Source organism: Bradyrhizobium sp. P5_C12, from assembly GCF_054049735.1.
This window is the reverse complement of sequence record NZ_JBFULU010000001.1, coordinates 1-54956: the sequence shown is the minus strand read 5'-3', so window position 1 is coordinate 54956 and position 54956 is coordinate 1. Positions and strand designations below refer to the sequence as shown.

56 protein-coding genes (1 of these 56 running past the window's edge) are annotated in these 54956 nt (G+C 65.9%); 23 read left to right on the top strand and 33 right to left on the bottom strand.

Annotation, left to right across the window (positions count from 1 at the left end; translation table 11 throughout):
- Positions 1-579: the beginning of a DUF2125 domain-containing protein gene (locus tag ACXJMY_RS00280; protein ID WP_456617320.1), read on the bottom strand. The gene continues 606 nt to the left of window position 1, outside the view; the window shows 579 of its 1185 coding nt (coding positions 1-579); the start codon lies at positions 577-579; its stop codon lies beyond the left edge, outside the window.
- Between the two features lie 110 nt (positions 580-689).
- On the opposite strand from ACXJMY_RS00280, the gene ACXJMY_RS00275 reads away from it, so the two are divergent.
- Entirely contained in the window at positions 690-1301 is a 612-nt protein-coding gene (locus ACXJMY_RS00275; RefSeq protein WP_456617319.1) for a gamma-glutamylcyclotransferase, read from the top strand.
- Here ACXJMY_RS00275 and ACXJMY_RS00270 read toward each other — a convergent pair.
- From ACXJMY_RS00270 to ftsE, 4 genes are all read right to left on the bottom strand, one after another.
- Positions 1298-2065, bottom strand: a complete 768-nt coding sequence (locus tag ACXJMY_RS00270; protein ID WP_456617318.1) for a lysophospholipid acyltransferase family protein — start codon at positions 2063-2065, stop codon at positions 1298-1300. The genes ACXJMY_RS00275 and ACXJMY_RS00270 overlap by 4 nt on opposite strands.
- Positions 2066-2089: 24 nt before the next feature.
- Positions 2090-2794: a YdcF family protein gene (locus tag ACXJMY_RS00265; RefSeq protein ID WP_456617317.1), complete on the bottom strand. Its 705-nt coding sequence runs from the start codon at positions 2792-2794 to the stop codon at positions 2090-2092.
- Between the two features lie 288 nt (positions 2795-3082).
- Positions 3083-4051, bottom strand: coding sequence for a cell division protein FtsX (locus ACXJMY_RS00260; protein WP_456617316.1), 969 nt, complete (start codon positions 4049-4051; stop codon positions 3083-3085).
- Positions 4044-4703 carry a cell division ATP-binding protein FtsE gene (ftsE, locus tag ACXJMY_RS00255; protein ID WP_456617315.1) on the bottom strand — a complete coding sequence of 220 codons (660 nt, stop codon included), beginning with the start codon at positions 4701-4703 and terminating at the stop codon, positions 4044-4046. The genes ACXJMY_RS00260 and ftsE overlap by 8 nt, the downstream gene beginning before the upstream one ends.
- Positions 4704-4928: 225 nt before the next feature.
- Between ftsE and ACXJMY_RS00250 the strand changes: the two genes are divergently transcribed.
- A complete protein-coding gene (locus ACXJMY_RS00250; RefSeq protein ID WP_456617557.1) occupies positions 4929-5810 on the top strand; it encodes an MJ0042-type zinc finger domain-containing protein in 882 nt (293 codons plus the stop codon).
- A gap of 92 nt (positions 5811-5902) precedes the next feature.
- Entirely contained in the window at positions 5903-6277 is a 375-nt protein-coding gene (locus ACXJMY_RS00245) for a response regulator (RefSeq protein WP_456617314.1), read from the top strand.
- Between the two features lie 275 nt (positions 6278-6552).
- Here the strand turns inward: ACXJMY_RS00245 and ACXJMY_RS00240 are convergent, their stop codons facing one another.
- Positions 6553-7698: a DUF4175 family protein gene (locus ACXJMY_RS00240; protein WP_456617313.1), complete on the bottom strand. Its 1146-nt coding sequence runs from the start codon at positions 7696-7698 to the stop codon at positions 6553-6555.
- Positions 7686-9653 carry a TIGR02302 family protein gene (locus tag ACXJMY_RS00235; protein WP_456617312.1) on the bottom strand — a complete coding sequence of 656 codons (1968 nt, stop codon included), beginning with the start codon at positions 9651-9653 and terminating at the stop codon, positions 7686-7688. Before ACXJMY_RS00235 ends, ACXJMY_RS00240 begins: the two co-directional genes overlap by 13 nt.
- 168 nt (positions 9654-9821) lie before the next feature.
- On the opposite strand from ACXJMY_RS00235, the gene ACXJMY_RS00230 reads away from it, so the two are divergent.
- Positions 9822-10205: a carboxymuconolactone decarboxylase family protein gene (locus tag ACXJMY_RS00230; protein ID WP_008567285.1), complete on the top strand. Its 384-nt coding sequence runs from the start codon at positions 9822-9824 to the stop codon at positions 10203-10205.
- Positions 10206-10335: 130 nt separating this feature from the next.
- Entirely contained in the window at positions 10336-11244 is a 909-nt protein-coding gene (locus ACXJMY_RS00225; protein WP_456617311.1) for an NAD(P)-dependent oxidoreductase, read from the top strand.
- Positions 11245-11409: 165 nt separating this feature from the next.
- Here the strand turns inward: ACXJMY_RS00225 and lysA are convergent, their stop codons facing one another.
- From lysA to argH, 3 genes are all read right to left on the bottom strand, one after another.
- Positions 11410-12675, bottom strand: coding sequence for a diaminopimelate decarboxylase (gene lysA, locus ACXJMY_RS00220; protein WP_456617310.1), 1266 nt, complete (start codon positions 12673-12675; stop codon positions 11410-11412).
- 23 nt (positions 12676-12698) lie between these two features.
- Positions 12699-12989: an LPS translocon maturation chaperone LptM gene (gene lptM / locus ACXJMY_RS00215; RefSeq protein WP_456617309.1), complete on the bottom strand. Its 291-nt coding sequence runs from the start codon at positions 12987-12989 to the stop codon at positions 12699-12701.
- Positions 12990-13082: 93 nt separating this feature from the next.
- Positions 13083-14480 (bottom strand): argininosuccinate lyase, encoded by a 1398-nt coding sequence (gene argH / locus ACXJMY_RS00210; protein ID WP_456617308.1) that lies wholly within the window; start codon positions 14478-14480, stop codon positions 13083-13085.
- 136 nt (positions 14481-14616) lie between these two features.
- Here argH and tlpA point away from each other — a divergent pair, with 136 nt between their 5' ends.
- Entirely contained in the window at positions 14617-15282 is a 666-nt protein-coding gene (tlpA, locus tag ACXJMY_RS00205) for a thiol:disulfide interchange protein TlpA (protein ID WP_456617307.1), read from the top strand.
- Here tlpA and ACXJMY_RS00200 read toward each other — a convergent pair.
- The 6 genes from ACXJMY_RS00200 to ACXJMY_RS00175 all read right to left on the bottom strand — a co-directional run bounded on the left by ACXJMY_RS00200 (position 15279) and on the right by ACXJMY_RS00175 (position 19349).
- Positions 15279-15473, bottom strand: a complete 195-nt coding sequence (locus ACXJMY_RS00200; protein WP_129271133.1) for a hypothetical protein — start codon at positions 15471-15473, stop codon at positions 15279-15281. The genes tlpA and ACXJMY_RS00200 overlap by 4 nt on opposite strands.
- A gap of 202 nt (positions 15474-15675) precedes the next feature.
- On the bottom strand, positions 15676-16557 hold the full coding sequence (locus tag ACXJMY_RS00195; RefSeq protein WP_456617306.1) for a 3-hydroxybutyryl-CoA dehydrogenase: 882 nt from the start codon (positions 16555-16557) through the stop codon (positions 15676-15678).
- Positions 16558-16749: 192 nt separating this feature from the next.
- Complete coding sequence (locus tag ACXJMY_RS00190; protein ID WP_456617305.1) at positions 16750-17694, bottom strand: electron transfer flavoprotein subunit alpha/FixB family protein; 945 nt, start codon at positions 17692-17694, stop codon at positions 16750-16752.
- Complete coding sequence (locus ACXJMY_RS00185; protein WP_456617304.1) at positions 17694-18443, bottom strand: electron transfer flavoprotein subunit beta/FixA family protein; 750 nt, start codon at positions 18441-18443, stop codon at positions 17694-17696. Before ACXJMY_RS00185 ends, ACXJMY_RS00190 begins: the two co-directional genes overlap by 1 nt.
- 124 nt (positions 18444-18567) lie before the next feature.
- Positions 18568-19152 carry a cob(I)yrinic acid a,c-diamide adenosyltransferase gene (locus ACXJMY_RS00180; RefSeq protein WP_456617303.1) on the bottom strand — a complete coding sequence of 195 codons (585 nt, stop codon included), beginning with the start codon at positions 19150-19152 and terminating at the stop codon, positions 18568-18570.
- A 2-nt stretch (positions 19153-19154) separates the two neighbouring features.
- Positions 19155-19349 (bottom strand): twin transmembrane helix small protein, encoded by a 195-nt coding sequence (locus ACXJMY_RS00175; RefSeq protein WP_456617302.1) that lies wholly within the window; start codon positions 19347-19349, stop codon positions 19155-19157.
- A gap of 403 nt (positions 19350-19752) precedes the next feature.
- Here ACXJMY_RS00175 and ACXJMY_RS00170 point away from each other — a divergent pair, with 403 nt between their 5' ends.
- Entirely contained in the window at positions 19753-20646 is an 894-nt protein-coding gene (locus ACXJMY_RS00170; protein ID WP_456617301.1) for a YihY/virulence factor BrkB family protein, read from the top strand.
- On the opposite strand, the gene ACXJMY_RS00165 is transcribed toward ACXJMY_RS00170, so the two are convergent.
- Positions 20573-21856: an ATP-binding protein gene (locus ACXJMY_RS00165; RefSeq protein WP_456617300.1), complete on the bottom strand. Its 1284-nt coding sequence runs from the start codon at positions 21854-21856 to the stop codon at positions 20573-20575. The genes ACXJMY_RS00170 and ACXJMY_RS00165 overlap by 74 nt on opposite strands.
- A 102-nt stretch (positions 21857-21958) precedes the next feature.
- Positions 21959-22828, bottom strand: a complete 870-nt coding sequence (gluQRS, locus tag ACXJMY_RS00160) for a tRNA glutamyl-Q(34) synthetase GluQRS (RefSeq protein WP_456617299.1) — start codon at positions 22826-22828, stop codon at positions 21959-21961.
- Between the two features lie 116 nt (positions 22829-22944).
- Here gluQRS and ACXJMY_RS00155 point away from each other — a divergent pair, with 116 nt between their 5' ends.
- The 5 genes from ACXJMY_RS00155 to ACXJMY_RS00135 all read left to right on the top strand — a co-directional run bounded on the left by ACXJMY_RS00155 (position 22945) and on the right by ACXJMY_RS00135 (position 28759).
- On the top strand, positions 22945-23592 hold the full coding sequence (locus ACXJMY_RS00155; protein ID WP_456617298.1) for a DNA-3-methyladenine glycosylase family protein: 648 nt from the start codon (positions 22945-22947) through the stop codon (positions 23590-23592).
- 92 nt (positions 23593-23684) lie between these two features.
- Positions 23685-24770, top strand: coding sequence for a DUF2855 family protein (locus ACXJMY_RS00150; protein ID WP_456617297.1), 1086 nt, complete (start codon positions 23685-23687; stop codon positions 24768-24770).
- A 78-nt stretch (positions 24771-24848) separates the two neighbouring features.
- Positions 24849-26612, top strand: a complete 1764-nt coding sequence (locus tag ACXJMY_RS00145; protein ID WP_456617296.1) for a flavin-containing monooxygenase — start codon at positions 24849-24851, stop codon at positions 26610-26612.
- A 129-nt stretch (positions 26613-26741) separates the two neighbouring features.
- Positions 26742-27719, top strand: a complete 978-nt coding sequence (locus ACXJMY_RS00140) for a peptidyl-alpha-hydroxyglycine alpha-amidating lyase family protein (RefSeq protein ID WP_456617295.1) — start codon at positions 26742-26744, stop codon at positions 27717-27719.
- Positions 27720-28201: 482 nt separating this feature from the next.
- The gene (locus ACXJMY_RS00135; RefSeq protein WP_025576763.1) at positions 28202-28759 is read left to right on the top strand and encodes an HNH endonuclease; all 558 of its coding nucleotides are present in this window, start codon (positions 28202-28204) and stop codon (positions 28757-28759) included.
- Between the two features lie 30 nt (positions 28760-28789).
- Here the strand turns inward: ACXJMY_RS00135 and ACXJMY_RS00130 are convergent, their stop codons facing one another.
- From ACXJMY_RS00130 to ACXJMY_RS00120, 3 genes are all read right to left on the bottom strand, one after another.
- Positions 28790-30403, bottom strand: a complete 1614-nt coding sequence (locus ACXJMY_RS00130; RefSeq protein ID WP_456617294.1) for a hypothetical protein — start codon at positions 30401-30403, stop codon at positions 28790-28792.
- A gap of 195 nt (positions 30404-30598) precedes the next feature.
- Positions 30599-32068, bottom strand: a complete 1470-nt coding sequence (locus ACXJMY_RS00125; protein WP_456617293.1) for a GH1 family beta-glucosidase — start codon at positions 32066-32068, stop codon at positions 30599-30601.
- A gap of 2 nt (positions 32069-32070) precedes the next feature.
- Positions 32071-33072 (bottom strand): glycoside hydrolase family 16 protein, encoded by a 1002-nt coding sequence (locus tag ACXJMY_RS00120; protein ID WP_456617292.1) that lies wholly within the window; start codon positions 33070-33072, stop codon positions 32071-32073.
- 452 nt (positions 33073-33524) lie between these two features.
- Here ACXJMY_RS00120 and ACXJMY_RS00115 point away from each other — a divergent pair, with 452 nt between their 5' ends.
- The 5 genes from ACXJMY_RS00115 (at position 33525) to ACXJMY_RS00095 (ending at position 39183) form a co-directional block, all read left to right on the top strand.
- Entirely contained in the window at positions 33525-34724 is a 1200-nt protein-coding gene (locus ACXJMY_RS00115; protein ID WP_456617291.1) for a glycosyltransferase family 87 protein, read from the top strand.
- Positions 34725-34818: 94 nt separating this feature from the next.
- Complete coding sequence (locus tag ACXJMY_RS00110; protein ID WP_456617290.1) at positions 34819-35040, top strand: dodecin; 222 nt, start codon at positions 34819-34821, stop codon at positions 35038-35040.
- 180 nt (positions 35041-35220) lie between these two features.
- On the top strand, positions 35221-37125 hold the full coding sequence (locus ACXJMY_RS00105) for a sensor domain-containing diguanylate cyclase (protein WP_456617289.1): 1905 nt from the start codon (positions 35221-35223) through the stop codon (positions 37123-37125).
- A 180-nt stretch (positions 37126-37305) separates the two neighbouring features.
- Positions 37306-38448: a helix-turn-helix domain-containing protein gene (locus ACXJMY_RS00100; protein WP_456617288.1), complete on the top strand. Its 1143-nt coding sequence runs from the start codon at positions 37306-37308 to the stop codon at positions 38446-38448.
- Positions 38449-38559: 111 nt separating this feature from the next.
- Positions 38560-39183: an HAD family hydrolase gene (locus tag ACXJMY_RS00095; protein WP_456617287.1), complete on the top strand. Its 624-nt coding sequence runs from the start codon at positions 38560-38562 to the stop codon at positions 39181-39183.
- A gap of 25 nt (positions 39184-39208) precedes the next feature.
- On the opposite strand, the gene ACXJMY_RS00090 is transcribed toward ACXJMY_RS00095, so the two are convergent.
- The 6 genes from ACXJMY_RS00090 to ACXJMY_RS00065 form a co-directional block, all read right to left on the bottom strand.
- Positions 39209-40177, bottom strand: coding sequence for an ABC transporter ATP-binding protein (locus ACXJMY_RS00090; RefSeq protein WP_456617286.1), 969 nt, complete (start codon positions 40175-40177; stop codon positions 39209-39211).
- Complete coding sequence (locus ACXJMY_RS00085; RefSeq protein ID WP_456617285.1) at positions 40174-41154, bottom strand: ABC transporter ATP-binding protein; 981 nt, start codon at positions 41152-41154, stop codon at positions 40174-40176. The genes ACXJMY_RS00090 and ACXJMY_RS00085 overlap by 4 nt, the downstream gene beginning before the upstream one ends.
- On the bottom strand, positions 41154-42071 hold the full coding sequence (locus tag ACXJMY_RS00080) for an ABC transporter permease (protein ID WP_456617284.1): 918 nt from the start codon (positions 42069-42071) through the stop codon (positions 41154-41156). The genes ACXJMY_RS00085 and ACXJMY_RS00080 overlap by 1 nt, the downstream gene beginning before the upstream one ends.
- A complete protein-coding gene (locus ACXJMY_RS00075) occupies positions 42037-42996 on the bottom strand; it encodes an ABC transporter permease (RefSeq protein WP_456617283.1) in 960 nt (319 codons plus the stop codon). The genes ACXJMY_RS00080 and ACXJMY_RS00075 overlap by 35 nt, the downstream gene beginning before the upstream one ends.
- A 29-nt stretch (positions 42997-43025) precedes the next feature.
- Entirely contained in the window at positions 43026-44816 is a 1791-nt protein-coding gene (locus ACXJMY_RS00070; protein WP_456617282.1) for a peptide ABC transporter substrate-binding protein, read from the bottom strand.
- Positions 44817-45079: 263 nt separating this feature from the next.
- Entirely contained in the window at positions 45080-46498 is a 1419-nt protein-coding gene (locus tag ACXJMY_RS00065) for a M20 family metallopeptidase (protein WP_456617281.1), read from the bottom strand.
- Between the two features lie 283 nt (positions 46499-46781).
- Here ACXJMY_RS00065 and ACXJMY_RS00060 point away from each other — a divergent pair, with 283 nt between their 5' ends.
- The 3 genes from ACXJMY_RS00060 to ACXJMY_RS00050 all read left to right on the top strand — a co-directional run bounded on the left by ACXJMY_RS00060 (position 46782) and on the right by ACXJMY_RS00050 (position 49135).
- Positions 46782-47753, top strand: a complete 972-nt coding sequence (locus tag ACXJMY_RS00060) for a S1C family serine protease (protein ID WP_456617280.1) — start codon at positions 46782-46784, stop codon at positions 47751-47753.
- A gap of 23 nt (positions 47754-47776) precedes the next feature.
- Positions 47777-48844, top strand: a complete 1068-nt coding sequence (locus ACXJMY_RS00055) for a carboxylesterase family protein (protein WP_456617279.1) — start codon at positions 47777-47779, stop codon at positions 48842-48844.
- A gap of 84 nt (positions 48845-48928) precedes the next feature.
- The gene (locus tag ACXJMY_RS00050; RefSeq protein ID WP_456617278.1) at positions 48929-49135 is read left to right on the top strand and encodes a hypothetical protein; all 207 of its coding nucleotides are present in this window, start codon (positions 48929-48931) and stop codon (positions 49133-49135) included.
- 77 nt (positions 49136-49212) lie between these two features.
- Here the strand turns inward: ACXJMY_RS00050 and ACXJMY_RS00045 are convergent, their stop codons facing one another.
- The 5 genes from ACXJMY_RS00045 to ACXJMY_RS00025 form a co-directional block, all read right to left on the bottom strand.
- A complete protein-coding gene (locus ACXJMY_RS00045; protein ID WP_456617277.1) occupies positions 49213-49872 on the bottom strand; it encodes a DsbA family protein in 660 nt (219 codons plus the stop codon).
- Positions 49873-49959: 87 nt separating this feature from the next.
- Positions 49960-50682 (bottom strand): LrgB family protein, encoded by a 723-nt coding sequence (locus ACXJMY_RS00040; protein ID WP_456617276.1) that lies wholly within the window; start codon positions 50680-50682, stop codon positions 49960-49962.
- Positions 50679-51062, bottom strand: coding sequence for a CidA/LrgA family protein (locus tag ACXJMY_RS00035; protein ID WP_456617275.1), 384 nt, complete (start codon positions 51060-51062; stop codon positions 50679-50681). The genes ACXJMY_RS00040 and ACXJMY_RS00035 overlap by 4 nt, the downstream gene beginning before the upstream one ends.
- Before the next feature lie 34 nt (positions 51063-51096).
- Positions 51097-51585 carry a PaaI family thioesterase gene (locus tag ACXJMY_RS00030; RefSeq protein ID WP_456617274.1) on the bottom strand — a complete coding sequence of 163 codons (489 nt, stop codon included), beginning with the start codon at positions 51583-51585 and terminating at the stop codon, positions 51097-51099.
- Positions 51586-51588: 3 nt separating this feature from the next.
- Positions 51589-52017 carry an acyl-CoA thioesterase gene (locus ACXJMY_RS00025; RefSeq protein ID WP_456617273.1) on the bottom strand — a complete coding sequence of 143 codons (429 nt, stop codon included), beginning with the start codon at positions 52015-52017 and terminating at the stop codon, positions 51589-51591.
- A 111-nt stretch (positions 52018-52128) separates the two neighbouring features.
- Here ACXJMY_RS00025 and ACXJMY_RS00020 point away from each other — a divergent pair, with 111 nt between their 5' ends.
- On the top strand, positions 52129-52677 hold the full coding sequence (locus ACXJMY_RS00020) for a TetR/AcrR family transcriptional regulator (RefSeq protein ID WP_456617272.1): 549 nt from the start codon (positions 52129-52131) through the stop codon (positions 52675-52677).
- Positions 52678-52724: 47 nt separating this feature from the next.
- Here the strand turns inward: ACXJMY_RS00020 and ACXJMY_RS00015 are convergent, their stop codons facing one another.
- Positions 52725-53210 (bottom strand): hypothetical protein, encoded by a 486-nt coding sequence (locus ACXJMY_RS00015; RefSeq protein ID WP_456617271.1) that lies wholly within the window; start codon positions 53208-53210, stop codon positions 52725-52727.
- Between the two features lie 204 nt (positions 53211-53414).
- Here ACXJMY_RS00015 and ACXJMY_RS00010 point away from each other — a divergent pair, with 204 nt between their 5' ends.
- Positions 53415-53702 carry a PsiF family protein gene (locus ACXJMY_RS00010; protein ID WP_456617270.1) on the top strand — a complete coding sequence of 96 codons (288 nt, stop codon included), beginning with the start codon at positions 53415-53417 and terminating at the stop codon, positions 53700-53702.
- Positions 53703-53798: 96 nt separating this feature from the next.
- A complete protein-coding gene (locus ACXJMY_RS00005) occupies positions 53799-54884 on the top strand; it encodes an AbrB family transcriptional regulator (RefSeq protein WP_456617269.1) in 1086 nt (361 codons plus the stop codon).
- Positions 54885-54956: the final 72 nt, after the last annotated feature.

Sequence of the window (54956 nt, the reverse complement as noted above, 5' to 3'; positions counted from 1 at the left end):
ATGGGCGGGCGGCGAACCATCGGCGAGGCGTCCATGCAGCTCGATCTGCTTGGCGCGCGCGAGCGGCACCGGCACGCTGCCGTCGAGCCGGTTGATGGTGGGATCGTCGAACACGATGGAGGCGCGCTCCGGCACGGCCGGCAAGCCGACCACGCTGCTGCGCCCCTTGCTCCAGTTCACCACGAACGAATTTTGCGTGATGCCGTCGGTCAGCGTCGCCGGCGCCGAGAATTCGGCGATGACGAGCCTGGGGTCGTAGACCTGGGCGACGACCAAGATGTTGTCGAGCTTGGCCGTGAACGGCGTCTTGCTCGCATTCTGCGACACCAGGGCGACGCTGGCGCCGGAGCACTGCACCTCGAAGCGGAACGGAAAGCCGGCGATCGAGCGCTTGGCGCAATCATAGATGCGGCCGGATTTGGCCTCCTGCGCCCGCCAGGCGTCGGCGGCGACCTCGGCCTGCGAGGCGGCATAGAACCAGAAGCCGCTCCAGGCTGCGGCAAGGATCAGGAGGAGGACGGGTGCGATGAATAGGCCCCAGCGGGGGCGCCGGCCTGCGGCGGCGGTCATATCGGACATGCGGCGACCCTTTGACCCCAGATTTTGTCAAATGTAAGCGAGGTCGGCCTGCGACGAAAGGCGGAGAATTCGCTTCGCTTGAGGGCGCGGTTCTGCTAGCCGTGCCCGAAATGTCGGAAATCACCCTCCCCTCCGTCACATCAGCCAAAGGCGACCTCTGGGTGTTCGGCTACGGCTCCCTGATGTGGCGGCCGGGCTTCGAATTCGAGGAACGCGTCCCGGCGCGGCTGGTCGGCGAGCATCGCGCGCTCTGCGTCTATTCCTTCGTGCATCGCGGCACGCCGGAAAAGCCGGGCCTGGTGCTGGGGCTCGACCGCGGCGGCGCCTGCCGCGGCATCGCCTTCCGCGTCGCGGAGAAGAATCGCGCCGACGTGGTCGATTACCTGAGGGCGCGCGAGCAGGTGACGTCGGTCTATCGCGAGGTGATGCGCTCGGTGTGGCTCGAGAACGACGCCCGGCAGCGCGTCTCCGCGCTCGCCTATGTCGTCGACCGCGGCCATGTGCAATATGCCGGGCGGCTGTCGCTCACCGAGCAGCACCGCCACGTGCTCCAGGGCCACGGCCAGTCCGGCGCCAACCGCGATTACGTGACGGCGACGGTGAAGGCGATCGAGGCCGAAGGTTTTCGCGACGCGCAGCTGCATCAACTCGCGACCATGCTGCACGGCGAAGCGCATTCCCTGCACGCCCCGGCTCCGGTCGAGGATCGCGAGAACCGCTAGCCGCGCTCGTAGCTCGGCGCAGCACCGATCAAGCGTTCCTGTTCGGCCCGCCCTGCCTCGACGATACGACCAGTCGCGCCTTCGATCGTGTCGCGCACACGCGTAATGAATTCGTCCTTCGGCAGGCCGGGCGGCAGCGGATCGAGGAATTCCACCATCAGCGTTCCCGGGTAACGCATGAAATTGCGGCGCGGCCAGAACAGACCGGAATTGAGCGCCACCGGCAGACATTGTACGCCGCATGCGGAATAGATCTGGGCAAATCCGGTCTTGTAGTCCGGCGCTGCGCCCGGCGCGCGGCGCGTGCCTTCGGGGAAGATCACGAGCTGGCAACCGCCGCGCACGGCACTGCGGGCCCGGCGCGTCATATCCAGCAGCGCCTTGACGCCGGCGCTCCGGTCGATCGAGATCATGCCGGTCTTGATCAGGAACTGGCCGAATACCGGAATGTATATAAGCTGGCGCTTGAGGATGAAGATCGGACGATTGAAATAGGGCAGCAGCGCGAACGTCTCCCAGAACGACTGGTGCTTGGAGACAATGACCAGCGGTCCCTCCGGGATCTTCTCGACGCCCCGGAATTCGACCTTGATGTTGCAGATCACGCGCATCAGGTACAGCGCCGCRCCGGCCCACCATCCGGCGACCGTCAGCATCGCCCGCGGCGGCATCAGGAAGGTCGGGAGTGCAATGATGGCGCAAACCACCAGGACGGCATAGAACAGGACGTTGAAGAGGAGCGAACGCAGGAAAATCGAGAACATCCGGACAATCCGATCAAGGGTCTGTCAGTTCGCCTGCGCGGTGGCAGGCCGTTTCGGCTGGGAGCCTTGAGGCTGCTCCGATACTTCGGGAGAAAGGTCAATCCCGAAATCCTCCAGCCGCACCCTGAGCTCGGCGGCGATATATTTGACATATTCCGACAGCAGCAGCCGCAGCGTCGAAGCCGAGGTCCACCACGGCTCCTCGCGCCATTTTTCGCCGACCACCGCGAACGGGATCAGCGTCGTCTCCGGCATCGCATGCGAGAATTCCGCGAGCGCGCGCGGCATGTGATAGTTGGAGGTGACAACGATCAGCGATTTGAAGCCGCGCCCCTCGGCCCAGCGCCGCGCTTCCGCCGCGTTGCCGCGGGTCGAGACCGCGGTGCGGTCGAGATCGACGCAGCAATGCATGAAGGACTGGTTCTCCGGCAGCGTCCGGGAAATGTCGCTCGCCGTGGAGGTCGGGTGCACGCCCGAGATCAGGAGCCGCTTGCCGTAGCCGGCAGCCAGCAACTCCATCGCGTCGGAGACCCGCGAGGAGCCGCCGGTCAAGACCACGATGCCGTCCGCCTTGCGGTCCGGTGCGACCTCGGCGCCGCGCAATTGCGACAGGAACACGATGAAGCCGGCCGCCGCGCCGACGAAGGCGAATGCGATCGCCGACACCACCACCGCGCGCAGCCAGCCGCGCGGCAGGTTCGGCGATGGATCGTCGGTCGGCGCGGTCATGCGATGTCGGTGATCCCTTCCCCGATGATTTTAGGACGTTTTGAGGCGAAGTGGAGTCCGGTTTATCGGGCTCTTCGAACGCAATGGACCATTACTCTATCCGCGTCGGCGCGGCGCTCCCTCGCCCCGCTTGCAGGGAGAGGGTTGGGGTGAGGGGGGCTCTCCGCAGGGACGGAAGCTGTTGGACTCGCGGAGAGTCCCCCTCACCCGGAATCCGCGCTTCCAGCGCGTATTCCGGCCTCTCCCCGCAAGCGGGGAGAGGCGAAGAAACCGCAAGCACACATATTCTCAATCGACCTCATTCAACGTCGCGAACAGCGTCTGGCGCGAGGCTACGGCCGTGACGGCGCCGATCAGCACTGCCTGCACCGCAAGCACGACATAGCCGGACGGCCGCAGCGAGAAGGTGCCCAGCAGCGCCGCGAACTGGTCGCCGACCGGGGTGCCGGAGAACCAGCCGGCGATCGACTCGGAGAAGCCGAACACCAGCATGGCGACGCCGCCGCCGATCACGCCGCCTTCCAGGCCCAGCCTGAGGAAATGCCGCAGGAAGCGGTTGGCGATGTAACGGTCGCCGGCGCCGACGAAATGCAGGACTTCGACGATCGGGCGGTTCGCCGCCATCGCGCCGCGGGTCGCGAACGACACCGAGATGATGGTCGCAACGATGACGAGCGCGAGGATGCCGAGGCCGGCGAGCACGGTCGCGTTGGTCATCGAGCGCATGCGCTCGATCCAGGCGCGGTGATCGTCCACGCTCGCACTCGGGGCCACCTGGGTCACGCGGTTGCGCAGGGCGGCGAGATCGAGCGGCGTGCCGGGCTGGACCCGCGCGATGATCATGCGCGGCACCGGCAGATCGTCCATCGACAGGCCGGTGCCGAGCCATGGCTCGAGCAGCTTGCCGCTCTCGTCCTTGGTGAAGGGTTTGACCTCGACGATGCCCGCTTGCGCGCGCATCGCCTCCGTCACCGCCACGGTGTCACGCTCGAGGTCGCGTCCGGCCTGCGGGCGCACCTGGATGGTGATCTCGCTTGCGACATCGGACTGCCATTCCGCGGCGGAGGCGCTGACCAGCAGCACCGTGCCCGTGGTCATCGAGGCGAGGAACGTCATGATGGCGACGACCGCGACCAGCGCGCGCCCGTGGATCGAGGCGCGCGGCACGATCGGCGACATGTTGCGCGCCCTGGCCGGAAGCTGCGGACGCTCCTGTCCGAGATCGACCAGCACGCCGCGTTCGTCGGGCTTACTCATAGACGTGCAGCCGTCCCTGATGCAGCACGAAGCGGCGCGCCTCGTACTGGTCCATCAGCGCGATGTCGTGGGTGGCGATGATGACGGCGGTGCCGGACTTGTTGAGCTCGATGAAGAGCCGCAGCAGCCTTCGCCCGAGCGTCGGATCGACGCTGCCGGTCGGCTCGTCCGCAAGCAGCAGCTGCGGTCGCGAGATCACCGCGCGCGCGATCGCGGCGCGCTGCTTCTCGCCGCCTGAAAGAATTGGCGGCAGCGCATCCATGCGCTCGCCGAGCCCGACCCATTTCAGGAGATCGATGACCTCCTTGCGGTAGCTCGACTCGCTGCGGCCCATGACGCGGAACGGCAGCGCGACGTTCTCATACGTCGTCATGTGGTCGAGCAGGCGGAAATCCTGGAGCACGATGCCGATACGCTTGCGCAAATCGGCGATCTCGTCCTTGCCGAGCAGCGAGACGTCGTGGCCGAACAGGTTGACCAGGCCCCGCGTCGGCCGGTGCGACAGGAACAGCAGGCGCAGCAACGACGTCTTGCCGGCGCCGGACGGGCCGGTGAGAAACTGGAAGGAATGCGGCGGGATCTGGAAACTGAGATCGCGCAGAATCTCCGGCCCCAGACCGTAACGCAATCCGACATTTTCGAACCGAACCAAGCTCAGCTCCGTTCGAGAGGGGGCGGACCGCCGGCCGCGGCGCTCCGCCATAGGCGATCAACGGGTTTTGCGGCCGTTATGGTTTCCGGTTCGTTAACGGTCGCCATGTAGCATCCTTGGATGCGTCTTGGCGCCCGGTTTCGCACCACCGGGTCATCGCCGAGATACGTCCAAGATTCGCGTCAAGAGTAGCTTCAAGATTCGTCCATGCATCAAGGCTCGTCCATGCATATCGTCTGCCCCTATTGTACGACATCCTACGCCATCAAGCTCGCGAGCCTCGGGGCGAACGGGCGCACGGTCCGCTGCTCCCGTTGCAAGGAGACCTGGATGGCGTATCCCGAGGATGCCGTCGAGGAGGCGTCGGTCCCGGCCATGGCCGCGGCCAGCCGGGCCGACGACCAATCCGACCTCGCCGAGCAGTGGAACTCCTACGCCGAGGACGACGGTGCCGCCGAGACCCCGGTGGTCGACAGCCCCTCGATCGCCAGCGACTGGCCGACCGAGGACGCCGGGGAAACCGCGGACGATTGGGCGGCGGCGGCCCGGGCCGCCGAGGACGACGACGGCGCCGGCGCGCAGCACCAGTCGTGGTTCCGCAGCCTGTTCCGTCGCCGCGGCGCGCGGGTCAGCCGCATGGCTCCCACCACGGCGCCGCGAAAATCCCATGTCGGCCTGCCGACCGCCTGCGCCGCGATGGGCGCGCTGGTGCTGGCCTTGGTCGTCTGGCGCGGCGACATGGTGCGGCTGCTGCCGCAAACGGCGGCGTTTTACAAAATGGTCGGGCTTGACGTGAACCTGCGCGGGCTGGCCTTCAAGGACGTGAAGCTCTCGAGCGAGACCGTGGACGGTAAGCAGGTGCTCGTGATCGAGGGCGTGATCGTCGGCGAAGGCAAGAAGGCGCTCGACATCCCGCGCTTGCGCTTTGCGGTGCGCGACGCGCAAGGCGCCGAAATCTACGCCTGGAATACGGTGCTGGAGCAGACCGTGCTGCGGCCCGGCGAACGCGCCTTCTTCAGGTCGCGCCTGGCCTCGCCGCCACCGGAGGGCCGCAATATCGACGTTCGCTTCTTCAACCGGCGCGACATTGCCGGCGGCAGCGTATAGTCGGCCAGGCTATTATTTGAGCATGATCCTTCGGAAGACCGCTACGCAGTTTTCCGGATCATGCTCGAGGTCCCGCGCGTGAGGTTGGTCCGATGCCCAGAGTGTTGATCGCCGACGACGAGGAATCCATGCGCACGCTGGTCGCGCGCGCCATCGCCATGGACGGTCATGAGACCGTCACGGCGCAGGACGGCGCCGAGGCGCTCGAGATCCTGACCCGCGAGGACGGCGCGTTCGACCTGCTGCTCACCGATATCCAGATGCCGGTGATGGACGGCATCGCGCTCGCGCTCGCTGCGGCCCGCGACTTCCCCGACCTGACCATTTTGCTGATGACCGGATTTGCCGACCAGCGCGAGCGCGCCTCGAACCTCAATGCGCTGGTGCACGACGTCGTGACCAAGCCGTTCTCGATCGCCGACATCCGCACCGCGGTGGCGGATGCGCTGGCGGCGAAGAAGGGATAGCGGGCGCTCTTGTAGCCCCCATGAGTGCAGCGACATGCGGGACCGCTGTCCCGGATATCGCTTCGCTCATCCGGCTACAGCACTGCCGCTGTGACGCGATGATCGCCCCGCACACCCGGTGTCGTCCCGGCGAAGGCCGGGACCCATACCGCGAGGTCTGTCTGTAAAGAACGATAGCAGTACCGGACCCCAATCTTCGCCAAACTGCTCCCTGGGGTTGTGGGTCCCGGCCTTCGCCGGGACGACGTTGGGGAGATGGCCGGGCTACAAGAAACTCAAAAATCCTTCAGCAGCCGCTCGATATAGTCGAGCTCGATCTGCGGGCGCGAGGTGTCGCCGAGGCGGCGGCGGAGCTCTTCGAGGATGCGGCGGACGCGCTGGGCGTCGATCTCGCCGGGAATCTTGACCGTGTAGTCGTCGCTGAACTCGCGGCCGTGAAGCGGGCGGCCGAGCGGATCGGTCTGATTGCCGCCGCTCTGCTGGCGACCAGCGCGATTGCCGGGACCGTCGCCCTGGCCGTCGCCGTCACCCTGCTGCATCGCCTCGGCCATCTTCTGCGCGCCCTTGCGCAGCGCGTCGAGCGCCTTGCCTTGCGAATCCACGGCGCCGTCGGCATTGCCTTCGCCGAGCTTGGAGCCGGCGTCGCCCATGGCGCCATCGGCCGTATCCAGGCCGCCGTCGTCATCGCCCTGGTCACCGTCCTGATCGCCATTCTGGCCGGGCTGTCCCGGATCGCCTTGCTGGCCCTGCTGCCCTTTCTGACCCTTCTGTCCCTTTTGCCCGAGGCCGCGCTTGGCGAGCTCGTCCTGCAACTTCTTCAGGCGGTCACGCAGCGCCTGCTGGTCCTGCTGCAGGTCCGACATCGACTGGTCGCCCTGCTGCTTGCCGCGCGAGCGGTCACGCCGGGAGTCCTGGCCCTGCTTGTAGGTCTTGTCGCGCAATTGCTGCTGCTTGCGGATCATGTCGGTCAGCTCGTTGAGCGCCTGCTCCATCTCGCTGTCGCCGGATTGCCCGGGCTGCGCCATCTGGAGATTTTCCATGATCTGCGCCAGCTGCTCCAGCATGCGCTGGGCCGCCTCGCGATTGCCTTCGCGCGCCAGCTTCTCGATCTGCTTCACCATCTCGTCCAGATCGCGCTGGGTGATGAAGGAACGATCGCGATTGGAGGATTGGCTTCTTTCCGTCGCCCGCTTGTATTCCTCGAGCTTCTGAATGGCATCGGACTGATTGTTCAGGCTGCGCCCGGACTCCTTCTGCCTGAGGTTGTCGCCGGCGTCCTGCATCGCCTTTTCCGCACCGTCGAGCAGCGCGTCAGGATCCTGATCCTGCGGGGCAGCGACGGCAGGAAGGCCCCCCAACAGGAGGGCGAGGCAGGCGATCGACATCGCCCTCAAGACTGGCACGCGCGCTAGCTTCCGCATTTCCGGTCCCGCGTAAATTGATTGGCCCCGTCGTCCCCCGCCTTGGCCCGGCTGTTCGCCGACTTGCGATAGGCCTGGAGCTGCTGGCGCAATGCATCCTGCTGCTGCGCCAGCTCTTCGAGCTGCTCCGGCGTCGCCTGCTGGGTCTTCTGGCGCAGCTCGACGGCCTTGTCGAGAATGAGCTGGACCTCGGCCGGGAAAGGCTGCCGGGGTCCCAGCGGATTTTGCTCGGCGCGCCGGGCGACGTCCCGCACCTTTCCGGCCATCGCCTCGCGCAGCTTGCGCGTCAGCGCCTTGATCTCGTCCTCGCTGGCGCCGCGTTCAAGCGCCTGCTTGAGCGCATCCTGCGCCGAGCGCAGCGCGGCGTTGACGCTGCCGGCGACACCGTCGTCCTCGATGGTGACCGCGAACGCCCACATGCTCGACACGACCTCGCGCATCGCGTCGTCGGTGCGGGCCGCTTCGAGCTGGAGCGCCAGGCTGCGCAGGCCGAGATAGCAACCGGCATCCGGCGTGAACAATTCGGGCGCGATCATCAGCGCGTCGAGCGCGGCGTAGACGTCGGAATTCTTGTTGGCGTCGAGCGCCAGGATGCGGCGCTGCTCGATCAGCGCACGCGCGAGCGAGTTCGTGAACAGACGCTCGGGCAGCCGCATGTTGAAGGGCTCGCTTCGCGCCTCGTTGCCGGCCTCGTCCTTGGCGGTGAGCGTCAGCGTGACGTCGGCGCCGGCATAGGGGTCCTCGCTGAGGTCCTTGACGGTCTGACCGATGCCGTTGCGGGTGCGCGCGTTCGGCAGCACCAGCGGGAATTGCGGCGGCTGGAACAGCGGGCGCGCGGCCGCCTTGGTGTCGGCGTCCTTGGTGCCGGAAGGCTTGACGTCGGAAGGCTTGGCGTCGGAAGGCTTGGCGTCGGCAGGGCGCAGGGCGATTTGCGCCTCGGCACCGGTGACGCCGTAATCGTCCTCGATCTTGTAGGAGAGCTGCAGCGCGCCGCGGGCCTGGCGCTCCGGATCCTTGGCGAGCGCAATCGTCGGCGGGCGGTCCGGCGTTGCCGTGAAGGCCCATTGCGGCTGGCCGGAGGGCGCGCGGACATGCGCGGTGCCGTCGCCGGTGATGGCAAAATGCTTCTCGTTGGTGCCCTTGGGCGTGGCTTCAGTAGGCGCGACCTCCTTGAGGCCGCCGGAGACGGCGACATCGAGGCTTCCACCGGAGGAACGCACGATCAGGGTCGAGCCGGCGGGAATGGCGAGCGGGCCGCTAGCCGGCAGCGCCGCGGCCTCCTTGTTGGCGGCCGACAGGATGACCGGCGGCTTGCCGGTGTAGAGCGGCGGAGTGACCCAGGCATCGACGCGAATATTGGCCGGCGCCAGCACGCCGTTCCAGTCGAAGGCGGCGCCGAGGCGCATCGCGCGCTCGTCGCCGGCGGCGAAGAAGGTCGCAACCAGCATCACCATGACCAGCGCGCGCAGCGCCCAGGGATCGTGCAGCGCGAGGCGCGGACGCGGCAGACCGGCGCGGATGCGCTTGAGGGAGGCGAGCGTGCGCTCGCGCTGCGCCTGCCACAGCGCCTGTGCGACCGGGTCCTGCGAGCTCAGCGTGTCGGTGAGCGTGGTGGCCGGGCGGTGACGGATGCCGGAGCCACGATCGAGCCGGGCGAGCGCCTGCTCGCGGCTCGGCCAGCGGAAGCCCACCAGCGGGAACGCTGCGGCGGCGGCGAGGCCGGCGAAGATGACGAGACCGATGGCGCGGACGACGAAGGGCAGCGCCAGCCACAGACCGGCCCAGGACACCACCAGGAACAGGCCCACGACGGTCAGAAGACGCGCCAGAGTCGGCCAGACACGCTCCCACGCGATGGCATAGGTCGCCCGTGCGAGGGCCTGCGCCAGCTTCAGCCGCGACAGAGCGTCGCCATCGCGGTTCGGGTCTGACGGGTCGGGGGTGACGCCGTTCAATCAGCTCTCCAGGTTGCCCGGTAGAGAGAAGCGTACCACAACGGCAGCACTGAGGCATCCGTTCCTGTACGGGACCTACCCCTTTTCCCGCATAACACGAGGACGTGACTGGCCCGGCTCAACCCCGTAATTTCCGCGACGCCATCCAAGGGAAACAAAGGGAACGCCATGGACAAGAAAATGCACGACAAGGGGCTGGAAGTTCGCAAGGCGGTGCTGGGGGAAGCCTATGTCAACAATGCCCTGAAGAACGTCGACGACTTCAACCGTCCGTTCCAGGAGATGCTCAACGAATATTGCTGGGGCACGGTGTGGGGCCGCGAGGAACTGCCGCGCAAGACCCGCAGCATGCTCAACATCGCCATGATCGCGATCCTCAACCGCCAGCACGAGTTTCGCGCGCATCTCAAGGGCGCGCTGACCAACGGCGTAACCCGCGACGAGATCCGCGAGATTTTGATGCAGGTCGCGATCTATGGCGGCATGCCGGCCGCGGTCGACAGCTTCCGGATCGCGCGCGAGGTGTTCGCGGAGATCGACGGCAAGGCGTGAGGGGGGCGACGTCCCGTGGGTGAGGGACGCAGCGTCCCTCCTCCGGTCGTCCCGGCGAAGGCCGGGACGACGGCGGAAGGTGTGGCGCGCACCTCCGCTCCCAACAACGAACAACGTAAAAGGAAACACCATGGACATCGGATTCATCGGCCTCGGAAACATGGGTTTCCCGATGGCGCGGCGGCTGATCGAGGCCGGAAACCAGCTCGTCGTGTTCGACACCCGCAAGGAGGTCGTCGACAAGCTCGTGGCGCGCGGCGCCACCGCGGCCTCTTCACCAAAGGACGTCGCCGACCAGGTCGAAACTGTGATGGCGAGCCTGCCGTCGCTGCAGGCCTCGCTCGAGGTCGCGACCGGGGCGAACGGCGTGATCGAGGGCTCACGCGCCAGGCGTTTCATCGATCTCTCCACCGTCGGCTCGCAGATGGCGGCGAAGATTCACGGCCTGCTCGCCAGGCGCAACATTGTGCAGATCGACAGTCCCGTCTCCGGCGGCGTCGGCGGCGCCGAGAAGGGCACGCTGGCGGTGATGGTGTCGGGGCCGAAGGCGGAGTTCGAGCTGTTGAAGCCGGCGCTCGGCGTGATCGGAAAGGTGTTCTTCATCGGCGAGAAGCCGGGCGCGGCGCAGACCATGAAGCTCGCCAACAATTTCCTGTCGGCCACCGCGATCGTGGCGACGTCGGAAGCCGTGGTGATGGGCGTCAAGGCCGGGCTCGATCCCGCCGTGATGATCGACGTCATCAATGCCGGCTCCGGCATGAACACCGCAAGCCGCGACAAGTTTCCGCGCGCGGTGCTGCCGCGGACCTTCGACTTCGGCTTCGCCACCGGTTTGATGGTCAAGGACGTGCGGCTGGCGCTGGAGGAGATGAAGCATCTCGGCCTGTCGATGGAGGTCGCGGACGCCGTCGGGCGCCTGTGGGAGACCGTGATCAGCGCGGAAGGCGCCGATTCCGATTTCACCGCGGCGATCAAGCCGATCGAGAAGAAGGCGGGGGTGGTGGTTGGCGGGAAGACGGGTGGATTGGCGGGGAAGTAGCCGCTCCAATCTCTTCGTCGTCCCGGCGAAGGCCGGGACCCATAACCACAGGCGGATGTGATTACGGGGACTCGGAGTTGCCCGCTTCGCGCCACAACCACTTCCTGGGGTTATGGGTCCCGGCCTTCGCCGGGACGACACCGTGATTGTTGAACCGGCGTGGGCTCACAGCCACGGCGCCGGCGTGTCCATCGCAATCAGCTGCTCGACCTCCACGCGCGGACGCACGACGGCGTACTGGTCGCCCTTCACCAGCACCTCCGGCACCAGCGGCCTTGTGTTGTAGGTGCCGGCCTGCACCGCGCCATAGGCGCCGGCGGTCATGATGGCGAGGAGATCGCCGGGCTTGGGCGTCGGCAGGGTGCGATCGAGCGCGAGATAGTCGCCGGTCTCGCAGACCGGGCCGACCACGTCGGCCGCGATCGTGGCGGCGCCCTTCGCCGGCTGCGTCACCGGCAGGATATCGTGATGGGCCTCGTACAGCGTCGGGCGGATCAGGTCGTTCATCGCGGCGTCGATGATGACGAAATTCTTGCCGTCGCCGTGCTTCACATAGATCACCTTCGCGACCAGGATGCCGGCATTGCCGACGATCATCCGGCCCGGCTCGAACATCAGCGTGCAGCCGAGATTATGCGTGATGCGCTTGACCATGGCGGCGTAGGCGTCGGGCGCGGGCGGCGCCTCGCGGTCCATGTAATAGGGAATGCCGAGGCCGCCGCCGAAATCGACATGCGAGATGTTGTGACCATCGGCGCGCAGCGTCTGCACGAACTCGGCGAGGATGCGGAACGCGGTCTCCATCTTGGAGAGGTCGGTGATCTGGCTGCCGATATGCACGTCGGTGCCGGTCACCTCGATGCCCGGCAATCTCGCGGCCCGCGCATAGACCTCGCGGGCATGCGCAATCGGGATGCCGAACTTGTTCTCGGACTTGCCGGTGGAGATCTTCGCATGCGTGCCGGCATCGACGTCCGGATTGACGCGCACCGAGATGCGCGCGGTCTTGCCCGTTTCGGTCGCAAGCCGCGACAGCAGCTCCAGCTCCGGCTCGGATTCGACGTTGATGCAGAGGATGTCGGCAGCCAGGGCGGCGCGCAGCTCGGCTTCGGTCTTGCCGACGCCGGAGAACAGGATTTTTGCGGCCGGGATGCCGGCGGCCAGCGCCCGCTTCAATTCGCCGCCCGAGACCACGTCGGCGCCGGCGCCCAGCCTGGCCAGCGTGCGCAGCACCGACTGGTTCGAGTTGGCCTTCATGGCGTAGCAGACCAGCACCTTGTCGCCGGCAAACGCATCAGTGAAGACGCGGTAGTGGCGCTCCAGCGTTGCGGTCGAATAGCAATAGAACGGCGTGCCGACGGTCGCGGCCAGCTCGGACAGGTTCACCGCCTCGGCGTGCAGAACGCCGTTGCGATAGTCGAAATGGTTCATGGCGTTGGCTCAGTTGGCCCGGCCTATCGGCCGGGCTTGTCGTCCAGAAGCGGGTCGAGAATAAACGATTTCTTCCTGCCCTTGGCCGCCGCGGGCGCGGCGTCCTCACCGTAGGTGGGGTTGAACACGCTCGGCGTTCTCCGGGCTTCGATCTCGGTGTCGGTCGGCCCCGCCACATTGGCGGTGGACGCGCTGGAGGCGGTCGGCGGCAGGTCGAGCGGGCCTTTGCGGCCGCAGCCGGCAAGCGCGAGCGCGCTCAGGCTCAAGACAATGATGGCCCACCCCGAGCCGGCCGGGCGAAACTTTGACGTCACGACGAAATCCCCACTACGCGGGGCGCACCATACAGAGATTGGCGCGCTCTGGCGAGAGCCGGATGACCATGAAAAACAAGCGAAATTTCGTCCTCAGCCCAATTTTCGCTCTTTTTCCAACCGCTTCAGCCAGGCCTTGGCCTGCGACGCCACGTTCTTCGGCGCGGTGCCGCCAAAGCTGGTACGGCTCTTCACCGACGATTCGACCGAGAGCACGCCGAGCACGTCCTTGGTGATCCTGGGCTCGATCGCCTGCATCTCCTTCAGCGGCAGCTCGTGCAGCGCCGCGCCGCTCTCGGCGGCCTTGGCCACGATACGGCCGGTGACGTGATGGGCGTCGCGGAACGGCATCTTCAGCGTCCGCACCAGCCAGTCGGCGAGATCGGTCGCGGTGGCATAGCCCTCGCCGGCAGCAAGCCTCATCTTCGCTTCATCCGGCACGAGGTCGCGGACCATGCCGGTCATGGCGCGGATCGCGAGCGACAGCGCGGCGAAGCCTTCCATGGCGCCCTGCTTGTCCTCCTGCATGTCCTTTTGATAGGCGAGCGGCAGGCCCTTCATCACGATCAGGAGACCGTTGAGCGCACCGATGACGCGGCCGGTCTTGGCGCGCACCAGCTCGGCGGCGTCGGGATTGCGCTTCTGCGGCATGATCGAGGAGCCGGTGGTGAACTTGTCGCTGAGCCGGATGAGGCCGACCAGCGGCGAGGTCCAGATCACGATCTCCTCGGCGAAGCGCGACATGTGCACGGCGCAGATCGAGGCCGCCGACAAGGTCTCCAGCACGAAGTCGCGGTCGGAGACTGCGTCGAGCGAATTCGCCATCGGACGATCGAAGCCGAGCGCCTTCGCGGTGGCGTGGCGGTCGATCGGGAACGAGGTGCCGGCGAGCGCGGCGGCGCCGAGCGGCGATTCGTTCAGCCGCTTGCGCGCATCCTGGAAGCGGCCGCGGTCGCGCGCGGCCATCTCGACATAGGCGAGCAGATGGTGGCCGAAGGTGACGGGCTGCGCGGTCTGGAGATGCGTGAAGCCGGGCATGACCGTTCCGGCGTGCTCCAGCGCGCGTTCCACCAGCGCAGCCTGGAACGCGGCAAGCGCGGCGTCGGTCTCGTCGAGCACGTCGCGGACGTACAGACGGAAATCGGTCGCGACCTGGTCGTTGCGCGAGCGCGCGGTGTGCAGGCGGCCGGCGGCAGGGCCGATCAGCTCCGACAGGCGGCTCTCGACATTCATGTGAATGTCCTCGAGCGCGCGCTTGAACGTGAAGCCGCCGTTGCCGATCTCTGACAAAATCGTGTCTAGACCCTTGCCGATATTTTTCGCATCAGAAGCCGTGATGATGCCCTGTGCGGCGAGCATCGCGGCGTGGGCCTTGGACGCGGCAATGTCCTGGGCAAAGAGGTGACGATCGACGTCGATGGAGACGTTGATCTCTTCCATGATCTCATCGGGACGTTCCGAGAACCGGCCGCCCCACATCTTGTTGCTCATGATCCCCTGCTCACGCCTTGCCTGTCGCTGTGCGGCCTCGTTGTCGCTGCGCGGCCCTGGCCGCACGTTTGCTGACCGCTGCCAGCCGTATTAAGAGGCCCCTGATAGCCATATCTGCGACCGGATGACAAACGATATGCTCGACCCAAAGCCTTCCGCCACGCGCCGGATCCCCATCGTCATCGCCACCGTGGCGATCGGAGGGCTGGCCGGCTTCGCCGCGCTGTACGGGCTCGGCCTGAGCCGGGCGCCTGCCGGCGATCCGGCCTGCCGGGCGGCGGTGACGACGGCCTCGAAGATCGCGCCGCTCGCCCATGGCGAGCTGGCGGCGCTGACCATGGCGACCGCACCGCTGAAGCTGCCCGACCTCGCCTTCAACGACGCCGACGGCAAGCCCAGGAAACTGTCCGATTTCCGCGGCAAGACCCTGCTGGTGAACCTGTGGGCGACCTGGTGCGTGCCCTGCCGCAAGGAGATGCCGGCCCTGGAGGCGCTTCAGGCCAAGCTTTCAGGACCGAATTTCGAGGTGGTCGCGATCAATATCGACACCCGGGATGCCGAGAAGCCCAAAAACTTCCTGAAAGAGGCCAATCTGACCCGGCTCGGTTACTTCAATGACCAGAATGCCAAGGTCTTTCAGGATCTTAAGGCCATAGGCCGGGCCTTGGGCATGCCGACCTCGGTGCTGGTCGACCCCCAGGGCTGCGAGATCGCGACCATTGCGGGACCGGCGGAATGGGCGAGCGACGACGCGCTCAAGCTGATCCGCGCGGCAGTGAATCCGGCCGCGGCCGCTCTTTAAGCCGAAATATTGAGGTTGCCGCCGACGCCAGCGCCGACATTGGCAAGCGAGGGCTGACCGGCGCCGAGCAGCGTCAGGACGGTGGATTTCTCCGCATCCGCGTTCTGCTTCATCAGCGTCGCCGAGATATTCGACTGCAGCGCGCCTTGCTGAGCGGCCAGCATGGTGCTGACCATCGCCATCATGTCCATTACGCAAACCCTCTTACCGGGCGCAGCCTAGGGGCGAGCGGTTAACGCGACATGAATTGTCACAGAGCTGTAGGGTGGGTTAGCACGACCGTAGGGTGGGCAAAGCGGAGCGTGCCCACCAATCAGCATCGCGATTGCGGAGGTGTGGTGGGCACAGCGCTTTGCGCCTTTGCCCACCCTACGGCACCAACACCCTACGACGTCATCGCGTCGGCACCGGCTTGGCGCCGCGGTAGTCGTAGAAACCGCGCTGGGTCTTGCGGCCGAGCCAGCCGGCCTCGACATATTTCACCAGCAGCGGGCACGGGCGGTATTTGGAGTCGGCGAGACCCTCATGCAGCACCTGCATGATGGAGAGACAGGTATCGAGGCCGATGAAATCGGCGAGCTCCAGCGGGCCCATCGGGTGATGCGCCCCGAGCTTCATCGCCGCATCGATCGCCTCGACGTTGCCGACGCCTTCATACAGCGTGTAGATCGCCTCGTTGATCATCGGCAGCAGGATGCGGTTGACGATGAAGGCCGGGAAATCCTCGGAAACTGCGACCTGCTTGCCGAGCTTGGCGACGAACTCCTTGGACGCATCGAAGGTCGAATCGTCGGTGGCGATGCCGCGGATCAACTCGACCAGCTCCATCAGCGGCACCGGATTCATGAAGTGAATGCCGATGAAGCGCTCGGGCCGGTCGGTGGCGGCGGCAAGCCGCGTGATCGAGATCGATGAGGTGTCGGAGGCGACGATGGCTTCCGGCTTCAGCACCGCGCAGAGCTCGTGGAAGATCTTGCGCTTGACCTCTTCCTTCTCGACCGCGGTCTCGATCACGAGATCGCAGTCGGCGAGGTCGTCGAGCTTTTCGGCAAGCTTGATGCGCGCAATCGCCTTGGCCTTGTCGTCTTCGCTGACGGCCTTCTTGGAGACCTGGCGCGCCAGATTGCCGTTGATGGTGGCCATGCCCGACTTGAGGCGGTCGGCCGAGATGTCGTTGAGCACCACGTCGAAGCCGGCCAGCGCCGCGACATGCGCAATGCCACTGCCCATCTGCCCCGCGCCGATCACGCCGACCTTCTTGATCACTGCCGCCATAATGTCATCCACCGGAACGGCGCGCACCCGGCGCGCCTGCCTATCCCCATGAGCCGGGGATCCGATTTAATCAGAACCCGGGCTCGAAACCTAGATTGGATCGCGTCCCAGGCGTGCCCCACGCCAAAGAAAACGCCTCGGAAAAGCAACACCGGCCGGAGTTTACACCTCCGGCCGGTGTTTTATCGCGTTTTACTTGCCGAGCTTGGCGAGTTCGGCCGTCAGCTCAGGAACCGCCTGGTAGAGGTCGGCGACCAGGCCGTAATCGGCAACCTGGAAGATCGGCGCGTCCTCGTCCTTGTTGATCGCGACGATCACCTTGGAGTCCTTCATGCCGGCCAGATGCTGGATCGCGCCGGAAATGCCGACCGCGACATAGAGCTCGGGGGCCACCACCTTGCCGGTCTGGCCGACTTGCCAGTCGTTCGGCGCATAGCCGGCGTCGACCGCGGCACGCGAGGCACCGACACCGGCGCCGAGCTTGTCGGCGAGCGGCTCGATGTATTTTGCGAAGTTTTCCCGGCTCTGCATGGCGCGGCCACCGGAGACGATGATCTTGGCCGAGGTCAGCTCGGGACGGTCGCTCTTGGCGACTTCCTCGCCGACGAAGGACGACAGGCCCGGATCGGCCGCCGCAGCCACGCTCTCGACGGATGCGCTGCCGCCTTCCCCCGCCGCGGCGAAGGTGGAGGTACGCACCGTGATGACCTTCTTGGCATCCTTCGACTTCACGGTCTGGATGGCGTTGCCGGCATAGATCGGACGCTCATAGGTGTCGGGCGCGACAACCTTGGTGATCTCCGAAACCTGCATGACGTCGAGCAGCGCCGCGACGCGCGGCATCACGTTCTTGAAGCGCGAGGTCGCGGGGGCGACGATGGCGTCATAGGACGGGGCCAGCGAGACGATCAGCGCGGCCAGCGGCTCGGCGAGGTCGTGCGCGTAAAGCGCGCCGTCCGCGAGCAGCACTTTCTTCACGCCTGCGAGCTTGGCGGCGGCGTCCGCGGCGGCCTTGGCGTTCTCGCCGGCGACCAGCACCTCGACGTCCGCGCCGAGCGCGGCAGCCGCGGTCAGCGCCTTGTTGGTCGCGTCCTTCAGCGACGCATTGTCGTGTTCGGCAATCAGAAGCGTCGTCATCAGAGCACCCCGGCTTCGTTCTTGAGTTTCGACACCAGCTCGGCGACGTCCTTGACCTTGACGCCCGCCTTGCGGCCCGCCGGCTCCGTCGTCTTGAGAACCTCGAGACGTGCGGTGGCGTCGACGCCGTAATCGGCGACGGTCTTCTCCGCGATCGGCTTCTTCTTCGCCTTCATGATGTTGGGCAGCGACGCATAGCGCGGCTCGTTGAGACGCAGATCGGTGGTGACGATCGCCGGTCCCTTCAGCTTGACGGTCTGCAGGCCGCCATCGACTTCGCGGGTGACCTTGAAGTCGCTTCCGTCGACCTCGAGCTTCGAGGCGAAGGTCGCCTGCGACCAGCCGAGCAGCGCCGCCAGCATCTGGCCAGTCTGGTTCGAGTCGTCGTCGATCGCCTGCTTGCCGAGGATGATCAGGCCGGGCTGCTCTTCGTCCGCGATCTTCTTCAGGATCTTCGCGACCGCGAGCGGCTCGACGATGCCGTCGGCCTTCACCAGGATGCCGCGGTCGGCGCCCATGGCGAGACCGGTGCGGATCGTCTCCGACGCCTGCGCCGGTCCAATGGAGACCACCACGACCTCGGTGGCCTTGCCGCCTTCCTTCAGGCGCAACGCTTCCTCGACCGCGATTTCGTCGAACGGGTTCATCGACATCTTGACGTTGGCGAGTTCAACGCCCGATCCATCGCCCTTGACGCGGACCTTGACGTTGTAATCGACCACCCGCTTTACCGGCACTAAGACCTTCATCGATCCTCTTTCACTCAATTTGGGAGGGGGGTTATCAACTGGCGCGGAACCTAAAGGCCTGATCCGGCCCGGTCAACGCGCGCAGGGCCTAATTTTAGCCCCTCGAAATGCGCTGCTCAATGGGTCAGCGATTCTGGCCCGGAACCCAGAGCACATCGCCGGCACCGTTATGGTTGGCGGCGCGGCTTGCCACGAACAGGAAATCCGACAGGCGGTTCATATACTGGATGCCAGCCGCGCCGACCGGTTCGGCAGGCTGGGCCGCCAGTTCCACCATCACGCGTTCCGCCCGGCGGCATATCGTGCGCGCGACATGGAGATGGGCCGCCGCCGGCGTGCCGCCCGGCAGCACGAAGGAGGTGAGCGGCGCGAGCTTGTCGTTGAGCGCGTCGATGTCGCGCTCGAGCCGCTCGACCTGGCTCGCCACCACCCGCAGCCGCTCGGCCTTTTTGGTTTCCTTGCCTTCCCGCTCAGGCACCGCGAGATCGGCGCCGAGGTCGAACAGGTCATTCTGGATCCGGCCGAGCATCGCATCGAGCTCGGGCGCGTCCCCGGTATGGAGCCGGACCACGCCGATCGCGGCATTGGTCTCGTCGACAGTGCCATAGGCTGCGATGCGCAGATCGTATTTCGGACGGCGTTCGCCGGAGCCGAGCGCCGTCGTGCCGTCGTCACCGGTCTTCGTATAGATGCGATTCAGCACAACCATGTTTACCGCCCCATCGCCCAGACCGCGATCATGGCAATGACGATCGCCACGAACTGAAGCAGCACGCGCCAGCGCATCAGCTTCTGCGAGGTATTGGGCGAGCCGCCCCGCATCATGTTGACGAGACCGAGCAGCAGCACCACCGCCACGGCGCCGGCCGCCACCGGCAGGATGAAAGTACTCAAGAGAGATGCCATTGGGGCTAGATAACACCGTGTGCGCCGGTCCGCCATCGTCTCAGCCGGTCATTCCGGGGCGGGCCCGTTGGCGCGAGCCCGGAATCCATCTGGCCGCATCACGTATGGCGAAATGGATTCCGGGCTCGTGCTTCGCACGCCCCGGAATGACGACGGGGACGCTTCGCGATCTGGCTTTTAAGCCAATAATATCAGAAGCTAGCCGGATGATTTCCGATTTGCGCCCGTCGCCTGCTTTCCTCGCCTCTCCCCACTTGCGGGGAGAGGCCGGAATGCGCGCGCAGCGCGGATTCCGGGTGAGGGGGAGTCTCCGCAAACTCAACTGGCACCGCTCTCGTGGAGAGCCCCCCTCACCCCAACCCTCTCCCCGCAAGCGGGGAGAGGGAGCAGTACAGAGCAAGCTGTGAAGGCAATCCGCTACATCTACGGCGTCGCGATGGATGCGTTCTACACGTTCCTCGCCGACGACGGCTGGGCGATCGCAAGCCACATCGCGCTGTCGACGCTGATGGCGCTGTTCCCGTTCCTGATCGTGCTGACCTCGCTCGCCGGCTTCTTCGGCTCCAAGGAACTCGCCGATCAGGCGGTGAGCCTCCTGCTCGAGGTCTGGCCGAGACAGGTCGCCGACTCGCTTTCCGGCGAAATCCACGACGTGCTGACCACGACCCGCACCGGCGTGCTGACCATCGGCGCGGTACTGTCGGTCTATTTCGCCTCCAACGGCGTCGAGGCGCTGCGGGTCGCGCTCAACCGCGCCTATGCGGTGGTGGAGATGCGGCGCTGGTACTGGCTGCGGCTGGAATCGATCGGCTACACCCTGGTCGCGGCCATCACCGCGCTCGCCATGGCGTTCCTGATCGTGCTCGGACCGCTGATCATCGAGGCGGCGCGGCGCCACATTCCGCTGTTCGTCGAGTCCAATGAAAGCATCCTCACCTGGCTGCGCTACGGCATCACCATCGGCGCGCTGGTGGTGGCGCTGATCATCCTGCATGCCTGGCTGCCGGCGGGACGGCGCAGCTTCCTCCAGATCCTGCCCGGCATCGTCTTCACGATCGTGGCGTCGCTGATCTCCGGCATCGTGTTCGGGCAATATCTGGCGCGCTTCGCCAACAATTACGTGACGATGTATGCGGGGCTCGCCTCGGTGATCATCGCGCTGGTGTTCCTGTATTTCATCGCCGCGATCTTCGTCTATGGCGGCGAGCTCAACGCCGCGATCATCAAGTCGCGGCTTCCTCACGGTGTCTCGCTTCAAGCAGCGCAGTCGCTAAAGCCCGCGGAGACACAGGCTTGATCAGGAAGGCATCGGCACCGGCTTCGCGCGAGGCCGCCTCGTCCTCGCCGCGGCCGGAGACCCCGATGATGGGGATCTGAGCGAGCGGCGTCGGCATGCTGCGGATTTGCCTGATGGCCTCGACGCCGTCGATGCCCGGCAGCACCATGTCCATCAGCACCGCATCGAAGGCGCCCTGCGCCAGCCGGTTCACCGCGTCCTCGCCGCGCCCGATGAATTCGGCATGATGGCCGAGCTCGGTCAGGATGGTGTTGAGCACGACGCGGCCGAACGGATTGTCCTCGACGCTGAGCACGCGCAACGCCGCCAGCGCATCGGCCTCGCTCTCGCCCTTCGACTTGCGGGATTTGCCCGGTGCCGCCGCATCCAGAGACACCGTCAGCGTGAAGGTGGCGCCGCCGCCAAGTCGCGGCGCCACCGTGATGTCGCCGCCCATCGCGCGCGCCAGTTGCTTCACCGAGGATAGCCCCAGACCGGCGCCGCCGAAGCGCGAGGCAATGGTGACATTGGCCTGGGTGAACGGGCGGAACAGCCGCTGGATCTCGGCCATGGTCAGGCCGATGCCGCTGTCGGACACCGCGAAGGCGACGCCGACCCTGCCTTTGGTCTTGGCCTTGTCCTTGGCCTTTCCCTTGACCTTGCTCTTGGCGGCACGCCAGGGCGCGACCGCGAGCGCCACGCCGCCCTGGTCGGTGAACTTCACGGCGTTGTCGATCAGGTTCTCCAGCGCGGCGCGCAGGCGGACGGGATCACCGACCACCAATCCGGGGAGTTTGTCGGAGATGTCGACCTGAGCCTGAAGGCCCTTGGCCGCGGCGCGCCCGGCAAGCGAATCGCCGGCGCTGCGGGCCAGCGCCCGCAGGTCGAACAGGTCCTGCCGCAGCGTGCTGCCACCGTTTCCTGTCCGGGCGGCGTCCACGAACAGGGTGGCAAGGCTCGCAAGGTGTTCGGCGCCGGCCTTGATGGTGTCGGCCCAGCGCCGCTCCCGCTCGCCGAGATCGGAGGTCGCGAGCAGGTCGCTGATCGCCAGAATGCCGGTCAGGGGGGTGCGGACCTCATGGGCAAAGGCGGCGAGCGCCGCCTGGACCACGTCCGGCGCAACGGCCCGGGTGCCGCGCTTGCGAACCTTGCCGGCTGCCCCGGACCGCTTCCGAGGCGGCCGTGGCCTGGACGACTTTGTGCTGCGCGCTGAGCGCGTTTTCGCCGCCATAAATCCCCTTCGAAGTATTTCCTTCGAACCCCGGACCAAGGCGAGCATGGCACGGCGGGATGCCATGAGTCACGGCGACGTTTTGCTAACCCCCAGAGAAACTTAACCTAATCCCACCAACCGGCGGATGCCGGCGGGCGTGGCGCCGGCAGCGCGCAACTCTCGCAGCCCGGTCGAACGGGTCGATTTCGACAGCTTCCGTCCCTCGCCGTCCCGAATCAGCCCATGATGGCGATAGGCCGGCGCGGGCAGGCCGAGCAGCGCCTGGAGCAGGCGATGGACCGCGGTGGCGTGAAACAGATCCTGGCCCCGCACCACCACGCTCACGGCCTGGAGCGCATCGTCGATCACCACGGACAGATGGTAGCTCGTCGGCGTCTCCTTCCGGGCCAGGATCACGTCGCCCCAGGCTTCGGGCCGCGCCGGGAGGATGCCGCGCTCGCCGGCGGGCCCCTCGCCGAGCTCGTTCCAGCTCAGACCGGCGATGCGGCGGCAGGCCGCCGTCATGTCGAGCCGCAGCGCGTAAGGCGCGCCGGTGCCGATCAGCCGCGCCCGCTCGTCGGCGGCCAGCGATTTCGCATCGCCCGGATAAAGCGGCGCGCCGTCGGGATCGCGCGGCCAGGGCCCATCGGCCTCGCGCGCGGCCACGAGTCTTGCGATCTCGGCACGGCTTTCGAAGGCGGGATAGACGAGGCCGAGCGCCGAGAGCTGGTCCAGCGCGGCGCGATAGTCGGCGAGATGCTCGGACTGCCGCCGCACCGGCGTCTCCCAGGCGATCCCGAGCCAGGCGAGATCCTCGCAGATCGCCGTCTCGAACTCCGGCCGGCAGCGTGTCGCATCGATGTCCTCGATGCGCAGCAGCAACCGCCCGCCGGCTTCGCGCGCGCGGTCGAAGTTCAGCAGCGCGGAATAGGCGTGGCCGAGATGCAAGTAGCCGTTCGGGCTGGGGGCAAATCGGAAAACGGGTGGCATAGATTCTCGCAAGACTTGTCATTGTCGGGCTTGACCCGGCAATCCATCTTCCAGGACTCTGTTACGATAGGAGATGGATGCGCGGGTCAAGCCCGCGCACGACGAGTTGAGCCACAATGACCATCCACCTCGAAACCCAGTCCGATCTCGAAGAGGCCGTCCAGGCGCTGGTCAAGCGCGACCCGCGCCTGAAACCCGTGCTTGCGACTGCAGGCATGCCCGCCTTGCGGCGGCGCGAGCCCGGCTTTACGGGGCTTGCACATATCGTCTGCGGGCAGCAGCTCTCGACCGCGAGCGCGGCGGCGATCTGGGGGCGGCTGTCCGCCGCCTTCGACCCGTTCGATCATGACGCCGTGCGCCGCGCCCGCACCGACCGGCTGGGGCGGCTTGGCCTGTCCGCAGCCAAGATCAAGACGCTGAAACATCTCGCGCGCGAGATTGCCGCGCAGCGGTTGAACCTCGAGGTGCTCGCCGAAGAGGATGCCGACGCCGCCCATCACACACTGATCTCGCTGCCCGGCATCGGGCCCTGGACCGCGGACGTCTATCTCTTGTTCTGCCTCGGCCATGGCGATGCCTGGCCGGCCGGCGACCTCGCCGTGCAAGAGGGCATCAAGATCGGCCTCGGCCTTCCGGCCCGGCCAACGGAGAAGCAGATGGCGCCACTCGCCGAGCCCTGGCGTCCCCTGCGCGGCGCCGCCGCACATCTGTGGTGGAGCTATTATCGCGCCGTCAAGAAACGGGAGGGCGTGCTGACGGCCTGAACCGGCCGAACAACGTTTTAAACTATGTTGCTGTTGCAAAAGCATCATCGGTGCATGATGAGATGCCGGCGAACAGAGCCGGGATCACAGCCATGACATCGACCGACTTCATCGTTGCGCGAGATGATTTCGAGCAGTGCAAGGTGATCGCGACCGGGCTTCCCGATGCGGATGCACTGCCGCCCGACGCCCTGCTGGTGAAGGTCGACCGCTTCGCCTTCACCGCCAACAACATCACCTATGCGGTGCTCGGCGACGAGCTGAAATACTGGCAGCTCTTTCCCGCGCCACACGGTTTCGGCAACATTCCGGTGTGGGGCTTTGGCGAGGTGACCGCCTCGAAACATCCGAACATCCCGGTCGGCGAACGCCTGTTCGGCTATTTCCCGATGGCGACGCATCTCGTCATCGAGGCGACCGACGTCAGCAAGCGCGGCCTGCGCGACGGCGCCGCGCACCGGCAAGGCGTGGCGCCGGTCTACAACGCCTATGCGCGCGTCAGCGGCGATCCGGCTTACGCCGGCCGTCAGGGCGATTACCTGGCGCTGCTGCGGCCGCTGTTCATGCTGTCGTTCCTGGTCGACGATTTCCTCGCCGAAAACGACGATTTCGGCGCGCGCACCGTGCTGCTGTCGAGCGCCTCCAGCAAGACCGCGTTCGGGCTTGCCCATCTCCTGCACACGCGCGGCCGCAAGGTGATCGGGCTAACCTCGGCGGGCAACACCGCCTTCGTGACGTCGCTCGGCTGCTATGACGAGGTCGTCACCTATGATCGCGTGACATCGCTGCCGCCGGATGCACCGGCAGCCTTCGTCGACATGGCCGGCAACAGCGCACTGCGTGCGGCGTTGCATCGGCATGTCGGCGATCAGATGAAATGTTCGGTGCGCGTCGGATTGACGCATCGCGCCACCGACGCTGACGAGGGCGAACTGCCCGGTGCAAAGCCGCGCTGGTTCTTCGCACCCGACCAGATCCGCAAGCGCGCCAGGGAATGGGGACCGGGCGGCATCGAGCAGCGTTTTGGCGCGGCATGGTCGGGCTTTGCACCGCTGCTGGAGAAATGCCTGACCGTGGTCGAGAGCCGCGGGCCGGACGCGGTGCGGCAGGTCTATCTCGACACGCTGAGGGGCCGCATTCCGCCTGAGCAGGGCCACATGCTGTCGCTGCTGGGGTAAAGCGCTTTTGACATGGGCTGATCCAGTATAGCGTTCCTCCTCAGAGGAAACGCCGCGAAGACGGCCATGAGGTCGCGCATGCTGGACAGGACGAAGGATATCTCCGCATCCGCGCAGGCCTGGCTCGACGAGTTCGAGCGCACGCTATGCAGGCCTGATCGCGATGCGCTCGACCGCCTTTTCGTTGCCGAATGTTTCTGGCGCGATGTGCTGGCGCTGAGCTGGAACCTGCAAACGATCGCCGGCCGCGATGCAGTCGCGCAAGCGTTGGCCGCGCTCGCGCCCAAGGCGGCGCCGGCCAATTTCAAGATTGCGCCGAACCGCGCGCCGCCGCGCTGGGTCACGCGCGCCGGCACCAACACGATCGAGGCGATCTTCGATTTCGAAACGGGAAGTGGCCGCGGCAGCGGCATCCTGCGGCTCGTCCCCGATGCCGCCGACGGCGACCGACTGAATGCGTGGACGCTGCTGACCGCGCTCGACGAGCTCAAGGGCTTCGAGGAACAGCTCGGCACGTCGCGACCGCGCGGACAGGCCTATTCGCGCGACTTTCGCGGGCCGAACTGGCTCGACCTGCGCAACGCATCACGCGACTATGCCGATCGCGATCCGGCCGTGCTGGTGGTCGGCGGCGGCCAGGCCGGCCTCGCCATCGCAGCAAGGCTGAAGCAGCTCAAGGTCGACACGCTGATCGTCGATCGCGAGACGCGCGTCGGCGACAATTGGCGCAAGCGCTACCATGCGCTCACGCTGCACAACCAGGTGCAGGTCAATCACCTGCCCTACATGCCGTTTCCGCCGAACTGGCCGGTCTATATTCCCAAGGACAAGCTCGCCAACTGGTTCGAGGCCTATGTCGACGCCATGGAGCTGAATTTCTGGACCGGCACCGAGTTCGAGGGCGGCTTGTATGACGAGGCGAAGGGCCACTGGACGGTCACGCTGCGGTGGGCCGACGGCGGCACGCGCACCATGCATCCGCGCCATGTGGTGATGGCGACCGGCGTCAGCGGCATCGCAAATATGCCCTCCATTCCGACCCTCGACAATTTCAAGGGCACGCTGCTGCATTCGAGCCGCTACCAGGACGGCGAGACCTGGCAGGACAAGCGCGCGATCGTCATCGGCACCGGCAACAGCGGCCACGACATCGCGCAGGACCTCTACTCCAGCGGCGCGGAGGTGACGCTGGTGCAGCGCTCGCCGACGCTGGTCACCAATATCGAGCCGTCGGCGCAACTGGCCTACGCGACCTATAATGAGGGCACGCTCGAGGACAACGATTTGATCGCGACCTCGATGCCGACGCCGCTGGCGAAGAGGACCCATGTGATGCTGACGGAGCAATCCAAGGAGCTCGACAAGGAGCTGCTCGACGGATTGCGGCGCGTCGGCTTCAAGCTCGACTTCGGCGAGGCCGGCACCGGCTGGCAGTTCAAATACCTCACCCGCGGCGGCGGTTACTATTTCAACGTCGGCTGCTCCAATCTCGTCGCCGAAGGCGCGATCAAGCTGAGGCAGTTCGCGGACATCGAAGGCTTTGCCGCCGAGGGCGCGCGGATGAAGGACGGCACGACCGTCGCCGCCGACCTCATCGTGCTTTCGACCGGCTACAAGCCGCAGGAATATCTGGTGCGAAAGCTGTTCGGCGACGGCGTCGCCGACCGCGTCGGCCCGGTCTGGGGCTTTGGCGACGGCATCGAGCTGCGCAACATGTATGCGCGCACGCAGCAGCCGGGCCTGTGGTTCATCGCCGGCAGCCTGGCGCAATGCCGGATCAACTCGAAATATCTCGCGCTCCAGATCAAGGCGATCGAGGAAGGGATTTTGGGGCCGACATAAGGACAGCCGTCATTCCGGGGCGCGCCACTTGGCGCGAGCCCGGAATCCATCCATCCACACGATATGCCGTACAATGGATTCCGGGTTCACGCTTCGCGTGCCCCGGAATGACAGAAGGAGAGAATACCAATGCCAGCCATTCTCGGCACCGGCGAACACCGCTACCGCGTCGTCGAAAACTTCGCAAAGTTGCCGGACGGCTGGCAGCTCACCGACGTCGCCTCGGTCGCGGTCGACAGCAAGGACCGTGTCTATGTCTTCAACCGCGGCGCCCATCCGATGGTGGTGCTCGACCGCGAGGGCAATTTTTTGCGCAGTTTTGGCGAAGGCCTGTTCTCGCGCGCGCACGGGCTGCACATCGACGCCGACGACAATCTCTATTGCACCGACGACGGCGACCACACGGTGCGCAAATGCACCACCGACGGCAAGGTGCTGCTGACGATCGGCATCCCCGAAAAGCCCTCGCCGTTCATGAGCGGCGATCCCTTCCATCGCTGCACCCACACCGCGCTGTCGCCGAAGGGCGAGATCTACGTCTCCGACGGCTATGGCAATGCGCGCGTGCACAAGTTCACCCCGGACGGCAAGCTGATGAAGAGCTGGGGCGAGCCCGGCACCGATCCCGGCCAGTTCAACATCGTGCACAACATCGCCGCCGATGCCGACGGCTTTGTCTACGTCGCCGACCGCGAGAACCACCGCGTGCAGGTGTTTGACGGCAACGGTAGATACGAGACGCAGTGGAACAACCTGCACCGGCCCTGCGCACTGTGCTGCTGCGGCGGCGGCAAGAGCCCGACCTTCGTCATCGGCGAGCTCGGCCCCGGCCTCGATATCAACCGCAATGTGCCCAATCTCGGCCCGCGGCTGTCAATCGTGGACGCCAAGGGAAATCGCATCGCGCGGCTCGGCGGCGAAGCAGGTCCGGGCGTGGCCAGCGGCAAGTTCCTGGCCCCCCACGGCATCGCGCTGGACTCGAAGGGCGACATCTATGTCGGCGAGGTCGGCGTCACCAACTGGGCGACGAGCTTTCCGGACGAGGAGATGCCGGCCGTCGTGCGCGCGACGCGGTGCTTGCAGAAGCTGGAGCGGGTGCGGGAGTGATCCAACGGCGCCGCCGCGAAGAGATGACGCGCTTTTGAAGTGCCGCTCCCTCCCCGGCGTCGTTCTGGCGAAAGCCAGGACCTCCGCGCGAGCGCTTGCGCTCGTCGCGATTGCCCCAGGAAGCGGTTTGGTGAAGACAGGCTGCCGCGCGGTACTGGGACCGCGCATCATGGATGGATTCCGCGGTAGGGGTCCTGGCTTTCGCCAGGACGACGGCGGAGAACGAGGCCGCGTCGCACGATATGTGTCGGCTATGGAGACGCCCTCGCGCCACCCGGTCCGGCGCCTTGACCGTGAAGGCGGTTCCGCGGTTGCCCCGCATCGACCTCCCCAATCACGGCGCTTTTGAGCGCTTTGCCACCCCGCCGCCGCATTGCCTGCGCCTGAATAAGTCGCTCAACGGGCTTCACAATCCCGTCACGCTGCATGTAGTATGTCAGTACATGCTGCTTCGCAGCGTACATGGAGGCCGGGAGCGTTACTTGAACGCACATGTCTCGCAAGGCAGTTGGCCGGTGTTGGTGCTGAATGCGGACTTCCGGCCGCTGAGTTACTACCCGCTGTCTCTCTGGTCGTGGCAGGACGCGATCAAGGCGGTGTTCCTCGACCGCGTCAACATCGTCGCGCATTACGACCAGGCGGTTCGAAGTCCCACGCTGGAAATGCAATTGCCGAGCGTGGTGTCGCTCAAATCCTTCGTCAAGCCCACCACCCATCCCGCCTTCACCCGATTCAACGTCTTCCTGCGCGATCGTTTCAACTGCCAATATTGCGGCTCGCCCGAGGACCTCACCTTCGATCACATCATCCCGCGCAGCAAAGGCGGCCAGACCACCTGGGAGAACGTGGTCGCGGCGTGCTCGCCCTGTAATTTGCGTAAGGGCAATCTCACGCCGGCGCAGGCCAAGATGTTTCCGCGCCAGCACGCCTTCGCCCCGACCGTGCACCAGCTGCACCGCAACGGCCGCCTGTTCCCGCCGAACTATCTGCACGACAGCTGGCTGGACTATCTCTACTGGGATACCGAGCTGGATCCGTAGGGAACTGTACCCGCGCCTGCGCGGGCCCGGTTACGGCGCGACGATGTCGAGCCTGTCTCGCGGCGGAATTGTCGCCTTGAAGGCCTGAAGCGCCGAGGTCACTTCCGCGGCATCGGCCAAGGGTGTGCGGTAGAAGGTGACATCCCGCTGCGACAGGGTCACGGTCGCCGTTCGCAGCACGGCCACCTTGGTCCAGGTCGACGGCACACCTTTCGGGAACCAGACGTCATAGATCATCACGAGTCCGACGCCGTGGTCGCTCGCGAGAGCCTCCATCTCCGCGGGTCCGTACTGCCCCGCGATCCTGGCCTGGCGCACCCGTTCCGAACCGAGGCCCCAGAGATCCAGCGTGTAGCTCGCGTTGCCGTAAGCGGCCAGACCGAGATCGTTGACCGCGATCGGGTGCCGGTAGAACGACCGGGAGAAGCGAGCCATCTGGTATTGCTGCTCGTAGATGTCGCTCGCGGCGAGCGGCGTAACCAGCGCCGTCGTCACGTAAGGCACCGCCGCAATGCCGAGACCGAGCACCAGCGCAACCTTCGTGAGCGACCATTGCAAGGCGCGCAGCCGCGGCCTGAGTTGCGCAGCCGCCCACAGCAGCGCGGCGGTCGCGAGCGCCATGATGTAGACCTCGTACCGGTTGAACCAGCCGTACTGGCCGAACACCAGATGCGCGCCAATGGCCGCGATGACGGTCAGACAGACGATCAGCGCCCGGCGGTCGGAGCGCAGCCAGGAGGCGCAGCCCGCAAGGGCAAGGCCGAGCAGAATGAGCCGCTGGCCATAGGAGCTCGTCATGCTCCGCATCATATTCTTGACGACGGCGGGAAGGGCGCTCGCGGGCTCGTCGAGATTCGCGAGATAACCCTTCAGCAGCACGGAGCTCGGCAGCAGCGGCAGGCCGCGCGACACCATCAGCGCGGCATAGCCGGACAGGCCGACGGCGATGGCGAGCGCGGCGCCGGCGGCGAAGCGCCGCTGACCGAGCAGCGCAAAGCCTGCAATCGCCGCACAGGCAAACGCGGCCCCTTCGAAACGGATCAGCGGAAGCAGCACCAGAGCGGCAAAATGCAGGGGCGTCGGCGTGCGTCCACGCGCCGCGCCGGCGAGGCCCGCAAAGGTCACGACGGACGCCCACACGTGAACGCTGTGTTCCATGCCGGTCATGGGCAGGGCGACGGCGCTGACGTTGAAGATCAGGAGCAGCGCGACCAGACAGGCGAACGGACGCTCGCCCGTGCCCGCGAACAATCCGCTCGCTTCCAGAAGACGCAGGACCGCGAACACCGTGGCGCCCGCTGCCGCGGCGTTGATCAGGAGCGGACCAAAGGCGCCGAGGCGGAGCGCTTCAGTCAACGCCAGGATATACGGCCAGATGATCGACGAACTGGGCGAGGAATATTCGCCGGCATTGACGCCATATCCGCCGGACAGAATCTGGTCGGCGACCGCGAGATGGATATACGCGTCATCCAGCGAGAAGATGAGCCTGAAGTCACACAGCGCCAGGCTCGCGACGAGTTCGGCGGCAAACAGCAGCAGCCAGGTCAGCACGGCCCCGGTCGCAGGACGCGGCCACGCTCCGGCGCCGTCCGCGGATGACGGCAAGACCACGCGATCGCAATGGTTCACGGCAATCGTCACGGAGCTCTCCCTCCCCCGTCAAGGGCGCAGCCCATGGCCCCCGGCCCCTCCAGCCTATCTCACCCGATACGATCAAAAGTTTAATCCTGGCTTGTCGGAACCGCGTGCCGAACCATCTACGTCAGCGTTTCGTTAACGATGCGCGCGCGGCTCGCGCGCCACCGCCCGTTCCGGAGCCGCCCGCAGACGAGGCGCTCACACCCCGATCGCGTTCCTTGCCACCACGTCGCGATAGAACGCCGCGCTCAGCTTCGGCACCCGCACCTGCGTCTCGAAATCGACGCGGTAGAGACCGAAGCGCTGGCCGTAGCCGAAGATCCACTCGAAATTGTCCATCAGGCTCCAGAGGAAATAGCCGCGGATTGGCACGCCCTCGGCGATCGCGCGTTGCATCTGGGTCAGATAGTTGCGCAGGAACATGATGCGGTCGAGGTCGTAGACCTGGCCGTCGGCGGCGAGCTTGTCCTCGGAAGACGTACCGTTCTCGCTGATATAGATGGTGTTGATGTTCCAGATCTTCGCGGCGATGCGCGGCGCCCAGTAGATCACCTCGGGGCCGATCCGCAGCCACTCCGAATTCATGTGCGGAAACGAGGACGGGAACGGCAGCACGCGGAAGCCCGGCGCGCGGTCGGAGGCCGTGACGTAGTATTGCGGCGCGTAGATATTGAGGCCGACGAAATCGTTTGGCGTGCCGATGATCTTCAACTCCTCGGCCGTGAATTTCGGCGCGTCGGGGCCGGCATAGGCGAGGAAGCCGTCGGTGTATTTGCCTTCCAGCACCACGCCGAGGAAGCCGGCATTGAGCTCGCGCGTTGCGATCTCGGCGGCGCGGATGTTCTCCGGCGTCGCGATCGCCGGCACGCAGGCCGCGATGTTCTCGGCCGCACCCACGCGGGTACCGGCGCGGCCCGAGGCGCGGATCGCCTGCACCGCGAGCCCATGCGCCAGCGCGACGTGATGGCGGGCCTGGTTCAGCTGCGCTGGCGGCAGCTTGAGGCCGGGCGCATCGATGCCCCAGCCATAGCCGAAATTCACGAAGCGTCCGACCTCGTTCACGGTGAAGATGTTCTTCACGCGATCGGTCAGGCGCTGGGCGACGTAAGCGGCATAGTCGGCAAAGGCCTTTGAGGTGTCGCTGGACTGCCAGCCGCCGACACGGTCCTGGAGCGCCTGCGGCAGGTCCCAGTGATAGAGCGTCGCGTAGGGTTCGATGCCGTTCGCGAGCAGCTCATCGACGAGGCGATTGTAGAAATCGAGCCCCTTGGCATTGGGGAGCCCCGCGCCGTCCGGAAATACCCGCGGCCATGCGATCGAGAAGCGGTAGGCCTTGACGCCGAGCTCCCTGATCAGCCCGACGTCTTTCTTGTAGCGATGATAATGCTCGTTGGCGCGGTCGCCGGTGGTGCCGTCCTCGATCTTGCCGGGCGTGTGGCTAAAGGTGTCCCAGATCGACTTGCCGCGGCCGTCCTCGCCGACGGCGCCTTCGATCTGGTAGGACGAGGTCGCCGTTCCCCACAGAAAATCCTTCGGGAAGCGCGCCGGCGCGTGGCGCTCGATCGATGCGGGCGTTTCGTTTTCGGCAGCGCTGGCGCCTGCCGCCGCGCCGAGCGCGGCGAGGCCGGCGAGCTTTGCAAATATGCGGCGTGAGACATCAGCGAGCATCGCTATCTCCCCGCCTGCTGCATATCGATCTGATAGGCCGAAATCCGGTCGATCTCGAATGCGACGCGCGGCGGCGATTCCGCATCGACGGGACCGACGCCGACAAAGAACTTCGATCCGATCGCGAGATTGACGATCATGTACATCGGATCGTCGAAGCCGATCGGGACCTTGATATCGGAGACCGGCCTGCGATCGATGAAATAGACCAGCCGATCCTCCTCCCACAGCACACCGTAATTGTGGAATGCGTGCGAAGCGTCGCCGACCGTGAAGTCGAAGCCGCAGGACTGGATCCTCTGGGTCGACGGAATCCGCCAATGCGTCGTCATCACGAGATCGCCGGGCCGCTCGCCACGGCCTTCCAGCACGTCGACCTCGGGCGGCCAGCCGCCGTCATCCGCCAGCATCCAGAAGGCCGGCCACACCGCGTGGCCGACCGGGATCTTGGCGCGGATCTCGAAATAGCCGTGCTTCTGCGCGAACGTGCCCTGAGTCGTGAGTAACCCGGAGACGTACTCGTTGTTGAACAGCACGGACTTCAGCTCCGGCGGCGTGCGGCTCGCCACGATCGACAGCACGCCGTCCTTCACCTTGAAGGGATCGAGCCCGAGCGGCGCGGTCGCGCGGCCGGCGTAGCGCGGATCGACATAGATCTGCTGCTCGCCATTGGCGCTGGTCTTGCGCTTGAAGTCGGAGCCGTCGCCGCCCCAATAGCGTGCTTCGGGCCAGGCGGCACCGCCGGCATAATGCGGCACCCAGCGTCCCTTCGCGAGCGGATGCTCGTCGAAATCGTCATTGAAAGTCCGGCGCAACGGCAGAAACGCGAGCGACGCGGGATTGACGCTCTCCAGCCTGCGGCACGCGATCATGGAGGGATCGGTCGTGACTTGCAGTGACAAGTTGCCCGGCGCGCCATCAAGATCGTCCTGCGCGACGCCCGATGCAGGCGTGGCAGACAGACCGATCGCGACCAAAATGCCCTTCGCCCAACGGCCGATCATCACCGCACATCCGAGGAAGACGTCAGGTTAGCCCTTCCGCGTTCCCGCGGACAAGCGGGCCGCGCGATGTCACCCGGCGAATTCAAAGGGAACATTTCGATATCGCACGCAAATGCGCGGGAAATCGCGGCATCGCACCGCAAGACTGGTGACGAACTGGGCCTGATCCCGCTGCTCCGCCAGGGCGGACGTTCGAGACCGAAGGCGGTCTGAATTCCAAGCGGCCGGCGGCGTCGGACGCCATCGGCACCCGCTAAAATCCTTATCCTTTCGTTACCGTCCCTTAAGTCTCTGAAGGCAATCTCGGCCGTGATTGGCGGCCCGGCGTCCGGGCCCGCCGCCCTGCCGGTCCGAGGCTGCCGCCCATGTTCGCCGAGACGTTGGAATCGATTCAGTCCTCGCCATCGAAGCGAACGATATATGTGCGCGGCCTGGTGGCAACGCTTGCGGCCATGGTTGCCCTCAAGACCTTCTGGTTCTTCCGATGGGGCCTCTGGCACGACCACGAGGTCGCCGACTTCGCCGCCTTTCACATCGTCGCGCAACGGGTCTGGCTCGGTGGTCTCGACCTGACCTATCGGTTCGCCGCGTTCATGAAGATGCAGGCGGAGGTCTCGGGTGGCGCGACCGGCTTCATGCCCTGGACCTACCCGCCGCAGTTCGACCTGCTGCTGGCGCCGTTAGCCTTCCTGCCGGTGTGGGCCGCCTATTCGGTGTTCACGGCCATGACGCTCACCGCCTATCTGATGACGCTGCGCGCGATTGCAGGCAATAACTTCGCACTGATCCTCATCGTTCTGTTTCCGGCCATGGCGATCACGATCGGCTGCGGACAGAACGGCCTTCTCACCGGCGCGTTGATCGGGCTCGTCTGCGTCAACCTGCAGAAGCGCCAGGTGCGCGCGGGCCTCGCGCTCGGCGCCATGGTCATCAAGCCGCACCTGGCCGTTGCGGTCGGGGTGTATCTGCTGGCGACCCGCCGCTGGGCAACGATCGCCACCGCCGCGATGGTCGTGCTCGTGAGCTCGCTGCTCTGCACCCTCGTCTTCGGGCCGCAGATCTGGATTGCGTGGCTGGGCGCGATCAGGGAGTCGGCGGGCTTTCTCGAACAGGGCATGTATCCCCTGTTCCGAATGATCTCGGGCTACGCAGCGCTGTACAACGCCGGCCTCTCCGCCAGCGGAGCATTCTGGGGCCAGGTCGTTTTCGCGGCCCTTGCGCTCGCTGCGATCGCACTTGGCATCGCGCGCGGGATGCCTGCTCGCTTCACGCTCGGCATCGCGGCGATCGTCTCGGTGATGATCAGCCCCTATGCCTATGACTACGATCTGCCGATCGTCGGCGTCGGTCTGGCGCTGCTGCTTCCCGACCTTCCCAGGGTGACGAGCCCGCGCGAACGCAGCGTCATGTACGGGCTCATCATGCTGGCCGGCGCTTACGGCCTGCTGCAATCGACGACCCTTGCAGCCGGTTTTGACGAGCGCTTCAAGCCGGCGGTCGCCGGCGTCGCGCTCATTGCTGTGCTGGCGATGCTGCTGCGCACGCTGTGGCGCAACGCGCAGCCGGCGGCCGCGACAAGGTGCGCCCGCCGTCGAGCTCGCCTCCCCGGTGCGCCTCCTGGAATAGCCCCCGGCACAAATCACGGAACCTAGGCCGTCGGCGGGGGTTTGACTGATCCCGCCGCGGCCGCGTTTCCCGGTGGGAGCGATGTCCTGCCTGCCGCAGCGCAACCAAGGGAGACTCACGATGCCTACAGCCGAGACGGATCACGTCTACAAGATCCTCGAACTGGTCGGATCGTCGGACACGTCGATCGAGGATGCGATCAAGAACGCGATCAGCCGCGCCGCCAAGACCATTCGCGAGATGAAATGGTTCGAGGTGGTGCAGACGCGCGGCCACATCGAGAACAACGCCGTGCGCCACTACCAGGTGACGCTGCGCGTCGGGTTTACGCTGGAAGGGTGAGGCAGGACTCACGGCAAAACCGGCGCGTGAGGCCCGTGTGGTTAACATCCTCCGACGATAACCCGTCGAAACATCGAGGACTGGTTCCGGCCGAATACGGGGTTGGCACAATCAGCGCGGATAACGCAACAAGCCGTTAAGGCCAAGGTGAGAGGTTTGCACCGAAATGGAGCAAGCCTGATGACAACGGGCCGCGAACTCGGGAAGACGCGCCTTCCGCTTTGGGCGGCGGGTTTCGTCATGCTGACCTGCTTCGCCATCCTGGGCTTGAGCGGCTGGCGCGAATGGGAAACGCGCAATGCCGAGCTCAGAAACGCCGAAATCGACGTCGCCAACCTCGCGCATTCGCTGGTCCAGCATGCCGACGACACCTTCGAGCTCGTCGATACCATCCTCGTCGGGCTGGTCCATCGGCTCGAGCTCGATGGAACCGGTCCGGACACCATCGCAAAGCTTCAGACCTATCTGCCGACCCGCAAATCATCGGACCGCATCCGCGGCATCTTCGTCTATGACGAGACCGGCCGCTGGCTTGCCACGACCGAGCAGGTCGACTTCTCCAAATTCAACAACAGCGACCGCGAATATTTCCAGCGTCATCGCGACTCGCCGGATCCGGGCACGCTGATCGGACGACCCGTCAAGAGCCGTTCCGGCGGCCAGTGGATCATCACCGCATCTCGCCGGATCAACCACCCCGACGGCAGCTTCGCCGGCGTTGCCCTGCTCACGATCGACGTCAGCTATTTCGTCAAGTTCTACGAGCGCTTCGACCTCGGTCCGCACAGCTCGGCGTCGCTGCTGAACAACGACGGCATCATGCTGGCGCGCAGCCGCGACGAGAGCGGCGCCTTCGTCGGACGCGACCTGTCCAACGCGCCGTTGTTCAAGCAATGGAAGAGCCGTCCGGCTGCGGCCGTCTACTATTTCAAGTCTCCGCTGGATAACGTGCAGCGGCTCAGCTACTACCAGCGCAGCAGCCGCTATCCCCTGATGGTGCTGGCGAGCAAGTCGCAGGACGACGTGCTGGCCCCTTGGCGCCGCGCGGCGGCCGCACGCATGACCGTTGTCCTCGGCCTCGTCCTGCTGATCGCGGCGATCGGCTTTTACCTGGTCCGCCAGCTCTTGCAGGGGCAGCGCATGGCACAGGCCCTGATCGCCAAAGAAGCCCATTTCCGCCTGCTGGCCGAGCAATCCAGCGACATGGTGACCAGGATCGGGCTGGATAACCGGCTGATCTACGTTTCTCCGTCATGCGCGCGCATCATCGGCTGGTCTTCCAACGAACTGCTGGGGACGTCGGCCGTGGCCGGGGTTCACGCGGAGGACATGGAGCGGGTCGAGCAGGCGATTGCCGCGCTGAAGAACGGCGAGGCGGAGGAGGCAAGGTTCGTCTACCGTCAGCGCCATCGCGACAAGGGCGAGATCTGGGCCGAGTCGGCCCTGCACGTGACCCGGGCGTCCGACAGCGGCGAGATCGACGGCGTCGTCGCGGTGGTGCGCGACATGACCGAACAGAAGGACTTGCAGGACAAGCTCGCCTCGCTCGCGGCGACCGACGGCCTCACCGGGCTCGCCAACCGGCGCGCATTCGACGAGCGCCTCGCGGACGAATGGGCCCGCGCCCGCCGCGATGGCACCCCACTCTCGCTCCTGCTGATCGACGTCGATCATTTCAAGGCGTTCAACGACCATTACGGGCATTTGGCCGGCGACGGCTGCCTGCGTGCGCTGGGGCGGATCCTGTCCGCTCATCCGCGGCGGCCGGCCGACCTCGCGGCGCGCTACGGCGGCGAGGAGTTCGCCGTGCTGTTGCCGAACACCGATGCCGACGGCTGCGCCAGGGTCGGCGAGGAGATTCGCGGCGCGCTGCGCGACCTCGCCATGCTGCATGCACAGAATCCGCCCTCAAGGCTCATCACCGCGAGCGTGGGCGCCGCGACGGCGTTTCCATCCGAGACCGCGACCGACTCCAGCGCGCTGGTGGCGGCCGCCGACCGCGCGCTCTACGCCGCCAAGGACAGCGGCCGCGACCGGCTGGTGATGTCGGGACAGGTCGTGCCCTGGCCCGCGAAGAGCGCGTGACGACATCGCCGGCCTGCCAGGCGTAGCACACGCCGGCAGATCGGTAGCGGACCGGCCGGCCGCGCAATGTGCCGGGCGTCTCTGCCACGGATTTGGGCATTCACTGATGCAGGTACGGCACATCGGCGCGCATTCCGCGCCGTGCGTCGAATCCGGCCGGCGGCCTTGCCCCTGCATCGCTTGCGCACCGATTTCAGAATGGCTACATGCCGGAGCGATGTTGGTGCCGCCGGTCCTGGAATATCGAAACCATGCGGTCGTGCCTCGTGGGATGGTGCAGACGGGGCGGCCGTGAACGAGAGTATGCTGGCAGATATCCCTGGCCGCGGGGCGGACGCACTCAAGCAGTTCCGCGCAATGACGGCCGACATCTGCGATGTCGTTCCGCTCACCGCGGAGGACGACTTCCATGTCAGCACCGTGACGACGATGACCGGCAACGCGTTGCTGATCGATACGCGGGTTACCGACCAGACGTATGACCGGACGCCGGTGCACATCGCCCGCGGCGTCCTCGATCATTTTCATATCACCTTGTGTGTCGAAGGCGAGATGCGGTTCAGCTCCGGCCGGCGCGAGGTGACGATGGGGCCCGGTGGCATCTGCCTGATCGACATGGCGCAGCCGAACCGGACGGAGTTTCGTGGCGGCGGCGGGCGCACCCGCCTGATGGTGATCATCCTGCAACGCGCCATGCTGGCGCCGCGGCTCGCTCATCCGGATTCAGCGACGGCAACCGTGCTGCCGTCAGACCATCCTCATGCACGCCTGCTTGCCAGCCATTACGCGTCGCTTGCGCTGCCACCCGAGCCCGAGGCCGGCAGCGCCGAGGCCACGATCGAAGCGATCGCCGACATCGTTGCCGCGGCCGCCGGCGGGACGGCCGACATTGCGGCCGGCGTCGAACGCGCGGAGCGGCATCTTTATCTGGCGATGATCAAGCGCCACATCGCCAACAATCTCGAGACCGACGCACTCACCGTGGAAGAAATTTGCCGGCACTTCCAGATCTCGCGCGCGACTCTCTACCGGCTGTTCGAGGTCGATGGCGGGCTGGCGCATTACGTGCGAGAGCAGCGGCTAAATCTCGCGTTCCGGCGGCTGCTATCCCCGGCAGCACTGGACGACCGCCTGATCGACCTCGCCGTCGGCATGCGCTTCAGCAGTGACTCCACCTTCGTCCGCGCCTTCCGCCGCAAATTCGGCCTGACACCGGGCGAGCTGAGGGAGCTGGCCGACACGTGGCTTCGCGAAACCGGAGCGGTCCCCGCGATCGACACGGTGCTGCACCAATTGGCCAGGCGCCGCACATCGCAATCGTAGCGGTGCGCGCTGATCTCGACGTTCGGTCCCTGCCCCCGGGTTTGTCTCCCGCGTTCCCGCGGGATATGACTGCGGGCTGGCCGATGTTTCGGCCGGGCCAAGAGTATTGCCGTGACCGACGAGATCAAGCTTGTCCTCTTCGACATGGACAATGTCCTCTGTGACTACGACAGGGGAAAGCGCGTCGCCTTTCTGGCGAAGCTTGCGGGGGCCAGCAGCGAGTTCGTCTACAAGGCGATATGGGAAACCGGATTCGAGCTTCTCGGCGATTCCGGCGCGCTCGATGCCGCGGATTATCTGCGGGGCTTTGGCGAACGCATCGGCTATCCGCTGTCGCTCGATGAGTGGGTGGAGGCCCGCCGCCATGCGATGAAGGCCGATCGCGCGATGCTGGAGATTGCCGGACGCCTGCGCGAAACCGTCGATATTGCCGTCCTGACCAACAACACCACGCTGGTCGCCGATCACATCGACACGCTGCTGCCGGAATTGCGTCCGTTGTTCGGCTCCAGAATCTACACCTCCGCCGCCTTCAAGGCGGCCAAGCCGGACCCGCGCTGCTATCGCCTTTGCCTCGCGCAGCTACGAGCGGCGCCGGAAAACGTCCTGTTCGTCGACGATCTCGTGGCCAATGTCGCCGGTGCACGGGAGGCCGGCCTCTTCGCACATCACCACACGTCGGTGGAGGCTTTCGCGCAGGCCGTTGCGGCGCACGGCCTGCTCCGGGAGGTATGAACGCGGGTTCCGTCTTGCCCGGCCCTCAGGCGAGATGGCACGCCACGAAGTGCCCGCCGGCGCCTTCCCTCAGCTCCGGCGCGCTCTCCGAGCAGCGCGGCTCCGCAATCGGGCAGCGGGTGTGGAAGTGGCAGCCCTTCGGCGGGTTCATCGGGCTCGGCACGTCGCCCTTGAGACGGATGCGGTTGCGCTTGAGCTTGGGATCCGGCACCGGCACGGCCGAGAGCAGCGCCTTGGTGTAGGGATGCTGCGGGTGGCGGTAGAGGTCGCTGGCCTTGGCAAGCTCGACGATGCGGCCGAGATACATCACCGCGACACGGTCGGAAATATGCTCGACCACCGAGAGGTCGTGCGCAACGAAGAGATAGGTGAGGTTCAGCTCGGCCTGGAGGTCTTCCAGCAGGTTGATGACCTGCGCCTGGATCGAGACGTCGAGCGCGGACACCGGCTCGTCGCAGACGATCAGCTTCGGCTCGACCGCGAGCGCTCGCGCGATCACGATGCGCTGGCGCTGGCCGCCGGAGAATTCGTGCGGATAGCGGCGCATGTGCTCGGCCTTGAGCCCGACCTTCACGAGCAGGCTCGCGATGCGATCCTCACGCTCCTTGGTTGATGAGCCGAGCTTGTGGATGATGAGCGCCTCGCCGAGGATGGCGCCGACCGTCATGCGCGGGTTGAGTGAGGCGAACGGATCCTGGAACACGAGCTGCATGTTTCGCCGCATCGCGCGCAGGTCGTTGCCATCGAGCTTGCGCACGTCCTGGCCGTCGAACACGACTTCGCCTTCGGTCGGCTCGATCAGGCGCAGCACGCAGCGGCCCGTCGTCGACTTGCCGCAGCCGGATTCGCCGACCAGGCCGAGCGTCTCGCCGCGATTGACCGAGAACGACACGCCGTCGACCGCATAGACGCTGCCGACCTGGCGCGACAACAGGCCGCCCAGCACCGGAAAGTGCTTCTTCAGGCCGGAGACGCGCAGCAAGGGTTCGCTCATGCCGCGTCTCCCAGATGACAGGCCATGCGATGGCCGGGGGCGATCTCGCGCAGCAGCGGCTCCTTCTCGGTGCAGACGTTCATGGCAAACTTGCAGCGCGGCGCAAAGCGGCAGCCGACCGGCGGGTTGATCAGGATCGGCACCGAGCCGCCGATCGCCTCCAGCCGAACCTTGTGCTCGGCGTCGAGGTCGATGCGCGGAATCGAGCGGATCAGGCCTTGGGTATAGGGATGACCGGGATGGCCGAAGAGATCGTCGACGAGCGCCTCCTCCACCACCTTGCCGGCATACATCACGACGACGCGCTGCGCGGTTTCGGCGACGACGCCCATGGCATGGGTGATCAACATCACCGCCATGCCGAAGCGCTCCTTCATGTCCTGCAAGAGGTCGAGGATCTGCGCCTGGATGGTGACGTCGAGCGCCGTGGTCGGCTCGTCGGCGATGATCAGCTTCGGCTTGCAGGCGAGCGCCATCGCGATCATCACGCGCTGGCGCATGCCGCCGGAGAACTGGTGCGGATAATTGTGCACGCGGCCCTCGGCATTGGGGATCTGCACCAGCTTCAGCATCTCGATGGTGCGATCGAGTGCCTGCTTCCTGGTCACGGCCTCGTGGCGGCGCAGGCTCTCGGCGATCTGCTCGCCGACGGTGAGCACGGGGTTGAGCGAGGTCATCGGCTCCTGGAAGATGAAGCCGATTTCCTTGGCCCTGATCTCGTCGAGCTGGTTGCTCGTCAGCGGCACCAGATCGCGGCCCTCGAAGATGATCTCGCCCGCCGCGATGCGGCCCGGCGGCATCGCGATCAGCTTGAGGATCGACATCGCGGTGACGGTCTTGCCGCAACCGGACTCGCCGACGACGCAGAGCGTCTCGCCCCTGTTGATGGAAATGTCGACGCCGTCGACGGCCTGCAAGATGCCGTCGTCGGTGGAGAAGTGGGTTTTCAGGCCCTTGATCTGGAGCAGCGGCGCCATCAGATCACCCGTCGCGCATCGAGCGCGTCACGCAGGCCGTCGCCGATGAAGTTGATGGCGACCACCGCGATGAAGATCGCGCCGCCCGGGAACAGCGCCCAGTGCGGGCCGATGTCGAGGAAGTCCTTGGCGTCGTACAACAGCCGCCCCCAGGTCGGGGTATCCGGCGGAAAGCCGAGACCCAGGAAGGACAGCGTCGATTCCGCGATGATGGCGGCGGCGACGTCGATGGTGCCGGCGATGATCACCGGGCCGAGCGCGTTGGGCAGGATGTGGCGCACCACCTGCCGCACCGGGCTGGCACCGAGCGCACGGGCGGCCTCGACGAACTCCTTTTCGCGGATCGACAGGAACTGCGCGCGCACGAGGCGGGCGACCGGCATCCAGCGCAGTCCGCCGATCACGAGCACGATCAGGATGAAGATGCCGCCTTCGGGGCCGAACGCGGCTTTCAGCCCGTCGCGGAAGAGATAGATGAGCAGCAGCAGCAGCGGCAATTGCGGCAGCGACAAGAACAGGTCGGTGAGCCACATCAGCCCGTGCCCGAGCGCGCCGCGCGACATGCCGGCAAGCGCTCCGATCAGCGTGCCGACGAACACCGACACCAGCATCGCGGCGAGGCCCACCGCGAGCGAGATGCGCCCGCCATAGATCATGCGCGCGAGGATGTCCTGGCCGAGATCGTCAGTGCCGAAGGGATGGGCGAGCGACGGCCCCTGCATGCCCGCCACGATATCGATTTCGTCGATCTTGACCCGCCAGACGAAGGGGCCAAGCACCACCGCCAGGACCAGGATGAGGAGCAGGAACGCACTGACCACGGCAAGCTTGTGGCGGCTATAGCGCCGCCACGTCTCGCGCCAGGGCGAGTAGACCCGCCGCTCAGCGGAGGGAGATGCGAGGGTCAAGCCAGCCATAAAGGACGTCCGCGATGAGATTGAACAGGACTACAAGGCACGCGAAGACGAAGGTGACGGCCATCACCACCGGCGTGTCGTTGGAAAGGATGGAGGAGATCAGCAGCGAGCCGATGCCGGGGATGCGGAAGATCTGCTCGGTGACGATGGCGCCGCCGAACACCGCCGGCATCTGAAGCGCGATCAGCGTGACGACCGGGATCATCGCATTGCGCATCACGTGCTTGACGATGACCTTGGCCTGGCCGAGGCCCTTGGCGCGCGCCGTGGTGACGTAGTCGAGCCGGATCACGTCCAGCATCGCCGAGCGCACGAAGCGCGTCATCGACGCCGCCTGGAACAGGCCCAGCACCGCCACCGGCATGATCGCCTGCCGGATCATCTCCAGCACCCAGCGGATGCCGGTGGCCTTGATGTCGCTGGAATAGACGAAGGGCAGCCAGTCCAGCGTGACCGAAAAGATCAGGATGAACAGGATGCCGGTGAAGAAGGTCGGCAGCGAGAAGCCGACGAAGGCCAGCACGTTGGCGATCTGGTCAAACAGTGAATACGGCTTGGTCGCCGCGTAGACCCCGACCGGAATCGCGATCAGGAGCGCCAGGATCTGCGCCGAGCCGATCACATAGAGCGTCGCCGGCAGGCGCTGGAGGATGAGCGCATCGACGTCCATCCGGCTGACGAAGGAAAACCCCCAATCGCCATGCGCCATGGCGGAGAGCCAGTGCAGGTAGCGCAGATAGATCGGATCGTCGAGGCCGAACTTCGCCCGAAGCGAGGCAGCGACTTCGGGCGGTACGTTCGGATTGGTCGCCAGTTCCGAAAAGGGATCGCCGGGGGCGAGCGCCAGCACGACGAACAGCACGAGCGAAATGCCGAGCAGGCTCGGAATGGCGATCAGCAGGCGACGCAGGACATATTGACTCATAGGGAAAGACCCCGCCTAGGCCTGCGCGATCATGCCTCCCGGTACCAATCGAACAGGTTGTCGGTCTCGTTCGCCCAACCGCTGACCACGCAAACCAGGTTGTTGGCGGCCGCCTCCACCTTGAGGCGATGCTGCACCGGGATGAACACGGTGTCGCCGATCAGGATATCGTTGGCCTTGATGTAGAGCGCCGCGCGCTTGACCGGGTCCATCTCGCCTTCCGCGGCCAGGATCGTGGCGTCATACTCCGGGTTGACGTAGCGCGGGAAATTCTGGCCCTGCCACTTGTTCTCCTTGGTCGCCACGTTCGCCGACATATAGCGCCGCATGTGCTGGGACGGATCCGGCTGGCTCATCGGGATCTGGAACATCTCCATGTCGGCATAGAACTTCGGGTAGATGTCGGGATTACCGGCGTCGGAGGAGAAGAACACCGAGGCGACGACCGATTTCAGCTCGACGTCGATGCCCGCCTTCTGGCAGGCCTGCTTGACGATGGCCTGGGTCTTCTGGCGCGGACCATTGATCGAGGTCTGGTACAGAAGCTTCAGCTTCTTGCCGTCCTTCTCGCGGATGCCGTCCGCACCCGGCTTCCAGCCGGCGTCATCCAGCATCTTCGACGCCTTCTCGATGCTGAATTCCCAGCTCGTGTTCTTGGAGACGAACTTCTCGGGACCGTTGAGGAAGTTCGCCGTGGTGCGGCCTGCGCGGCCGTAGATCACCTTCTTCACCGCTTCACGATCGACCAGCAGCGCCAGCGCCTTGCGCACCGCGGGATCGGAGAACAGCGGGTGCTTCGTCTTCATCGAGGAGCGCTCGCCATCGACCTCGGTGTTCGGGTCGGTGAAATTCAGCGCAATAAACTCGGTGTCTCCGCCCACGGCGTAGATGGCCTTGCCCTTGCCGCCCTTCTCCAGGCGCAACAGCACGTCGTCTTCCACCTGGATGTTGTAGCCGAAATCGTATTCGCCGGTCTGGATCACCGCGCGCGCCGCCGAGACGGCATCGCCGCCGCCCTTCATTTCGAGCGTGTCGAAATACGGGCGGTTCGGCATGTGATAGTCGGGGTTGAGTTCACCGCGGACGAGATCGCCTGGCTTGAACTCGAGGAATTTGTACGGGCCGGTGCCGACAGGCGAGAGATTGTTCGGCGCCTCACGGGACTTCGCGCCCTTGTAATCCGCGAACAGATGTTTGGGGATCATGGAGTTCGGAGCCCCGACGAAAGCATCGGCCCAGAACGGCGTCGGCTTGTTGAAGAGGATGCGGACGGTGAGGTCATCCACCTTCTCGACGACGATGTCGCGATAGGTCGCAATAGTGACCGCCGAGGTCGCCGGATCCTTGGCGTATTCCCAGTTGAACACGACGTCGTCGGCGGTGAACGGCTTGCCGTCGTGCCATTTGACGCCGGGCTTGAGCTTCCAGGTCACCGACTTGCCGTCGGCGGCGAGGCCGCCGTTCTGGATCGATGGGATTTCGGCGGCCAGAACCAGCTTCATGTTGCCGTCCGGATCCCAGCAGGCCAGCGGCTCGTAGAACAGGCGCGAACCGTCCTGGTCCTTGGTGCCGGTGGCGAAATGCGGATTGAGCAGGGTCGGCCCCTGCCACCACAACAGCTTCAGCGCACCGCCGCCGCCGCGCTTGGTCGGCTTGTAGGTCGAAACGCCTTCCGCCATGGCGACGCCACCAAGCGCGAGGATCTGGTTGGCCAGCGGTGCGGTGAGGCCGACAGCGGCGAGACGCTGGATGAAGGCACGGCGATCCATCCGTCCGTCCTTCACTTGGCCGATCATCGAACGCAGTTCTTTATCCAGCATGGTTGTCCCCCGTCTGGTTCCCGTAAGGATGCAGGCGGCCGCGAGGTGCGGCCGCCGGGTTTGGCTGGCCGTAGATGGCACACCGAATAGGGTGCCCGTCAACTGCGACCGTGTGTATGCAAACGGTGTTCTGGCTGTCCGTTGGGCAAAACCGTGTTCCGCAGCCCAAGGGTTCGGCAATCCGGCGACAAAAGGCGCCGGATTCCGCGTTGCACTGCGGAAAATTTGTTCGCCGGATCAGACGAAAGTATCGAGACGGAATTCTACGCCACGGACATGTCGAGCGGCGGCGCGACATGGTCCGGCAGCGGGCACACATAAGGTGTCTTGGCCGTCCGCTTCGTGAGGTCCGCCTTCGCGGCCTCGATCAGCTCCGGTTCCGTCAGCGCCTTGATACCGATTCCGGCCATCGCCTTGGCCGCCTGCACCATGGCCTTGTGGGCGTGCGCGCTCTTGCCCTGCGCCACCACCTGCCAGGTGTGGAAGGGCGTGCCGATTGCAACCGTGGGTGCGTGAACCTGCACGGTCGGCACCACCCAGCTCACATCGCCGACGTCGGTCGAGCCGACCAGCGGATTGCGCTTGGAGTCGAGCGGCACCAGGAAGTCGGCCAGCGGCCGATCGGTCGGCTCCATGCCGATCGCGTAATAGACCGACGCGATATCCTTGTCGCTCAGCGTCGCGCGGATCTGGGTCGCGAAGCCCTTGTCCGCGTCGTCGAAATGCGGCGGTCCAAGCTCTTCCATGACCCGGTGCAGCGCCTGCTCCAGCGGCGTGTTCGGCAGGATGTTGGAGACCGCGGAGATGATCTTCATCTCCATCTTGGTCTCGGTCATCAGGGCTGCGCCCTGCGCGATCTTGTTCACACGCCCGACCAGTTCGTTCATGCCGGGAAGATCGCGGGCACGGATCGAGTAGCGCACCCGGGCATGGGCCTGCACCACGTTGGGGGCGATGCCGCCGGTATCGAGCAGCGCGTAGTGGACGCGCGCGTCGCTCGGCATGTGCTCGCGCATGTAGTTCACGCCGACATTCATCAACTCCACCGCGTCGAGCGCGGAGCGGCCGAGATGCGGCGAAGCTGCCGCATGCGAGGTGCGGCCGGTGAAGATGAAATCGGCGCGGGTGTTCGCAAGCGACGGCGTCACCGCGACTTCCCAGAAGCTGTGCGGATGCCAGGTGATGGCGATATCGGCGTCTTCGAACGCGCCGGAGCGCACCATGAAGGCCTTTGCCGCGCCGCCTTCTTCAGCCGGGCAGCCATAATAGCGCACGCGGCCCGGCACCTTGTTCGCGGCGAGCCAGTCCTTCACCGCGGTCGCCGCGAGCAGTGCGGCGGAGCCGAGCAGATTGTGACCGCAGCCATGGCCGTGGCCGCCGGCTTCGATCGGACGGGGCTCCGCGACGCCCGCCTCCTGGCTGAGCCCAGGCAGAGCGTCATATTCGCCCATGAAGGCGATGACCGGTCCGCCCTCGCCCCACTCGCCCGTCACCGCCGTCGGGATGCCCGCGACGTTCTCGGTGATGCGGAAACCCTGATGGCGCAGCTCGGCAAGATGCTCGGCGGCGGACCGCGCCTCGGTGTAGCACACCTCGGGCATGCCCCAGACCTTGTCGCTGAGGTCGATGAAACGCGCCTTGATCGTATCGACGCCACGCCAGATGTCGCTGCGGTTGTCCATGCTTCGGTCCGTGATCCCTTGGTCAAAACGAAGCGGCAATGGTTAGCAGCTTCATTGCACCCCGCCTAGCACCTCGCCGGACAGCAGCCATGCGGCCGATGCCGGGTCGAGGCGTCCGCCTGCCGGTTGTGCACGAACCGTTCCTTTCAAAGAATTCACACGGCGTTCTCTGGAATAGTTGGAGAACGAGGCTTTCAAGACGGCCGCCTCCGGCCTAAATTATCCGTGTTTCGTGCATCCTCCGCAGCATCGGCGGAACCATGCTCCCAGCCAGGAGAACTCCATGCCCGCTCTGACCGAATGGAGAGTGCCGCCGGCCAATCAGCCGCGCGCCAGCGACTACGGTTTCGATCTCGACCGCGCGCTCGCGTCCGTCGTCGGCCTGCACGCCATCATCCCGCCGGACGCCTTCAGCGCCGAGACTTTGGGCACCGAGCGCGCCGGCAACGGCGTCGTGATCGACGACGGGCTCGTGCTCACCATCGGCTATCTCATCACCGAAGCGGAGTCGGTGTGGCTGCATCTCGGCGATGGGCGCGTGGTGGAAGGACATGTGCTCGGCTTCGATGCCGTGACCGGCTTCGGCCTGGTGCAGGCGCTCGGCCGGCTCGAGATCGAACCATTGCCACTCGGCTCGTCCGCCGCCACCCGGCTCGGCGACCGCGTCGTGGTCGGCGGCGCCGGCGGACGGACGCGCTCGGTCGCGAGCCAGATCGTGGCCAAGCAGGAATTCGCCGGCTACTGGGAATATCTGCTCGACGAGGCCGTCTTCACCTATCCCGCCCATCCCAATTGGGGCGGCACGGCGCTGCTCAACGAGCGCGGCGAGTTGATCGGCATCGGCTCGCTCCAGCTCGAGCGTGAGCGCGACGGCAAGGCCGAGCACGTCAACATGATCGTGCCGATCGACCTGTTGAACCCGATCCTCGACGATCTTCGCAAGTTCGGCCGCGTCAACAAGCCGGCTCGCCCCTGGCTCGGGCTCTACTCCACCGAGATCGACAACCGCGTGGTGGTGATCGGGATCTCCGCCAACGGTCCCGCCGCCCGCGCCGAGCTCAAGACCGGCGATGTCATCCTCGCGGTGGCCGGCGACAAGGTCACGAGCCAGACGGCATTCTACAAGAAGATGTGGGCGCTCGGCGCCGCCGGCGTCGACGTGCCGCTCACCGTGCATCATGAGGGCGTCACCTTCGACGTGACGGTGACGTCGACCGACCGCTTCAAGCTTTTGAAGGCGCCGAAGCTGCACTGATCCCAAGGCTTAAGGAAGCGGCGATGACCGAGGCCGTGGTGGACGACATCGTGGCCGTGCTGCCGCCGCTGCTCAAGGCGCTGGAAGCGCTCGGCTTCTTCCAGCGAAACCTGCACCCGCCGGCCTTTGGCTCCGTGATGAACGCGATCGGCGCGCCCGACGAGGCGCTGCAAGCTGCACGCGCGGCGATCGGCGAGTGGCCGGAGCAGTTTGCCGGGCTGCGCAGCCAGCTGGACGGAGCCTGCAACGAGACGCTCGCCGCCTTCGCCGGTATCCGCGACGTCGAGCGCGGCAATGGCGATCTGGTTGCGGTCTTCCGCGCACTGCGCCACGTGCCGCGCGCGCTGGAGGCGCTTTATCCGCTTGCCGTGCAGTTTCCGCCCGTGAGCAGCTTCTTTCTCAACGCGGCGAAGCGCGATGATGAGAACCTGCTGGCGCGGCTGGCGGCCGGCGCAAGCGAGCACACCGGCATCTTCCACGATCACAACGAGCCCGGCAGCCGCGGCGGCTTCTCGGTCTACGTGCCCGAATATTACACGCCCGACCGGACCTGGCCGCTGGTGATGGCGCTGCATGGCGGCAGCGGCAACGGCCGCGGCTTCCTGTGGAGCTGGCTGCGCGATGCCCGCAGTCTTGGCGCTATCCTGGTGGCGCCGACCGCGACCGGCCAGACCTGGGCACTGATGGGCGATGACACCGACACGCCCAATTTCATGCGCATCCTCGAGACCATGCGGAGCCGCTGGAGCATCGACGGCTCGCGCATGCTGCTGACCGGCATGAGCGACGGCGGCACCTTCTGTTATGTCAGCGGGCTTGACGGCAGCTCGCCGTTCACGCATCTCGCGCCGGTGTCCGCGACTTTCCATTCGCTGATGGCGGAAATGGCCGACGCAACGCGCATGCAGGGCCTGCCGATCTTCATCACCCACGGCAAGCTCGACTGGATGTTTCCGGTGCAGACCGCGCGGCAAACGCAGGCGGCGCTATCGACCGCCGGCGCCGACGTCACCTATCGCGAGATCGATGATCTCAGCCACACCTATCCGCGCGAGATCAACGCGGAGCTGTTGGCGTGGCTGAACGGATAATGAACGACCTCTCCTTAGATGCGCCGCATGGCCGCGGAACCTTCACTCCGGGCCGACGTTATCGCCCGTCACCGGAGGTTAGCTATGCGGACGTTTTTCGGAATGATTTTGGGCGCGCTACTGCTTGCTGGCGGCGTCTATATCCATGATTCGATGCAGACGTCGTCGGTCGCCAATGGCGAGGTCGCGACCACCAATCGCACCATCGTGAACTGGGATGTCGCGAAGGCCGATTGGGACGCGTTGCGCGACCGCGCGCACAAGGACTGGGTCCGGATCTCGTCGAAGTAGCACGCCGTATCATGAACAAGGCGCCGTCGCGATCCGCGGCGGCGCCTTTGTATTGGCGACGATCAACGTTACGCGCGTCAGTTCATCTTGGCCTTGCGGGCGTCGGCGATGACCTGCTCGAACTCGGCCATGCTCAGCACGCCCGGCACGCGGTACTTGCCGACGATGAACGACGGGGTCCCGCGGAAGCCGAAGGCTTCGGCCTGGTCGTTGTTGCGCTTGAGGACGGCGTCGATGTCCTTGGCGCGATCGGTGAGGTCGCGCTTCAGGCGATCCATGTCGACACCGGCCGCCGCGAGCAGCTCGTTGATGCGCGGCTCGGTCAGCCGCGAGCTGACGCCCATCATGGCGTCATGGGCCTGGTGGTACTTGTCCTGAAATTTCGCGGCGAGCGCGATCCGCGCCGCCGTGACCGACACCGGCCCGAGGATCGGCCAGTCCTTCATGACCAGCCGCACCTTGCCGTCGTCCTGGACGACCTGGCGCAGCTCGGGCTCGAGCTTGCGGCAATAGGGACAATTGTAGTCCGACCATTCGATGATGCTGATATTGCCGTCGGGATTGCCGGCGACAGGAACGTCCGGATCGCGCAGCACCTTGGCTTCAGTCAGCACCTCATCATCGTCGGCGGCCGCGCGCGCCAGGCTGATACTGCCCACTGCGAGGGCGCCCGCCCCGATCAGCGTCAACGCCGTACGGCGCGTCGGCGCGAGGCCCTTCCTCCTGAATCCAGTCATATCTTGTCCCGTTTCGGTCCCATCGCCGCAAATACGGATCGGGACCGCGAATTGTTACGGATCATATAGAGTGTCGCGGCCACAATGTCATCGCACCAGCAGCGTGATCGCCAGCGGGACCAGGAACGAGGTCACCAGAGCGTTCAGGCTCATGGCGATGCCGGAGAAGACGCCGGCGATCTCGTCGACCTGGAAGGCGCGTGCGGTGCCGATGCCATGCGCGGCAAGACCCGCGGCAAAGCCGCGGGCACGGAAATCGGTGATACCGGTGCGGTTCATCAGCGGCGTCACGATGATCGCACCCATGATGCCGGTAAGAATGACCGCGACCGCCGTCAGCGAGGGATCGGCATGCAGGGATTCGCTGATACCCATGGCGACACCCGCCGTGACCGATTTCGGCGCCAGCGACAGCACCACCTCGCGCGGCAGGCCGGCGAATTCCGCCAGCAGCACCACCGACACCACCGCCGCGACCGAGCCCGCGGCCAGCGCCACCAGCATCGGCACGATGGAGGCGACCACGCGCGTGCGGTTCTCGTAGAGCGGCACGGCGAGCGCGACGGTGGCGGGACCCAGCAGGAAGTGCACGAACTGCGCGCCGGCGAAATAGGTGGTGTAGGAGGTGCCGGTCGCGAGCAGGAACGCACCGATGATCCACATCGCATGCAGCACGGGATTGGCGAGCGGATGGCGCCGCGTCGCCAGCGACACCGCATCCGTGGTCGCATAGACCAATAGCGTCACGGTCAGCCAGAGCAGCGGCGATTGCGAAAGATAGACCCAGAGCGAGAACGGATTGTCCTTCATCGCACGTCCTGTTGCCGCAGCAGGCGGCTGACGAGGCGAAAGGTCAAGACGGTCGCGAGCAGCGTGATCGCGACCGAGAGCGCGAGCACCAGCATGATGGCGATGCCGTGGGATTCGAGCAGGTCGAGCTTCTGCACGACGCCGACGCCGGCCGGCACGAACAGCAGCGAGAGATGCGCGAGCAGGCCCTTGCTTGCGGTCTCCACCCCGCCATCGCGCAGCGGCCCGCGCACCAGGATCGCGAAGCGGTCGCGGGCGAGCAGCAGGATCAGGAGCAGCAGCAGGCCGAGCACAGGCCCCGGCAGCGGCAGGCCGAGGCCGCGCACGACGGCTTCGCCGATCAATTGACAGAGCAGGATGAGACCGAGACTCGCAAGCATGACGGTCGCATCAAGGGATGCGTCGGCAGGCTTGTCAATCGCCGCGCTGGGTGTGGGCCGCGCGTGGCATCTGCGGAGCCGCGGCGCGAGGCAACATCGCCATCAGCGTGCCGGTCATGGTGGCGATCGGCGTGGTCTTGCCATCGTGCTCGGCAAAGGCCCTGGCCTCGCAGAAGGTCAGCGTGCGGCCGGGCTTGACGACTTCGGCCTTGAACACGAAACGCTCGCCGCGGGCGGGTGCGAGCAGCGTGGTCTTGAACTCGACGGTGAGGATGTCGGCTTCACGCGGCATCAGCGTGAAGGCCGCCACGCCGCAGGCATTGTCGAGCCCTGCGGTGATGATGCCGGCATGGACAAAGCCGTTCTGCTGCGTGAAGGCCGGCGAATGCAGCATTGCCAGCTCGACCTCTCCCGGCGCAAGGCGGACGATCACGATGCCGAGCGTGTGCATCGCCGGCTGGCCGTCGAACATGGCGATGGCCGCTGCGCGATAGCCCGGGTTTTTCGGCTCGAACGCGGCCATGGCTCAGGCCTCGGCCGGTTCGGCGAGCTGCTTCATGGCAGCCTCGCGGATCGCGTCCGCGAACGGCGCCGATTTGCGCAAGCCGCGGTCCATATGCACGCCGGTGATCTCGCAGAACGCGGCAATCTCGCCGGTCTCGGCATTGATCATATCGTGCCGGAAGCGGATCGACTTTTCGCGCAGCTCCAGAAGTTGGCTGCGGATTTCGACGATGTCCCCGGCGAGCAGCTCGCGCCTGTAGGTGATGTTCTGCTGCACCGCAGCCATGCCGCGGCCGGATGAGCGCAGATAGCTCGGCGTCAGCCCGAGCCGGGCGAACAGATTCCAGTTGGCCTCGTCGAACTTGCCGACATACCACATGATGTTCATGTGACCGACGTGATCGCACTGCCACGGATAGACCGTGCCGCGATAGGTCGCCTCCTGCGCCATCGCAATTTCTCCCTGCCCGTTTTCGCCCTTTGATTGTTGATACGGTAGCGTATCAGCCTCCTTCCGCGTTAGCAATACGGCACCGTATCAAGAACCGGTGAGGCTTCCTTCATGAGCGACGGCAAGGGCGATGTCTGGGTCGAGGCGGGGTTTACCGAGCTCGCCCGCTCGGGGGTCGAGGGGGTGCGGGTCGAGGTGCTCGCCAAGAATTTGGGCGTCACCAAAGGCGGCTTCTACCGCCGTTTCGCCGACCGCGCCGCGCTGCTCGACGCCATGCTGGAACGCTGGCGCGAGGGGCGCACGGCGGCCATCGCGCAGCAGACCAGCCTCGACGGACAAGCCCCGCGCGAGCGGCTGAGGGCGGTGATCCAGCTCTATTCCGAGCGGCTAAATCCCGAGGGCATGGCGATCGAGCTTGCGATCCGGCAGTGGGCCCGCGCGGACGAGAGCGCGGCGGCGGCGGTCGCGAGCGTCGATGCGGCACGCCTCAAGCATGTCGCCGAACTCTATCGCGCCACCGGGCTGGCGGCGGAGGAGGCGGACGCGCAGGCGTTCCTGTTCTACTGCTTCATCTTCGGCCAGAGCCTCTTGTTCGTCGAACGCGGGGCGCGCAAGCGGTCGCAGCTCGTGGCGAAATCGGCCGAGAAGCTATTGGATTAAAGCAGGAGGCCGGAGCCTGGCTCCGGCCTCCGCATCGTCTCGAAGCCTCAGGCGGCGCCCTTCAGCTTCTTGTTGCATTCGCTGTAATAGCCGCCGCCCTTCTCGATCCACTTCATGCCGCCATTGCCGTTGGTGGCCTTGTTGGCGTTGTACTGGTCGACGCAAGTGTGCAGGCGCGCCTTGCCGGCGGTCTCCTTGGCATATTTCGGGTCCACCGCATTCGGGTAGATCGCGGGTCCGGCCGGCAGGGTCGGGGCTGGCGCGGCAGCGGGGGCCACCTCCTTCTTGGCCTGCTTCTCGGCGGGAGCGGCCGGCGCAGCCGCGGCTGGCGCAGCGGCGGGCATTGCGTCCGCACCGCACTGGGCCTTGCGGAAATCATTCCACTTCATGGTGCCGAGCGAGCCATCCTTCTTGGCCGCCTGATATTTTGCGCTGCACTCCTGCGAGGTCAGCGCCTGTGCCGGCGCGCTCGCCACCAACGCGGCAAATCCCGACACCGCAACCGCACACAACAATTTTGATTGAATGGTCATCCTGAGGTCTCCTCCTTGGTCTTCCCCGACGGAAGCGAAACGAGGATTGCTATCCTAGCGTGCTCGCGGCTTCCGACAAGGAAGCGATGGCATTCGCGGCCAAAATATAGTGATCCCGTCGTTTGGATTTATTCATGTCGCGTTCAGCAACGCGGGCCGACTTTTGCTCTCTTCGCAATTCCCGCAAGAGAAGAGTGCAACACCATGACCTTCGCCTCCCGTCTCGCCGTCGTCGCCCTCGCCTCGCTGCTCGCCACCGGCACCGCTTTCGCCCAGACCGCGGCACCGGCAGCCAAGACCGATACCAAGACCACAACCGCCGCCCCCGTGGACAAGAAGGCCCCGAAGGAGCATTCGGCCGAGTCGCTCGAATGCTCCAAGCAGGCCGATGCCAAGGGCCTGCACGGCAAGGAGCGCAAGAAATTCCGCTCCGAATGCATCAAGACCGCCAAGGCCGGCACCGCCGCCCCGGCTGCCGCGGACAAGAAGTAAGTCCGTCACATCCTCTCGGCTTCGGCGAGACGCGCGCGCATTGCGGCATGACGAGCCTGCAATTGTGCTGATCTCGCCGATTTGCAATAAGGTGGCGTGAAGCAAATCACCGCCTCCCTGCCGTTCGAATGGCCAAGCCGTGCCAAGGTTTTGAGCACGGTGGAGACCCTTGTTATCGGCACCGCCGGTGGACTCCTGTTTCTCGTCGCGGGCCTCCCCGGCGGCCTGATCTCGGGCTCCATGATCGCAGTCGGCATCGCCGCGATTGCCGGGCGCCAGCTCATGCTGCCGCCGCTCCTGACCCAGACCGTGCTCGTGCTGCTCGGCATATCGCTCGGCTCCGTCGTCTCGCGCCATTTGATCCAGCAGGTCAGTGCCTATCCCCTGACCATCGGGCTATTGGCGCTCGCAACCTTCTGCTCGACCTTCGGCTCGAGCTATTACCTCCAGCGCATCCATGGCTGGGACCGCACCTCGGCGTTCCTCGCCGGCAGTCCCGGCGCGCTGTCGCAGATCACGATCCTGGCGGTCGAACGCGGCGCCGATCTGCCGGGGATCGCGGTGGTGCAGACCCTGCGCGTCATCATCCTCACCGCGGCGCTGCCGATGGTGCTGGCGATCGCAGGCGTCGCGCCCTCCGCCGCGCCGTCACTGACGACGGTGATCGCCTCGCCGCTCGAGCTCGTCGCGCTGGTTGCCGCCTCGCTGGCGCTGGCGCTGCTGTTGCGGCTGATCAAGTTTCCGGCGAGCTGGATGTTCGGTGCGATGATCGGCTCCAGCGTGCTGCATGGCGCGGGCTGGGTCGAGGGCGGCCTGCCGAACTGGGTGCGCGGCGTGGCGCTGGTCGGCATCGGCGCGCTGATCGGCAGCCGTTTCGCGCGGATGCGGATCAAGACGCTCGCCGGCCATATCAACGCGGCGCTGGGCTCGTTTGCGGTGGCAATCGCCGTCTCCGGCATCTTCGTCGCGATCGTGGCGCTCACGACGCAAGTGAAATTCTCCGACGTCGTCGTCGCCTTCGCGCCAGGCGCGATGGACGCGATGCTGGCGCTGGCCCTGACGCTGCACATCGACCCGATCTTCGTCGGCGCCCATCATTTGTCGCGCTTCGTGTTCGTGACGATCGCGACCCCGGGCATCGTGCATTTGTTCGGCCGCACCCAGGACGACGTGGACGATTAGGTCTTCTCCCTCGCCCCGCTTGCGGGGAGAGGGTCGGGGTGAGGGGCTGCATCCACAATCGCGGTAATGGAC

Excerpts from the sequence above, each read along its gene's own strand:
- ACXJMY_RS00275 (WP_456617319.1), top strand. The coding sequence starts at position 690 with ATGTCGGAAATCACCCTCCCCTCCGTCACATCAGCCAAAGGCGACCTC.
- ACXJMY_RS00265 (WP_456617317.1), bottom strand. The coding sequence starts at position 2,794 with ATGACCGCGCCGACCGACGATCCATCGCCGAACCTGCCGCGCGGCTGG.
- ACXJMY_RS00260 (WP_456617316.1), bottom strand. The coding sequence starts at position 4,051 with ATGAGTAAGCCCGACGAACGCGGCGTGCTGGTCGATCTCGGACAGGAG.
- ACXJMY_RS00250 (WP_456617557.1), top strand. The coding sequence starts at position 4,929 with ATGCATATCGTCTGCCCCTATTGTACGACATCCTACGCCATCAAGCTC.
- ACXJMY_RS00245 (WP_456617314.1), top strand. The coding sequence starts at position 5,903 with ATGCCCAGAGTGTTGATCGCCGACGACGAGGAATCCATGCGCACGCTG.
- ACXJMY_RS00240 (WP_456617313.1), bottom strand. The coding sequence starts at position 7,698 with ATGCGGAAGCTAGCGCGCGTGCCAGTCTTGAGGGCGATGTCGATCGCC.
- ACXJMY_RS00230 (WP_008567285.1), top strand. The coding sequence starts at position 9,822 with ATGGACAAGAAAATGCACGACAAGGGGCTGGAAGTTCGCAAGGCGGTG.
- ACXJMY_RS00225 (WP_456617311.1), top strand. The coding sequence starts at position 10,336 with ATGGACATCGGATTCATCGGCCTCGGAAACATGGGTTTCCCGATGGCG.
- lysA (WP_456617310.1), bottom strand. The coding sequence starts at position 12,675 with ATGAACCATTTCGACTATCGCAACGGCGTTCTGCACGCCGAGGCGGTG.
- argH (WP_456617308.1), bottom strand. The coding sequence starts at position 14,480 with ATGAGCAACAAGATGTGGGGCGGCCGGTTCTCGGAACGTCCCGATGAG.
- tlpA (WP_456617307.1), top strand. The coding sequence starts at position 14,617 with ATGCTCGACCCAAAGCCTTCCGCCACGCGCCGGATCCCCATCGTCATC.
- ACXJMY_RS00200 (WP_129271133.1), bottom strand. The coding sequence starts at position 15,473 with ATGGACATGATGGCGATGGTCAGCACCATGCTGGCCGCTCAGCAAGGC.
- ACXJMY_RS00195 (WP_456617306.1), bottom strand. The coding sequence starts at position 16,557 with ATGGCGGCAGTGATCAAGAAGGTCGGCGTGATCGGCGCGGGGCAGATG.
- ACXJMY_RS00190 (WP_456617305.1), bottom strand. The coding sequence starts at position 17,694 with ATGACGACGCTTCTGATTGCCGAACACGACAATGCGTCGCTGAAGGAC.
- ACXJMY_RS00185 (WP_456617304.1), bottom strand. The coding sequence starts at position 18,443 with ATGAAGGTCTTAGTGCCGGTAAAGCGGGTGGTCGATTACAACGTCAAG.
- ACXJMY_RS00180 (WP_456617303.1), bottom strand. The coding sequence starts at position 19,152 with ATGGTTGTGCTGAATCGCATCTATACGAAGACCGGTGACGACGGCACG.
- ACXJMY_RS00175 (WP_456617302.1), bottom strand. The coding sequence starts at position 19,349 with ATGGCATCTCTCTTGAGTACTTTCATCCTGCCGGTGGCGGCCGGCGCC.
- ACXJMY_RS00165 (WP_456617300.1), bottom strand. The coding sequence starts at position 21,856 with ATGGCGGCGAAAACGCGCTCAGCGCGCAGCACAAAGTCGTCCAGGCCA.
- gluQRS (WP_456617299.1), bottom strand. The coding sequence starts at position 22,828 with ATGCCACCCGTTTTCCGATTTGCCCCCAGCCCGAACGGCTACTTGCAT.
- ACXJMY_RS00155 (WP_456617298.1), top strand. The coding sequence starts at position 22,945 with ATGACCATCCACCTCGAAACCCAGTCCGATCTCGAAGAGGCCGTCCAG.
- ACXJMY_RS00150 (WP_456617297.1), top strand. The coding sequence starts at position 23,685 with ATGACATCGACCGACTTCATCGTTGCGCGAGATGATTTCGAGCAGTGC.
- ACXJMY_RS00145 (WP_456617296.1), top strand. The coding sequence starts at position 24,849 with ATGCTGGACAGGACGAAGGATATCTCCGCATCCGCGCAGGCCTGGCTC.
- ACXJMY_RS00140 (WP_456617295.1), top strand. The coding sequence starts at position 26,742 with ATGCCAGCCATTCTCGGCACCGGCGAACACCGCTACCGCGTCGTCGAA.
- ACXJMY_RS00125 (WP_456617293.1), bottom strand. The coding sequence starts at position 32,068 with ATGCTCGCTGATGTCTCACGCCGCATATTTGCAAAGCTCGCCGGCCTC.
- ACXJMY_RS00120 (WP_456617292.1), bottom strand. The coding sequence starts at position 33,072 with ATGATCGGCCGTTGGGCGAAGGGCATTTTGGTCGCGATCGGTCTGTCT.
- ACXJMY_RS00115 (WP_456617291.1), top strand. The coding sequence starts at position 33,525 with ATGGTTGCCCTCAAGACCTTCTGGTTCTTCCGATGGGGCCTCTGGCAC.
- ACXJMY_RS00110 (WP_456617290.1), top strand. The coding sequence starts at position 34,819 with ATGCCTACAGCCGAGACGGATCACGTCTACAAGATCCTCGAACTGGTC.
- ACXJMY_RS00105 (WP_456617289.1), top strand. The coding sequence starts at position 35,221 with ATGACAACGGGCCGCGAACTCGGGAAGACGCGCCTTCCGCTTTGGGCG.
- ACXJMY_RS00090 (WP_456617286.1), bottom strand. The coding sequence starts at position 40,177 with ATGAGCGAACCCTTGCTGCGCGTCTCCGGCCTGAAGAAGCACTTTCCG.
- ACXJMY_RS00085 (WP_456617285.1), bottom strand. The coding sequence starts at position 41,154 with ATGGCGCCGCTGCTCCAGATCAAGGGCCTGAAAACCCACTTCTCCACC.
- ACXJMY_RS00080 (WP_456617284.1), bottom strand. The coding sequence starts at position 42,071 with ATGGCTGGCTTGACCCTCGCATCTCCCTCCGCTGAGCGGCGGGTCTAC.
- ACXJMY_RS00075 (WP_456617283.1), bottom strand. The coding sequence starts at position 42,996 with ATGAGTCAATATGTCCTGCGTCGCCTGCTGATCGCCATTCCGAGCCTG.
- ACXJMY_RS00070 (WP_456617282.1), bottom strand. The coding sequence starts at position 44,816 with ATGCTGGATAAAGAACTGCGTTCGATGATCGGCCAAGTGAAGGACGGA.
- ACXJMY_RS00065 (WP_456617281.1), bottom strand. The coding sequence starts at position 46,498 with ATGGACAACCGCAGCGACATCTGGCGTGGCGTCGATACGATCAAGGCG.
- ACXJMY_RS00060 (WP_456617280.1), top strand. The coding sequence starts at position 46,782 with ATGCCCGCTCTGACCGAATGGAGAGTGCCGCCGGCCAATCAGCCGCGC.
- ACXJMY_RS00055 (WP_456617279.1), top strand. The coding sequence starts at position 47,777 with ATGACCGAGGCCGTGGTGGACGACATCGTGGCCGTGCTGCCGCCGCTG.
- ACXJMY_RS00050 (WP_456617278.1), top strand. The coding sequence starts at position 48,929 with ATGCGGACGTTTTTCGGAATGATTTTGGGCGCGCTACTGCTTGCTGGC.
- ACXJMY_RS00045 (WP_456617277.1), bottom strand. The coding sequence starts at position 49,872 with ATGACTGGATTCAGGAGGAAGGGCCTCGCGCCGACGCGCCGTACGGCG.
- ACXJMY_RS00040 (WP_456617276.1), bottom strand. The coding sequence starts at position 50,682 with ATGAAGGACAATCCGTTCTCGCTCTGGGTCTATCTTTCGCAATCGCCG.
- ACXJMY_RS00035 (WP_456617275.1), bottom strand. The coding sequence starts at position 51,062 with ATGCTTGCGAGTCTCGGTCTCATCCTGCTCTGTCAATTGATCGGCGAA.
- ACXJMY_RS00030 (WP_456617274.1), bottom strand. The coding sequence starts at position 51,585 with ATGGCCGCGTTCGAGCCGAAAAACCCGGGCTATCGCGCAGCGGCCATC.
- ACXJMY_RS00025 (WP_456617273.1), bottom strand. The coding sequence starts at position 52,017 with ATGGCGCAGGAGGCGACCTATCGCGGCACGGTCTATCCGTGGCAGTGC.
- ACXJMY_RS00020 (WP_456617272.1), top strand. The coding sequence starts at position 52,129 with ATGAGCGACGGCAAGGGCGATGTCTGGGTCGAGGCGGGGTTTACCGAG.
- ACXJMY_RS00015 (WP_456617271.1), bottom strand. The coding sequence starts at position 53,210 with ATGACCATTCAATCAAAATTGTTGTGTGCGGTTGCGGTGTCGGGATTT.
- ACXJMY_RS00010 (WP_456617270.1), top strand. The coding sequence starts at position 53,415 with ATGACCTTCGCCTCCCGTCTCGCCGTCGTCGCCCTCGCCTCGCTGCTC.